The organism is Flavobacterium rarum (SeqCode) (assembly GCF_965234445.1).
In the GTDB taxonomy this organism is placed as follows: domain Bacteria; phylum Bacteroidota; class Bacteroidia; order Flavobacteriales; family Flavobacteriaceae; genus Flavobacterium; species Flavobacterium rarum.
The window spans coordinates 1-57671 of the sequence record NZ_OZ248484.1; the positions used below are offsets into that span (position 1 = coordinate 1).

At 33.2% G+C, this 57671-nt stretch carries 53 protein-coding genes and 1 rRNA gene (1 of these 54 running past the window's edge); 23 read left to right on the forward strand and 31 right to left on the reverse strand.

Annotated elements, in window-relative coordinates; genetic code table 11:
- The first annotated feature begins 103 nt into the window (after window positions 1–103).
- Window positions 104–213: ribosomal RNA gene (gene rrf / locus AC8GF4_RS06240) — 5S ribosomal RNA — on the forward strand.
- Between the two features lie 146 nt (window positions 214–359).
- Complete coding sequence (locus tag AC8GF4_RS06245; protein ID WP_506593391.1) at window positions 360–1310, forward strand: NAD(P)H-dependent flavin oxidoreductase; 951 nt, start codon at window positions 360–362, stop codon at window positions 1308–1310.
- A gap of 133 nt (window positions 1311–1443) precedes the next feature.
- On the opposite strand, the gene AC8GF4_RS06250 is transcribed toward AC8GF4_RS06245, so the two are convergent.
- A complete protein-coding gene (locus AC8GF4_RS06250; protein WP_506593392.1) occupies window positions 1444–1881 on the reverse strand; it encodes a DUF4268 domain-containing protein in 438 nt (145 codons plus the stop codon).
- An 89-nt stretch (window positions 1882–1970) separates the two neighbouring features.
- Between AC8GF4_RS06250 and AC8GF4_RS06255 the strand changes: the two genes are divergently transcribed.
- Together AC8GF4_RS06255 and AC8GF4_RS06260 are read left to right on the forward strand one after the other, a co-directional pair.
- Window positions 1971–2618, forward strand: coding sequence for an NUDIX hydrolase (locus tag AC8GF4_RS06255; protein ID WP_506593393.1), 648 nt, complete (start codon window positions 1971–1973; stop codon window positions 2616–2618).
- Between the two features lie 261 nt (window positions 2619–2879).
- The gene (locus tag AC8GF4_RS06260) at window positions 2880–3689 is read left to right on the forward strand and encodes a lysophospholipid acyltransferase family protein (protein ID WP_506593394.1); all 810 of its coding nucleotides are present in this window, start codon (window positions 2880–2882) and stop codon (window positions 3687–3689) included.
- A 29-nt stretch (window positions 3690–3718) separates the two neighbouring features.
- Here the strand turns inward: AC8GF4_RS06260 and AC8GF4_RS06265 are convergent, their stop codons facing one another.
- The 3 genes from AC8GF4_RS06265 to AC8GF4_RS06275 form a co-directional block, all read right to left on the reverse strand.
- Entirely contained in the window at window positions 3719–4372 is a 654-nt protein-coding gene (locus tag AC8GF4_RS06265; protein ID WP_506593395.1) for a DUF8845 family protein, read from the reverse strand.
- A complete protein-coding gene (locus AC8GF4_RS06270; RefSeq protein WP_506593396.1) occupies window positions 4369–4872 on the reverse strand; it encodes an RNA polymerase sigma factor in 504 nt (167 codons plus the stop codon). Before AC8GF4_RS06270 ends, AC8GF4_RS06265 begins: the two co-directional genes overlap by 4 nt.
- Window positions 4873–5129: 257 nt before the next feature.
- Window positions 5130–6191, reverse strand: coding sequence for a DUF3810 domain-containing protein (locus AC8GF4_RS06275; RefSeq protein WP_506593397.1), 1062 nt, complete (start codon window positions 6189–6191; stop codon window positions 5130–5132).
- A 148-nt stretch (window positions 6192–6339) separates the two neighbouring features.
- On the opposite strand from AC8GF4_RS06275, the gene AC8GF4_RS06280 reads away from it, so the two are divergent.
- The gene (locus AC8GF4_RS06280) at window positions 6340–7803 is read left to right on the forward strand and encodes an aminoacyl-histidine dipeptidase (RefSeq protein WP_506593398.1); all 1464 of its coding nucleotides are present in this window, start codon (window positions 6340–6342) and stop codon (window positions 7801–7803) included.
- A gap of 279 nt (window positions 7804–8082) precedes the next feature.
- Here AC8GF4_RS06280 and AC8GF4_RS06285 read toward each other — a convergent pair whose 3' ends face one another.
- From AC8GF4_RS06285 to AC8GF4_RS06325, 9 genes are all read right to left on the reverse strand, one after another.
- Entirely contained in the window at window positions 8083–9375 is a 1293-nt protein-coding gene (locus AC8GF4_RS06285; protein ID WP_506593399.1) for a DUF389 domain-containing protein, read from the reverse strand.
- Window positions 9368–9730 carry a DHCW motif cupin fold protein gene (locus AC8GF4_RS06290; RefSeq protein WP_506593400.1) on the reverse strand — a complete coding sequence of 121 codons (363 nt, stop codon included), beginning with the start codon at window positions 9728–9730 and terminating at the stop codon, window positions 9368–9370. The genes AC8GF4_RS06285 and AC8GF4_RS06290 overlap by 8 nt, the downstream gene beginning before the upstream one ends.
- A gap of 92 nt (window positions 9731–9822) precedes the next feature.
- The gene (locus tag AC8GF4_RS06295; protein WP_506593401.1) at window positions 9823–11427 is read right to left on the reverse strand and encodes a PepSY-associated TM helix domain-containing protein; all 1605 of its coding nucleotides are present in this window, start codon (window positions 11425–11427) and stop codon (window positions 9823–9825) included.
- A 122-nt stretch (window positions 11428–11549) separates the two neighbouring features.
- Window positions 11550–13712, reverse strand: coding sequence for a TonB-dependent receptor (locus AC8GF4_RS06300; RefSeq protein WP_506593402.1), 2163 nt, complete (start codon window positions 13710–13712; stop codon window positions 11550–11552).
- Between the two features lie 95 nt (window positions 13713–13807).
- Entirely contained in the window at window positions 13808–14164 is a 357-nt protein-coding gene (locus AC8GF4_RS06305) for a hypothetical protein (protein WP_506593403.1), read from the reverse strand.
- 133 nt (window positions 14165–14297) lie between these two features.
- The gene (gene secA, locus AC8GF4_RS06310) at window positions 14298–17648 is read right to left on the reverse strand and encodes a preprotein translocase subunit SecA (RefSeq protein ID WP_506593404.1); all 3351 of its coding nucleotides are present in this window, start codon (window positions 17646–17648) and stop codon (window positions 14298–14300) included.
- Between the two features lie 85 nt (window positions 17649–17733).
- Window positions 17734–17955, reverse strand: coding sequence for a DUF2795 domain-containing protein (locus AC8GF4_RS06315; RefSeq protein WP_007138072.1), 222 nt, complete (start codon window positions 17953–17955; stop codon window positions 17734–17736).
- Window positions 17956–18146: 191 nt separating this feature from the next.
- Window positions 18147–18716: a cob(I)yrinic acid a,c-diamide adenosyltransferase gene (locus AC8GF4_RS06320; protein ID WP_506593405.1), complete on the reverse strand. Its 570-nt coding sequence runs from the start codon at window positions 18714–18716 to the stop codon at window positions 18147–18149.
- A gap of 108 nt (window positions 18717–18824) precedes the next feature.
- Window positions 18825–19511: an ABC transporter ATP-binding protein gene (locus tag AC8GF4_RS06325; protein ID WP_506593406.1), complete on the reverse strand. Its 687-nt coding sequence runs from the start codon at window positions 19509–19511 to the stop codon at window positions 18825–18827.
- A gap of 875 nt (window positions 19512–20386) precedes the next feature.
- Between AC8GF4_RS06325 and AC8GF4_RS06330 the strand changes: the two genes are divergently transcribed.
- Window positions 20387–21061 carry a DUF6565 domain-containing protein gene (locus AC8GF4_RS06330; protein ID WP_506593407.1) on the forward strand — a complete coding sequence of 225 codons (675 nt, stop codon included), beginning with the start codon at window positions 20387–20389 and terminating at the stop codon, window positions 21059–21061.
- A 371-nt stretch (window positions 21062–21432) separates the two neighbouring features.
- Here the strand turns inward: AC8GF4_RS06330 and AC8GF4_RS06335 are convergent, their stop codons facing one another.
- Window positions 21433–22242, reverse strand: coding sequence for a class I SAM-dependent methyltransferase (locus AC8GF4_RS06335; protein WP_506593408.1), 810 nt, complete (start codon window positions 22240–22242; stop codon window positions 21433–21435).
- Window positions 22243–22468: 226 nt separating this feature from the next.
- Between AC8GF4_RS06335 and AC8GF4_RS06340 the strand changes: the two genes are divergently transcribed.
- On the forward strand, window positions 22469–24016 hold the full coding sequence (locus AC8GF4_RS06340; protein WP_506593409.1) for an SDR family NAD(P)-dependent oxidoreductase: 1548 nt from the start codon (window positions 22469–22471) through the stop codon (window positions 24014–24016).
- A 124-nt stretch (window positions 24017–24140) separates the two neighbouring features.
- On the opposite strand, the gene AC8GF4_RS06345 is transcribed toward AC8GF4_RS06340, so the two are convergent.
- From AC8GF4_RS06345 to AC8GF4_RS06355, 3 genes are all read right to left on the reverse strand, one after another.
- Window positions 24141–24623, reverse strand: coding sequence for an FKBP-type peptidyl-prolyl cis-trans isomerase (locus AC8GF4_RS06345; protein WP_506593410.1), 483 nt, complete (start codon window positions 24621–24623; stop codon window positions 24141–24143).
- A gap of 113 nt (window positions 24624–24736) precedes the next feature.
- Entirely contained in the window at window positions 24737–25999 is a 1263-nt protein-coding gene (locus tag AC8GF4_RS06350; RefSeq protein ID WP_506593411.1) for a BamA/TamA family outer membrane protein, read from the reverse strand.
- A 419-nt stretch (window positions 26000–26418) separates the two neighbouring features.
- Window positions 26419–26877, reverse strand: coding sequence for an FKBP-type peptidyl-prolyl cis-trans isomerase (locus AC8GF4_RS06355; RefSeq protein WP_506593412.1), 459 nt, complete (start codon window positions 26875–26877; stop codon window positions 26419–26421).
- A gap of 244 nt (window positions 26878–27121) precedes the next feature.
- Here AC8GF4_RS06355 and AC8GF4_RS06360 point away from each other — a divergent pair, with 244 nt between their 5' ends.
- Complete coding sequence (locus AC8GF4_RS06360) at window positions 27122–27301, forward strand: hypothetical protein (RefSeq protein WP_506593413.1); 180 nt, start codon at window positions 27122–27124, stop codon at window positions 27299–27301.
- A gap of 571 nt (window positions 27302–27872) precedes the next feature.
- Here AC8GF4_RS06360 and AC8GF4_RS06365 read toward each other — a convergent pair.
- Together AC8GF4_RS06365 and AC8GF4_RS06370 are read right to left on the reverse strand one after the other, a co-directional pair.
- Complete coding sequence (locus AC8GF4_RS06365; RefSeq protein ID WP_506593414.1) at window positions 27873–29735, reverse strand: ABC-F family ATP-binding cassette domain-containing protein; 1863 nt, start codon at window positions 29733–29735, stop codon at window positions 27873–27875.
- A 231-nt stretch (window positions 29736–29966) separates the two neighbouring features.
- Entirely contained in the window at window positions 29967–30926 is a 960-nt protein-coding gene (locus tag AC8GF4_RS06370; RefSeq protein ID WP_506593415.1) for a T9SS C-terminal target domain-containing protein, read from the reverse strand.
- Window positions 30927–31280: 354 nt separating this feature from the next.
- Here AC8GF4_RS06370 and AC8GF4_RS06375 point away from each other — a divergent pair, with 354 nt between their 5' ends.
- The 13 genes from AC8GF4_RS06375 to ftsY all read left to right on the forward strand — a co-directional run bounded on the left by AC8GF4_RS06375 (window position 31281) and on the right by ftsY (window position 41681).
- Window positions 31281–32474 (forward strand): BamA/TamA family outer membrane protein, encoded by a 1194-nt coding sequence (locus tag AC8GF4_RS06375; RefSeq protein ID WP_506593416.1) that lies wholly within the window; start codon window positions 31281–31283, stop codon window positions 32472–32474.
- Window positions 32475–32565: 91 nt separating this feature from the next.
- A complete protein-coding gene (locus tag AC8GF4_RS06380; protein ID WP_506593417.1) occupies window positions 32566–32808 on the forward strand; it encodes a hypothetical protein in 243 nt (80 codons plus the stop codon).
- Window positions 32809–33183: 375 nt separating this feature from the next.
- Window positions 33184–33414 carry a hypothetical protein gene (locus AC8GF4_RS06385; RefSeq protein WP_506593418.1) on the forward strand — a complete coding sequence of 77 codons (231 nt, stop codon included), beginning with the start codon at window positions 33184–33186 and terminating at the stop codon, window positions 33412–33414.
- Between the two features lie 128 nt (window positions 33415–33542).
- Entirely contained in the window at window positions 33543–34706 is a 1164-nt protein-coding gene (locus tag AC8GF4_RS06390; RefSeq protein WP_506593419.1) for a glycosyltransferase family 2 protein, read from the forward strand.
- An 83-nt stretch (window positions 34707–34789) separates the two neighbouring features.
- Entirely contained in the window at window positions 34790–36100 is a 1311-nt protein-coding gene (locus AC8GF4_RS06395) for a dihydrolipoamide acetyltransferase family protein (protein ID WP_506593420.1), read from the forward strand.
- Between the two features lie 156 nt (window positions 36101–36256).
- Window positions 36257–37027, forward strand: coding sequence for an exonuclease domain-containing protein (locus AC8GF4_RS06400; protein ID WP_506593421.1), 771 nt, complete (start codon window positions 36257–36259; stop codon window positions 37025–37027).
- Between the two features lie 79 nt (window positions 37028–37106).
- A complete protein-coding gene (locus AC8GF4_RS06405) occupies window positions 37107–37718 on the forward strand; it encodes a fumarylacetoacetate hydrolase family protein (RefSeq protein WP_506593422.1) in 612 nt (203 codons plus the stop codon).
- Window positions 37718–38062, forward strand: a complete 345-nt coding sequence (locus tag AC8GF4_RS06410; protein ID WP_506593423.1) for an Hpt domain-containing protein — start codon at window positions 37718–37720, stop codon at window positions 38060–38062. Before AC8GF4_RS06405 ends, AC8GF4_RS06410 begins: the two co-directional genes overlap by 1 nt.
- 450 nt (window positions 38063–38512) lie before the next feature.
- On the forward strand, window positions 38513–39766 hold the full coding sequence (locus AC8GF4_RS06415; RefSeq protein WP_506593424.1) for a CinA family nicotinamide mononucleotide deamidase-related protein: 1254 nt from the start codon (window positions 38513–38515) through the stop codon (window positions 39764–39766).
- A 72-nt stretch (window positions 39767–39838) separates the two neighbouring features.
- The gene (gene rpmB / locus AC8GF4_RS06420; protein WP_024980263.1) at window positions 39839–40075 is read left to right on the forward strand and encodes a 50S ribosomal protein L28; all 237 of its coding nucleotides are present in this window, start codon (window positions 39839–39841) and stop codon (window positions 40073–40075) included.
- Between the two features lie 27 nt (window positions 40076–40102).
- Window positions 40103–40285 (forward strand): 50S ribosomal protein L33, encoded by a 183-nt coding sequence (gene rpmG, locus AC8GF4_RS06425; protein ID WP_007805817.1) that lies wholly within the window; start codon window positions 40103–40105, stop codon window positions 40283–40285.
- A gap of 75 nt (window positions 40286–40360) precedes the next feature.
- Entirely contained in the window at window positions 40361–40513 is a 153-nt protein-coding gene (locus AC8GF4_RS06430) for a DUF4295 domain-containing protein (RefSeq protein ID WP_143386768.1), read from the forward strand.
- Between the two features lie 187 nt (window positions 40514–40700).
- Window positions 40701–41681, forward strand: a complete 981-nt coding sequence (gene ftsY / locus AC8GF4_RS06435) for a signal recognition particle-docking protein FtsY (RefSeq protein WP_506593425.1) — start codon at window positions 40701–40703, stop codon at window positions 41679–41681.
- Window positions 41682–42052: 371 nt separating this feature from the next.
- Here the strand turns inward: ftsY and AC8GF4_RS06440 are convergent, their stop codons facing one another.
- From AC8GF4_RS06440 to AC8GF4_RS06450, 3 genes are all read right to left on the reverse strand, one after another.
- Window positions 42053–42382, reverse strand: coding sequence for a toxin (locus AC8GF4_RS06440; protein WP_506593426.1), 330 nt, complete (start codon window positions 42380–42382; stop codon window positions 42053–42055).
- On the reverse strand, window positions 42372–42620 hold the full coding sequence (locus tag AC8GF4_RS06445; RefSeq protein WP_506593427.1) for a hypothetical protein: 249 nt from the start codon (window positions 42618–42620) through the stop codon (window positions 42372–42374). Before AC8GF4_RS06445 ends, AC8GF4_RS06440 begins: the two co-directional genes overlap by 11 nt.
- Window positions 42621–42738: 118 nt before the next feature.
- On the reverse strand, window positions 42739–43803 hold the full coding sequence (locus tag AC8GF4_RS06450) for a serine hydrolase domain-containing protein (RefSeq protein WP_506593428.1): 1065 nt from the start codon (window positions 43801–43803) through the stop codon (window positions 42739–42741).
- Between the two features lie 301 nt (window positions 43804–44104).
- On the opposite strand from AC8GF4_RS06450, the gene AC8GF4_RS06455 reads away from it, so the two are divergent.
- Both AC8GF4_RS06455 and AC8GF4_RS06460 read left to right on the forward strand, forming a co-directional pair.
- Window positions 44105–44548 (forward strand): lipocalin family protein, encoded by a 444-nt coding sequence (locus AC8GF4_RS06455; RefSeq protein WP_506593429.1) that lies wholly within the window; start codon window positions 44105–44107, stop codon window positions 44546–44548.
- The gene (locus tag AC8GF4_RS06460; protein WP_281324162.1) at window positions 44529–44825 is read left to right on the forward strand and encodes a DciA family protein; all 297 of its coding nucleotides are present in this window, start codon (window positions 44529–44531) and stop codon (window positions 44823–44825) included. The genes AC8GF4_RS06455 and AC8GF4_RS06460 overlap by 20 nt, the downstream gene beginning before the upstream one ends.
- A gap of 228 nt (window positions 44826–45053) precedes the next feature.
- Here AC8GF4_RS06460 and AC8GF4_RS06465 read toward each other — a convergent pair whose 3' ends face one another.
- The 9 genes from AC8GF4_RS06465 to AC8GF4_RS06505 all read right to left on the reverse strand — a co-directional run.
- Entirely contained in the window at window positions 45054–45473 is a 420-nt protein-coding gene (locus AC8GF4_RS06465; protein WP_506593430.1) for a nucleoside-diphosphate kinase, read from the reverse strand.
- A gap of 241 nt (window positions 45474–45714) precedes the next feature.
- Window positions 45715–46986, reverse strand: a complete 1272-nt coding sequence (locus tag AC8GF4_RS06470; RefSeq protein WP_506593431.1) for an acyltransferase family protein — start codon at window positions 46984–46986, stop codon at window positions 45715–45717.
- A 180-nt stretch (window positions 46987–47166) separates the two neighbouring features.
- Complete coding sequence (bshC, locus tag AC8GF4_RS06475) at window positions 47167–48780, reverse strand: bacillithiol biosynthesis cysteine-adding enzyme BshC (protein WP_506593432.1); 1614 nt, start codon at window positions 48778–48780, stop codon at window positions 47167–47169.
- A gap of 632 nt (window positions 48781–49412) precedes the next feature.
- Complete coding sequence (locus tag AC8GF4_RS06480) at window positions 49413–49628, reverse strand: hypothetical protein (protein WP_506593433.1); 216 nt, start codon at window positions 49626–49628, stop codon at window positions 49413–49415.
- 33 nt (window positions 49629–49661) lie between these two features.
- The gene (locus AC8GF4_RS06485; protein ID WP_506593434.1) at window positions 49662–51005 is read right to left on the reverse strand and encodes a DUF4302 domain-containing protein; all 1344 of its coding nucleotides are present in this window, start codon (window positions 51003–51005) and stop codon (window positions 49662–49664) included.
- 106 nt (window positions 51006–51111) lie between these two features.
- Window positions 51112–51969, reverse strand: coding sequence for a substrate import-associated zinc metallohydrolase lipoprotein (locus AC8GF4_RS06490; protein WP_506593435.1), 858 nt, complete (start codon window positions 51967–51969; stop codon window positions 51112–51114).
- A gap of 19 nt (window positions 51970–51988) precedes the next feature.
- Window positions 51989–53467, reverse strand: a complete 1479-nt coding sequence (locus AC8GF4_RS06495) for a RagB/SusD family nutrient uptake outer membrane protein (RefSeq protein WP_506593436.1) — start codon at window positions 53465–53467, stop codon at window positions 51989–51991.
- A 12-nt stretch (window positions 53468–53479) separates the two neighbouring features.
- Entirely contained in the window at window positions 53480–57205 is a 3726-nt protein-coding gene (locus tag AC8GF4_RS06500) for a SusC/RagA family TonB-linked outer membrane protein (RefSeq protein WP_506593437.1), read from the reverse strand.
- 155 nt (window positions 57206–57360) lie between these two features.
- Window positions 57361–57671, reverse strand: the 3' portion of a protein-coding gene (locus AC8GF4_RS06505; protein ID WP_506593438.1) for a FecR family protein. It continues 805 nt past the right edge of the window; only the last 311 of its 1116 coding nucleotides appear in the window; its start codon lies off the right edge, out of view — the gene reads right to left on this strand; it ends in the stop codon at window positions 57361–57363.

Sequence of the window (57671 nt, forward strand, 5' to 3'; positions counted from 1 at the left end):
TTGCTCAAAGCAAGTCAAGGCTTTTTATATTCTTTATCTCAGTATGTTAAGATATTATGTAATGTTAATTGACAAAAGTCAATTACCCATTGCAATACGACCTTAAGGTGGTTATTGCGGCGGGGCTCACCTCTTCCCATCCCGAACAGAGTAGTTAAGCCCGCCTGCGCAGATGGTACTGCAGTTATGTGGGAGAGTATGTCGTCGCCTTTCTTTTTAAACCCTTCATCTATTGATGAGGGGTTTTTTGTTATAAAAATAAATTATAGCTACAAACGAATCCCTTCTTTTTTGTTTTAGAATTACTAGGCGTGCATAGTATAATATGTTATATTTGTATCAATTAAAACTTTAATTAAATGTCTAAACCAACGTTAACATCTCTTTTGCAGATCAAAAAGCCATTAATAATGGCTCCAATGTTTCTAGTTTCAAATACAAAAATGGTGATTGAAGGTATGAAAGCTGGTGTAGCCGGTTGTATTCCAGCTCTTAATTATCGAACTCTTGAAGATTTGCGTGCTTCTATAATTGAGCTCAGGGAAGCCAAGGTTGAAGGAGGAAGTTTTGGTTATAATTTGATAGTTAATAAATCTAATATAAAATACAAGGATCAACTAGCAGTTTTGTGTGAAGAAAAAGTTGATTTTATAATTACTTCTTTAGGTTCGCCAGAAGAGACTATTAATGCAGCCCATAAAGTGGGTATTAAAGTTTTTTGCGATGTTACAGATTTGGCCTTTGCAAAAAAAGTAGAAAGTTTAGGTGCGGATGCACTAATTGCAGTAAACAATCAAGCAGGCGGACATAGAGGACTGCTTTCTCCAGAAGAACTAATTAAAGAATTAAATTCAAATACATCTTTGCCTGTAATTTCTGCTGGTGGTGTTGGCACTAAGATAGAATTAGAGACTATGTTGGGTTATGGCGCAATTGGTGTTTCTGTGGGAAGCCCTTTTATTGCTTCTTTTGAATCTAGTGTTTCACAGGAGTATAAACAAGCTTGTGTAGATTACGGTGCAAAAGATATTGTTTTGACTGAGAAAATATCGGGTACACCTTGTACAGTAATCAATACTCCTTATGTACAAAAAGTAGGTACAAATCAAACTTGGTTGGAAAAGACATTAAACAAAAATAAATCACTCAAAAAGTGGGTAAAAATGATTCGTTATATGATGGGATCGAATGCTGTTACTAAAGCAGCAACACAAGTAACCTATAAAACGGTATGGGTTGCAGGTCCTACAATTGAGAATTCTACTGAAATTACTTCTGTCGCCAATATAGTTAAGAAACTTACATTATAATTTTACAATAAAGATATATAAATTTGTTTTCAATTTTAATCTCACTCCCGCTGTTTCGGGAGTGTTTTTTTTTTTAAAGAGAATGGTGGAAATACTCTTCATTTTAAGCAATTGTTATTTTCTAATAGTATTTTTAAATTTCAATATCCTTAATAAAACCATCATATTCATAATAAAACAGTTCTAAAGCATTCATTTTTTCAAAAAAGAAATCAAATATTTCATTCCAATATTTTCGATTACTAACGCTTACATTTTCTTTTTCGACCCAAATTCGACTGATTGTTTTTCCGTTTTCCAGTGTATGATTTCTTTCATAGACCAAATCTTTTATAAATTCGTCTTCTATAATATTTTTAAGTGCAACTAATTTGTCAAAATACTGCATTCTTAATTCCTTGTTTCGTATTTCAATGTCAATATGCACTTGTGCTTTGGTATTTTCGACATAAAATTTAAAAGAAAAATCTTTAATTTTAGTGTCATATAACATCCATTTTCTTGGGTATTTTTGCGCAAATTCAACCCAAAATTCGTGTTTTAGTTTTTGATTTTCTTCTTTACTGTACATACTTTTTGATTTTTGTATTGAAAACTTGTTTGATGCTTTTTTCTAAACTATATTTATGATAATATTGTTTGCAAAAATAACTTTTGATTATGGATTTTCAAGACTTTTTACAAATTGTTCCGCATTTTAATGATGTAATTCTTCCAGGGGAAGAAGCACATAACATTATGGTGCCAAAAGAGCGTTTAGAAAAAATAAAATCCATCAATATGAATCGAATCAATCCTAAAACGGCGGCTGTAATGATGTTGTTTTATCCAAAAGAAGGAATGACACATTTGGTTTTAATTGTCCGTAATTCATATAAAGGAGTACATTCTGCTCAAATTGCTTTTCCAGGCGGGAAATATGAGCAAGAAGATCTTAATTTTGAACAAACTGCATTAAGGGAAACACATGAAGAGATTGGTGTTCATCCTAATAAAATTAAGGTTTTAAAAGCGTTTACACAGTTGTATATTCCTCCTAGTAATTTTATGGTTTATCCTTTTTTAGGCGTTAGTAGGGAAGAAATTTCTTTTCATCCAGATCAAAAAGAAGTTGCTGGTATTATAGAATTGCCATTGTCAGATTTTATGAGTAATTCAATTATTGTTCAGTCTAAAATAGCAACTTCATATGCGTCTTCTGTTGAAGTACCAGCTTTCAAAATAGAAGGTCATATAGTATGGGGGGCAACTGCTATGATGCTAAGCGAATTAAAAGAAGTTTTGAAATGCGTTTTGGCTTCAAAATGAACAATTAATACCATTTTTCATTATTGTTGATAATTTTCTTAACTGTATATTTTTTCTTATTTCTTTAAATCTGAATTATCTCAATTTTAGAATAGTTATAAAATTAACTATAATTAGTCGAAAAAAAATAAAATTTATCTAAATATATTTATTTATGACATAGATTTAACTATAAGTTTTAGACTATTCTGTCTCTTGTTTTAAAATTTCTAAATTTAAATATGTAACTTTGCAATCCCAAATAAAAAAAACAACAATCTTATGGGATTATTTAAGCGAAATCCTTTTGGACACATATTATTTATAAAAAAATGGTTAATTCGTATTTTCGGATTTATTAGCCACAGGCGTTATCGTGGTTTTAATGAATTACAAATTGAAGGTTCAGAAATTATCAAAAAACTACCGAATACAAACGTACTTTTTATTTCCAATCATCAAACCTATTTTGCAGATGTAACAGCAATGTTTCATGTTTTTAATGCTAGTTTAAGCGGTCGTGAAGATTCTATTAAGAATGTGTGGTATATGTGGAACCCAAAATTGAACATGTATTATGTAGCAGCTAAAGAAACAATGAATGCTGGTTTACTGCCTAAAATCATGGCTTATGCGGGTGCTATTACAGTTGAGAGAACATGGAGGGCCAAAGGAGAAGATGTGAAAGAGAAAAAGGATGTAAATCCAAATGATACTGAGAATATTAAAATTGCATTGGAAGATGGTTGGGTTATTACGTTTCCTCAAGGAACTACCAAATCATTCAAACCTGTTCGTAAAGGAACGGCACATATTATAAAACAGCACAGGCCAATTGTTGTACCTATAGTAATTGATGGTTTTAGGCGTTCATTTTGCAAGAAAGGTTTGCGAATGAAGAAGAAAGGAATTCTACAATCCTTCATTATAAAAGAACCTTTGGATATTGATTATGATAATGACACTATAGAGGAAATTGTTGAGAAGGTTGAATATGCAATAGAACAGCATTCTTCTTTCCTTAAAGTAATTCCAGCAGAAGAATTACTGGAACAAGAAGAATTAAACAAGAAAAGAAGTTGGGAATATTAAATAAAAAAGAGGCGTAAGCCTCTTTTGTTTTATAAATCAATTTTCTTTAATTCTTCATAGTTGTTCTGCAAGCGTTTTAGTAATATACCATAAATTAGTTTATAGACCAACCAAAAAGCAAAAGTTAAAAAAGCTGTTGCCAGAATTAAAACGACCATCGATATTAAAGCAATATTCATAGGCATTTGGGGATGAATAGCGCCATTTTTTGCGGCACCTTGTATATAGCCTTCATAAAACATATAGCCTCCAAAAATTATAAATAGTACTGCGAAAGAGGTTAAGTTAAAAGCAATATATTGTTTTACAACAGTTCTTGTTTTTAAAATAGTTGACAATAATTGCTTGGTGCTATCATCTACAGCTATTTTTCGATACATTGAATAAAACTTGTAGATAAAGAAAAAGATAACAGCATACAAAAATACAGATGTAGCAATATAATACCCGTAAATTCCGAAGCTCTTAATAAGTTCTATATTTTTCTCATCATATTTTGTAAAGGAAATCAGCAATCCCAAGATTAGCCCCAATCCAAGTTCTAAAACACTGACTATAAAGATCCACTTCACTATAGAAGACGATCTTTTATGAATCATTTTATAAATTTCATTTTCTGATACCTGCTCAAAAGAATCAGAGTTCTTTTTCCAGTCTTTTTTTAATAAATCCAACTCTTTCATACGCCTAATGGATTTAATATTTTTTTTAATTTTCCCTTAATTCGATTCATTTTTACCCTTGCATTCACTTCGCTAATTCCTAAAGTTTCCGATATTTCGGTATAATCCTTGTCTTCCAAATACATAAATACTAACGCTTTTTCAATATCATTCAGCTGGTAAACTGCTTTGTACATCAATTTCAACTGCTCTTCTTCCTCATAATTATATTCTATGTCATGCGTAAAATGTTGCCTCCCTTCGTACTCAACCGTAGCAATGCTGCGCTTACTTTTTCGATACAAAGTAATTGCCGTATTCAAAGCGACTCGATAAGCCCAAGTTGAAAATTTACTATCTCCTCTGAATTTGGGAAAAGCTTTCCACAACTGAATCGTGATTTCCTGAAACAAATCCTTATGTGCGTCCTCACCAGAAGTATACAATCGACAAATCTTGTGGATTATATTCTGGTTTTCTTGAAGTTGCTTGACAAAAGAAGGTTCTAAATTCTCACTCATATTTCAGTTAGTACGATTGTTGTAGTTTTTGTTACAAAACAACACTTTTTTTATTAAAATAATTAAAATAATCAGGAGCAGAAATCAGTCGTTCACAACAGCATCACTCCCGCTGTACACTATATCTTTTTTTTACACCTGACAGGTTTTGAAAACCTGTCAGGTGTAAAAAAAAGGATGCCGTTCCCATCGGGGCTATTTCAGAAATTTAGTTTTTCAGAAGAACTATCCAAAACAGAAAACAGACAACTGATAACTCATAACGGCCTTGCTTTATAATAATTCACCATCAAATTCACAAACTTACTGTAACTGTCCATCCCATCTTTTTGCTGGTTAATTTTTAGAAAACGGTCATAAAAAGCATGAAAACCTGTTTCAATTGGGGTTTGGTATTGTTCCCAAAAATCCTCGCTCTCCTGATAGTTTTTCAAAATACCAGGATGAACGGTTTTGAGCAATTGCTTCAATGTCTCTTCATTTCGTACTTGCCAATTCCCCAAACAATAGCGCAAAGCCATACTATAACCCGAATATTGAAAATACAAATTATCATTTTTTACAGATGAAAGAAAACCGATAAAATTGCATTCGCTCTCACTCGCATAGCCCATCTGATGCGCCATTTCATGATTTGTAGTCATCGGAAAACTGTACATAGGACCCAAATAATTCACCTGAGCTTCATTGGTAAACGGATTCAAATACCCGCCAAAACCCATGTAAGTCAAAGGCAAACTAAAAAGAGATTTCTTGATACTCAAATGTGAATAGATAAAGAAATCATATTCTCGATACAGGTTTTTATATCCATTTTGATTCATTTCAAAAACTTGGTTTTGTGAATAGGGAAATACTACTTTCAAGCTGTCATTTTTTGTAATTTGACTTTGAATCGCATTCGTTTTTGCAATTAATTTTTTGGTAAAAGTCAATAAATCTTCATCGGAATAATCTCTTTCGATCGCCATTTTTTCAAACAAGGGTTCGCGGTAATAATTCAATGCCCAGAGAATATGAAAGAAGAAATAAAACACTGATAAAGCACTCAAAATAGTCAGAAGATTGTTTTTCCAATCTAACTTCCAAGATTTTCTTTTGGTCCAAAACCATTTTATAAGTAAAAGAATTAAAATAAAATACAAACAGTCACCTATAGAGAAAGGAATTTTACCTAAAATAATTCTCAAAAATTTTGAAAGATAAACGTAAACTCCATTGCTGTAATAACGTTCCACAGATTCAGGGAAATACCGAATGATTTTTAAGATTATGATTTGAATCAATAAGAATATGGGAAGAATGTAACTGCGCTTCATTTTTTATAAATTGGGTATGTAAAGAAACAAATTTTGAGGGATTATTTATTTTAAAATAAATTAAAACTTTTATAAAACTAGCTTTAGTAGTTTGTAACTTTGAGGTTTTATTACTTTAACCCTTTTTAATTAAAAATTATACAACAGAATGAGTCAAGAGATAAGAAATCTAGAACCTAAAGCACTTTGGAACAAATTTGCCGATTTGAATGCGGTACCTCGTCCTTCCAAAAAAGAAGAACGTGTAATTGAATTTATGAAAGACTTCGGTAACAGTTTGGGACTGGAAACTTTTGAAGATGACATCCGAAATGTAATTATCCGTAAACCAGCCACTGCAGGTATGGAAAACAGAAAAGCGCTTGTTTTGCAAGGGCATTTGGATATGGTACATCAAAAAAATTCGGATACTGTTTTTGATTTTGACACTCAAGGAATCGATATGTATGTAGACGGGGATTGGGTTCGTGCCAATGGAACTACGCTTGGTGCTGATAACGGTCTTGGAGTTGCTACAATTATGGCAATTTTAGAGAGCAAAGACATTCCGCATCCTGCTATTGAAGCTTTGTTTACTATAGATGAAGAAACTGGAATGACTGGTGCTTTGAATCTACAAGGTGGAATTCTTCGAGGAGATATTTTATTGAATCTGGACACTGAAGAAGATAATGAAATTGGTATTGGATGTGCCGGCGGAATTGATGTTACTGCCACTGCCGAATACGATGAAGAGGAAACTCCTGAAGGATCTGCTGCCTATTCTATTAAGGTAAAAGGACTAAACGGAGGGCATTCTGGTATGGATATCCATAAAGGGTTAGGGAATGCCAACAAAATTATGAACCGTTTATTATTTGATGGTTTTGATAATTTTGGATTGCAAATTTCTGAAATCAACGGAGGAAGTCTTCGCAATGCAATTCCGCGCGAAAGTACAGCAAAAGTTATCATTGCAGCTGTCTATGATGAAGCTTTTGTATTCGATATGCAACAAATTGTAAACGAAATAAAAGCAGAGTTTCAAACTACGGAACCAAATCTTGAAGTGATTTTCGAAAAATTGGATACTGTTCCAGCAGTGGTAATGCCATCTATTGCTCAGTTCTATTTTGTACGCTCAATGTATACAGCGCACAACGGCGTTTATAGAATGAGTGCCGATTTTGATAATCTAGTGGAAACTTCCAACAATATTGCTAAAGTAGTGGTAGGTGAGGGGAAACTTTCGGTACAATGTTTGACCCGTTCTTCGGTAGAATCATCCAAATTTGATATGGCTAATGCGCTGCGTTCTGCATTTGAATTAATGGGCTGCGAAGTGGAATTCTCTGGTTCTTATCCTGGTTGGTCACCAAATCCTAAGTCTGAAATATTAGATGTTTTGGTTTCTATTTATGAAAAACAAAATGGCGAAAAACCAAATGTTGCGGCTTGTCATGCTGGTTTAGAATGTGGAATTCTAGGAACAAATTATCCAGAAATGGATATGATTTCTTTTGGACCAACGATCCATGGAGCACATTCACCAGATGAAAGAGCAAGTATTTCTTCTGCACAAAAATATTGGAAATTTGTATTGGAGATTTTATCCAATATTCCAGTTAAATAAAAGAAAGTGTTCAGTGATCAGTTTTTTAGTATTCAGTTAGTTTACTTACCACTAAAAAACTGAATACTGAACACTCCTTTTTAATCCCTTTTCGGATTATTTTTCTTTTCTCTCTTTTCTTCCTTTTTTTCTTTTGCGGTTTTAAGAGGTTCTTTTTTTTCGGTTTTCTTAGCGTCTTGACTTTTTGCCATGATAGTATGTTTTTAGTTGTTTGTTTATAATTTATTTCTAGTAAATGTAAATAAAATATTTGATTTTTTCAAATTTTGAAGCTTTGTATTATTGGTTTCGATACACCTCTACACTATCTTTTTCTAATCTTTGCTTTAGCCAAACCACCAACTTTTTTTTAGTTTCCAAATTTAATTCGGTTTCACTTTTGTATAATAACACTGGAATGGTTTTTTCTTTATTAGTATATTGAGTAACTGCGATGGGTTTAATTTCGGGAAATAGAATTAGGACTTCATTGCTCACTTTGATATTATTGACTTGAAAATCAGTTATCTTTTTTTGTAATCTTTGAATCAATTCGTCTTTGTTATCACCTGTTTTTTTATAGTCATTTATGGTGTTAAGGATATCATTTTTTAGATCAAAAGTATCTTGTTTAATCAATAGTTTTGTATTCAATAAATCATACTCTTTTAATTTTTGATTTAGAGATTTAATTTCCGTTGAATTGAATTTTTTTGTCAAAAAAGCCAATTCCAAAATTTTTGGGTTGTTATTATAATCGGTTCTTTTATAAATGAGGGTAAAGTCTTTTTGAGGAAATTCGTTTTCGATAAAGTCTTCAGTTTGCTGCGTATATTTTTTTTCGTCAAATAAACGATAGGCAAAATAAACACTTGGAATGATCATAATTATTAGAAGCGCTGTAATGCCTTGTCTTACTTGCTTTTGATTTTTTAAATCGATTTGTTTAACAATTGGGTAATTTAAAAATTTCACTATGATAAAAGTGGCAATGCAGATAAAAACACAATTGATGGTATACAAATACAAAGCACCTCCAAAAAACAAATAATTTCCAGTCGCCAATCCATAACCAGCTGTACACAAAGGAGGCATCAAAGCTGTGGCAATAGCAACACCAGGAATGGGATTTCCTTTTTCGACTCTCGTAACGGCAATTACACCAACCAATCCGCCAAAAAAAGCGATCAAAACGTCATAAATATTAGGAGAAGTTCGCGCTAAAAGTTCTGATTGGACTTCTTTGAACGGGCTGATATAAAAATATAGTGTTGAAACCGTTAAGCTAACAATTGTTGCTATTGCAAGGTTTTTTATGGACTTTTTGACCAATTCAAAATCATACATGCCGAGTCCGAAACCAGCTCCAACAATAGGTCCCATCAATGGAGAGATCAACATAGCTCCAATAATTACGGCTGTAGAATTAACATTCAGTCCTACCGAAGCAATAACAATGGCACAAGCCAAAATCCATAAATTGGAACCTCGGAATGAGATATTGCTGATAATGTTTTCTAACACTTTATTTTGGTCTTCTTCTCCTTTTTGAAGATCAATGAAATTTAAAAATTTATTTATTATTTTATTCATTACCGTTGTTTTTATTTGGTTTTAAAAAATCACCATCAATAATTAATAAAATGGTCTGAATTACAGTTACAGAACGATGCGAACTCAATTCATCTGAAACGATGTAGGTCATTCCTTGGGCGAGTTTGAAGATTTCTCCATTTTCTAATTCACTGTTAAATTCACCTTCCAAACAATGAACGATATGTCCTTTTTGGCACCAATGATCTGCACTATAGTTTTCAGAATACACTACTTTTCGAATTCGGAGTCGATCTAAAACAACGGTTTGCCAATAGGCTGTTCCTGTGGTTCCTTTGTGTTCTGTAGTTTCTACTTTGGTCCAATCGATAGTCTGAAAAGGAATAGTGTACATTTTATTTTCTTTTTATGGATAGTAAATTTAAGGAATAAAAAAATCCCCAACTAGTTATAATTGGGGATTAATCTCTAAAACTGAATTTGATATTACTTTTTCTTTAAAAATAAAATTAAACCAAGTACACTAACAATTAAAACAGTTAATGCGGCTAAAACCATTGTCAAATCGCGGATGTTTTTTCCAGCCCAATCCATAAACAAAAATTTATGAAATATGGCAAAAGAATACCCTTCCACTTTATCTGAATTTTGAGTGATAGCTGCTAATCTAGATGTGACTGTTTCTATAAAATAGGTTGTTTTTTCTGGCGTGTCATAAGCTAATTTTATTACGGGCAATCGTTTATTGACAAAACCATATTCTCGACTTTCAAAGTCGGTTAAAACTTTTGTTTCCAATAAAGGGGTGTTCTCCAAACTTGTCTTTTCAGTTGTGCCATCTTCCATTTCACAACAAGCCGCTTTTGAACCAGTATCACTAAAAAAGTAAGCCAAAAATTTGGCGTAATCTAAATCAAGGTTTGGAGCGACTTTATTTGTTGCTGTATTGATATAAACAATTTCGGATTTTGGATTTTCTTTTTTATCCCATTTGGATTTTGAATCCATTTTTGGTTTTTTGTAATTTTTATTTTTGGCCAATGCCAATTGACATCTATAATAAATGCTGTCATTTAATGTAATTAGACTTATATTTTCAACTCGTTTCCAGTCGACAGCGATATCATTGATAGGGTTTTGGATGTCTTTTGATTCAAAAATGGGTTCATACACCATTTTGTCCAAAGTGTATGGATTCCATTTGGTTGTTGCATGATAAGCTCCACTAAAAGCAAATGTCAAAGTGAACAATGAAACCCAAATTCCGATTTGACGGTGGTATTTTCGCAATCCTTTTTTAGGGGTTAAGCTATCGGTTTTTTTGAATTGTTTCCAGAACAGTCCATAAATTGCGATTCCACTAATGGCAGAAAAAAAGATGATGGAAAGAAACAAAAACATAACAACAATACGAATGCTGTTGTTGCTAATCCAATCTATAAAAGCCCAATTATGGAAAGTATCAAAAAACCAGATGAAGGCTTGTCTTGATTTCGGGTTGTAAGTGGACAATTTGCTTGAGGATGTTTCTACATAAACTTCCATTCCGTCAGGACGATCGAATGTGGTTTTGTAAACAGGCAAATAGCGGTTTACGTATTTGTATTGAGCTGTAAATTCGGTTATGATATCAGTTTTGACAATAACGCTTTTTTGGTCATCAAGGAAATAACGGGATAGCCAATTTGCATATTTTTGGTCTCCATTTTCCAGTTTTTTTGCGTCTAAAGTATTAAAATAGATCAATTCGTCTTTTACCGTTTTTACTTGATAAAAGGTTGACTTGTGAAATGAAACGATTCTGAAATTCTTGAATTCGGTTATCTTGTTTTGTTCTAAAACTTCTTGAATGGAGAGCGCCAATTGGGTTTTATCAATTGGTTTTACTTCAAGGCGTTCGTTGGCTATTTCTGGTTTGAAAAAATGCGCCATAAAAGGATGCATTAATCCAGATAATGTCCAGAAAATAACTGGAATTAGTGTAATGATTCCTATTGTACGGTGCCATTTGTACATTTTTTGCTTCAATTTTTTGACTAGTTTGGAATCTTTCTTTTTTGAAATTTTCTCTTCTTTTGGTGTATTGTTCATTGTTTTTTTATTTTTTTAGCCCCGGTAGGAGCGGCATCTCCCGATTTAGAAAAACAAGGCTTTTTTTGCCGTAGTTTTTGTTAATCGGGAATACAGCGGATGACGGGATTAGCTCCTAATTCTTATTTTTTAAGCGAAAAATGATATTGCAAACCAATCAAAAATGTTTTTGGTGCTGCTGCGGTATAAATAGGTTGAGAGCTTGCTGTGTTTGCTCTTGATACATTATAGGCATACAATTTGTCGGTCATATTGATTATGTTTCCATAAATTTCAATGCCTTTCCATTCATAACCAGCTCTAAAATTAAAAATATCATAGCCTGCATATTTGACAGAGTTGATTTGATCTTGATAATAATTACCGACGGATTGCCATTCTACCGAAGTTCTAAATTTTGGTAACCAATTTGGATAATAACTAATTTCAGAATTTCCGGACCATCTTGGTGCTGCGGGCATTTCTTTTCCATCCAGATTTTTCAAAACATCTGCAGGATTATCGGATACTTTAAAATCTATAAAAGTGTGCTCCGCAACTGTACAGCCAAATCGAATGTTTAATTGATTGGATAGCAATTTGTAGTTTCCACCAAATTCAATTCCTTTATGTCTGGTTTTCCCAACTGAACGATAGTCGGTTGAGTTGTCTGGGAGGCGAACGCTTAATAATTCATTTTTTCCTTCCATATAATAAACAGCGTAGTCAAAGTTCAATTTGCCTCCTAGAAATGATAACCAGCCTCCAACTTCGTAATTATCGAAAGTTGCTGGTTCCAGGTTGTAATAGAATTCTGCTGGCTTACCGGTTGTTCCTCCAGTTCCGGGTTTGGCTCTAAAAATAGATGTAATTCCGGGAGGTGCAAACCCTTGGGAATAATTTCCGTAAATTCCAGTAAATGAAACAGGATTGTAGTTGGCACCCGCTTTGAAAGTAGGTTTGTCATATATTTTTGTACCGGTAGAATTGTCTAGCGCATTATTGTAATCTACTTTCAAATTATCATAACGGGCACCAGCAGTTACTACCAATTTTTCAATTGGGTTTATACTCACTTGTGCATAACCTGCGGTGTTAAAAATGTCAGCGGTGTAGTCTGATAATTTTACATCGGGACGTTCGGCTGTAATCTCATAATAATTAACCGTTTGCTTCCCTGAGGTTCCTGGGTTAAGATTGGCTTTCATTTCTAGTAAATACGCCCAATAAGTTACAGGAGAATAATCATAAAGTGCTCCAGCAACAATTTTAGTGTTTAAAAAACTAAATTTTTGGGTGTGTTGCCCGATTGCACCATAACTTTTGAAATTATTAGAGTTTACTTCTCCTTTTGCGGTAGTGGGTTTTACAGTAGGACTCCATTTAATTCCGTAGGATGGATTTTGTCCTAATTTATTGTCTCTATGATAAACGGTTAAATAACTATTGGCATTATCATTCCAGTCGTGCTGCAAAGTCAATCTGGTTCTTAGAGCATCTGATTTTCGATAGGTAAAATCGGTGGTGCTTTTATAAGTTCTATCGTAAAAAGCAGCTTCATTAACACTTCCGCTCATGTCCGAATTGTACTTGCCCCACATGGTATTACTGATTAAACGAGTTTTGTTGGTGATATTGTAATCAAATCTAAAGTTTATATTGTCTTTTTTATAATCAGAATAGGTCATCCAACCGTTTTCCTGTAAGCTGGAGATTCCTGCAATATTGAAACCGACTTTGCCCACAATAGCACCGCCTGCAGCTTGAACTCGTTTGTAACCCCATTGGTCTGCTTGTATTCCAAACTTGAATTCGGGGGTAACTGGAGGATGAATTGAAATTAAATTAACTGTTCCTCCAACTGCTTCTGATCCATATAAAGAGGAAGCAGGACCTTTTATTACTTCTATACTTTGAAGATTGAATTGATTAATTTCTAATAAAGCATTGTGGTTAAAAATTCCCATTGGGCGAATAGGCAGGCCATCTTCAAGGTACAAATAATAAGCATTGGTTGTCATGGGTTGACGAATAGACATCATGTGTTGTTCGTTACCAAGGTTTACCATCAGTACTCCAGGTGTTTTGTTGATGATTTCATAAGCAGCTACCGCCTTGGTTTCGTTTATGGTTTTGGCTGTTAATTTACTAACTGCAGCTGGTGTTTCTTTTCGTAATGTAGCAGAACGATTGGCAGTAACGAAGACATTTTCAAGTTCTTCTGTTTTTGTACTATCTTTTTCAGTTTTATTTTGTGCAATAGAAATTTGACCCAATACTAATAGGGTGAATAGTATTTCCTTCATTTTGATTTATATAAATTTTGGGTAATAACAATTGTTTCATTGACCTTAAGCCAATGAAAGACATTTCAAAAAAGTTTGAAAAGTTAAATTAGAATTTATATAAAATAGGTGGGTGGTCGAAAGTTTGATAAGACAACCGAGATTGGTTTTTTATCAAAAGAAAAATATTTTGTTGGAGTAGAAGAAATTGATGTTACAATTGAAAAGTTCGTTTCTAAAGTATTTGGAATGTAAACTAACTCCAATTTTTCTTTGAGGTTGTTTTGCATTTGTTTTTCATTATCATCAAATTTCTTTAAGCTTTTCTTAAGTTCACAATTACCATTACAAGTGTTGTTGGCTATTTCTCTTTGTACACAAATGGTTTTGGCAATTTCGTCTTGATTGATTTTAAATTTGGCATAAATAATTATATTTCCAAAAGAAGGAAGTAATAATATGGAAGATAGCAATATGACGAAAAATTGTTTCAGATTTTTTTATTTGACCGCAAAAATAGTATTTATTTTAAGACAGTTATATCCTTTTAATAAAAAACCCCCAACTACTTTCGTAATTGGGGATTCAAATCAATTCTATTTTTAATTAAGAAACCAAAACCCAAGTACCACTAGCGATTAAGCTTTCGGCTTTTTTGAACTTCATTTCTTGTGTTTGTCCGTTGGCAACATTTTGAATGGTTACTGTATCGTTACGGTTTATCTTTGGTTGGTCGCGAACGATAGTTTCTGTTACTTGTCTTTGTTGCGTTTGTCCAGCTTCTTGATTACGTTCTGCTAATTCATCAGAATTTAAAACTTCGTCTTTGCTCAATTTATAATCTTCTTTCTGACGAATTTCTTTTGCTTCTTGAATTTGTTGGTTTTGTTGAGCAGGTAAGTCTCCTTTAAATAAGAAAGATATCACTTCCTTGTTTACATTATCTAGCATTCCTCTAAATAAATTAAAAGCCTCTAATTTATAAATAAGTAATGGATCTTTTTGCTCGTGTACGGCCAATTGAACCGATTGTTTCAACTCATCCATCTTACGTAAATGTTTTTTCCAAGCTTCATCAACGATAGATAATGTGATGTTTTTCTCAAAATCAGCAACTAGTTGAGCTCCCTCTGTTTCATACGCTTTTTTCAAATCAGTAACGACGTTAAACGATTTTATTCCATCTGTAAACGGAACTACAATACGTTCAAATTGATTGTTTCTGTCTTCGTAAACGTTTTTTATAATTGGGAATGCCTCTCTAGCGCTTCTTTCTGTTTTTTGAGTATAAAATTCTAGCGTAGCTTTGTAAAGTTTTGCAGTAATTTCTATTTCAGTTAGTTTAGAGAATTCGTCTTGAGACACTGGTGAAGTAAAAGAGAAATAACGAATAATATCAAATTCAAAATCTTTGAAACTATTTCTTGCTTTATTATCATCAACTATCAGTTCGCAAGTGTCATAAAGCATATTGGCAATGTCTAATTTTAGACGCTCACCAAACAAGGCGTGACGACGACGTTTGTAAACTACTTCACGTTGCGCGTTCATTACGTCATCATATTCTAATAAACGTTTACGAACACCAAAATTGTTTTCTTCTACTTTTTTCTGAGCACGCTCGATCGATTTGGTCATCATAGAATGCTGAATCACTTCTCCTTCTTGCAAGCCCATTCTGTCCATTACCTTGGCTACTCTTTCGGAGCCAAACAAACGCATTAAATTGTCTTCAAGAGATACGTAAAATTGAGAACTTCCAGGATCTCCTTGACGTCCTGCACGACCGCGTAACTGACGGTCAACACGACGAGAGTCATGACGTTCTGTACCTACAATTGCCAAACCTCCTGCAGCCTTCACTTCTGGAGATAATTTAATATCCGTACCACGACCAGCCATGTTTGTTGCAATAGTAACAACCCCTGCTTTTCCTGCTTCTTCAACAATTTGGGCTTCTTGTTTGTGCATTTTTGCATTCAATACATTGTGAGTTACACCACGCATTTTCAACATTCGGCTCAATAATTCTGAAATCTCTACTGAAGTTGTTCCAATAAGAACGGGTCTTCCAGCATTTGATAATTGTGTTACATCTTCGATTACAGCATTAAACTTTTCTCGAGTTGTTTTGTAGATATAATCTTCTTTATCATGTCTTGCCATTCCTCTGTTGGTAGGAATCTCAACAACGTCCAGTTTGTAGATTTGCCATAACTCGCCAGCTTCAGTAACAGCTGTTCCTGTCATACCTCCCAATTTGTTGTACATTCGGAAATAGTTTTGCAAAGTAACCGTTGCAAATGTTTGAGTAGCTGCTTCGATTTTTACGTTTTCTTTAGCCTCAATAGCTTGGTGCAAACCGTCAGAATAACGGCGACCATCCATGATACGTCCCGTTTGTTCATCTACAATCATGATTTTATTATCCATGATTACATATTCGACATCTTTTTCAAATAGAGAATAGGCTTTTAAAAGTTGTGTCAATGTATGGATACGCTCACTTTTTATACCAAAATCTTGAAATAATTTTTCTTTCTCTTCGGCTTCAGCATCTTTGTCTAATTTTTTCTTTTCGATAGCTGCAATTTCAGTTCCAATATCTGGTAACACGAAAAAGTCAGCATCCGTGTCTCCAGAAAGGAATTTTATACCGTTATCTGTTAATTCTACTTGATTGTTTTTTTCTTCTATAACAAAATACAATGCTTCATCCACTTTTGGCATTTCGCGATTGTTGTCTTGCATATAAGAGTTCTCGGTTTTTTGAAGCAATTGTTTGATTCCTTCTTCACTCAAAAACTTAATAAGTGCTTTGTTTTTTGGTAAACTTCTGTAAGCTCTTAGTAACAAGAAACCTCCGTCTTTTGTGTTTCCTTCTTTGATTAACTTTTTTGCTTCTGAAAGAAAACCATTGGCCAATTGACGTTGCAAACTGACAAGGTTTTCAATTTTTGGTTTCATTTCCATGAACTCATGACGGTCTCCTTGAGGAACTGGTCCTGAAATGATAAGTGGTGTTCTTGCATCGTCAATTAAAACCGAATCGACCTCATCGACAATAGCGTAATTGTGTTTTCTTTGAACCAAATCTTCTGGCGAATGTGCCATGTTATCTCTTAGGTAATCAAAGCCAAATTCATTATTTGTTCCGTATGTAATATCAGAATCGTATGCTTTTTTTCTTCCTTCAGAATTAGGTTGGTGGTTGTCAATACAATCTACAGTCAATCCATGAAATTCGAATAAAGGGGCTTTCCAAGTACTATCACGTTTGGCCAAGTAATCATTTACGGTTACCAAATGCACTCCATTTCCAGTCAAAGCATTTAAGTATAATGGCAAAGTAGCTACCAATGTTTTACCTTCTCCAGTTTGCATTTCAGCTACTTTTCCTTCGTGTAATACCATTCCGCCAATCAATTGAACATCATAGTGGATCATATCCCAAGTGATTTCTTTTCCTGCAGCATTCCAAGTGTTTGCCCAGATTGAATTGTCTCCCTCTAAGGTGATGTAGCTTTTGGTTGCGGATAATTCTCTGTCTTTTGCAGTAGCAGTTACTGTAATTTGAGAATTGTCTTTAAAACGTCTTGCGGTTTCTTTTACCACTGAGAAAGCTTCTGGAAGAATTTCCATCAATGTTTTTTCAGAGATATCGTAAGCTTCTTTTTCCAAAGCATCTATAGCAATGTAAATATCTTCTCTTTTGTCAATGTCTTCAATGTTTTCTACTTCTACTTGTAAAGCAGCTATTTTAGCATCTTTTTCGGCACGAGCTTGTTTTATTTTTTCTTTAAAAAAAACAGTTCTTGCTCTTAATTCATCATGTGATAAGGCTTGCAAAGGGATTTCAAAAGTTTTAATTTTATTTAAATACGGTTGCAATGCTTTGACATCTTTTTGAGATTTATCTCCAACAAAGACTTTGATAATACTGTTTATGAAACTCATGATTTATTTTTATTTCTATTTAATATAACTGTGTAAATTTAAACAAAAAAAAAGCCTCTTTTGAGACTTTTTCTTGGTTTACTTTTTAATATTCATCCTCATTCCAAAGATAATCTTCGTCGGTTGGATAATCTGGCCAAATTTCTTCCATTGATTCATATATCTCGCCTTCGTCCTCAATAGATTGAAGGTTTTCTACTACTTCTAATGGAGCTCCTGCTCTAATAGCGTAGTCAATAAGTTCGTCTTTGTTAGCAGGCCACGGTGCATCGCTTAAATATGATGCTAATTCTAATGTCCAATACATATTTGTCGATTTAGTTTTGTGCAAAAATAAATTTTTTACTGAAAAAGACAAGTAAAAAACCATTTATTTTTTAAAAAATTTAAGAACGTCTCAATTATAGCTGATTTCTGATTATTGATTAACGATTTATGATTGTATAATATTGATTTTTAAATCTTAAATCTAATATCGTTAATCTACAATTTAAAATGCTACTTCCTCGGTATCCATTTTACTTCATCAGCCTTTAAATCAAGAGACAACTTTCGTGCCAATACAAAAAGATAGTCAGAAAGTCGGTTTAAGTATTTAATGGCTATTTCGGCAACTGGTTCATTATGGCTTAAATGCACTGCTAAACGCTCTGCACGGCGACAAACGCATCTTGCTATATGACAATATGACACAGTTTGATGTCCTCCAGGCAAAACAAAATGTGTCATTGGGGGAAGCAATTCTTCCATAGTATCAATTTCGTTTTCTAATAATTCAATATCAGATTCGACTATTCCAAGATTTTTTAAGCGGAGTTCTCCGTTTTTCATCACTTCTTTTTCTGGAGGAGTGGCAAGAATGGCTCCAACAGTAAACAAACGATCTTGAATTTCGATTAGAATTTCTTTGTAATGAGAATTAATTTCTTGGTCACGGATTAATCCGATGTAGGAATTCAATTCATCTACCGTTCCGTAACTTTCGATTCGTGCATGGTCTTTTGGTACACGAGTTCCTCCAAAAAGAGCTGTAGTTCCTCCATCTCCAGTTTTTGTATATACTTTCATTTTAAGTTAAAGATTAGATGTTAGAGATTAGATGTTAGTGATTAGAAGTTTGAGGTTGGAGTTTTACTAGATCAGAATATTTCTAACCTCAAACTTCTAACCTCAAACTTATTTTATTGTGTCACTTTCAATAACACCGTCTCTTAAACGAATTACACGATGAGCATAAGCAGCAATTTCTTCTTCGTGAGTTACCAATATAACTGTATTCCCATTGGCGTGAATATCTCCAAAAAGTTTCATAATTTCCAATGAAGTTTTGCTATCCAAGTTTCCTGTGGGTTCATCAGCAAGTATGATAGAAGGTTTGTTTACCAATGCTCTAGCAATGGCAACACGTTGGCGTTGACCTCCTGAAAGTTGATTGGGTTGGTGATCCATTCTGTCACCTAGATTAACTTGGTTTAATACTTCGGTAGCTCGTGTATTTCTCTCGTTTTTTGAATAACCTGCATAAATCATGGGTAAGGCTACATTATCAAGAGCTGTAGTTCTTGGAAGAAGGTTAAAGGTTTGAAAAACAAAACCAATTTCTTTGTTTCTAATTTCGGCAAGTTCATCGTCTTTCATGTGGCTTACATTTTTCCCATTTAAAATATAAGTTCCAGAAGTTGGTGTGTCCAAACAACCTAATAAATTCATTAATGTAGATTTTCCTGATCCAGATGGTCCCATTAGGGCAACATATTCCCCTTTATTAATTTCTAAATCAATACCTTTTAATACATATACAATTTCGTTTCCAAGTACAAAGTCTCGTTTGATATTGGTAATTTTTATAAGTGGGTTTTCCATCAGATTTTTAGATTGTAGATTTTTGATTTAAAATTTTAAAAGTACAAAAGACTTTCGAATTACATATAAGTAGATTGGATTTGATTTTTGTTACATATTAATGGATGTATTAAAAGTTTAGTAACCATTCCGTACTCTGTTAAGTAACTAAGACACTTAGTTGCTAAGATTCTAAGTTTAAGAAGAAAGGGGGTGCACGACAAAATGCATTTTTTTAAAAATTAGGAGCAACTATTTTTAAATATTGATTTTTTGACTTTGTTGGGCACAGATTATACAAATTTCACAGATTTACACTGATTAATCTATGAAAATTTGTGTAATCTGTGTCTCATATTTTGAAACAGTGCAATTTTTCGGGCACCCGAAGAAAGGTTTTCAGTCTTTTTCTAAAATCATGTAAATTACTATTTGAACCCGTTGGGTGAAATTATTTTTCACCACATAGAAACATAGAATTTATAGTTTTTAAAAGAAAAAAATAGACGTTTTACTATTCACATAGCTATTCTATGTGTGAAATAGTACTATTTCTATTTATTCTTTTGCCTATTTAGCATTAATCTATGATTCTATGTGGTTAAATTTTTATTTTATTTGAATTTCACCCAACGGGTTATTTGATTTTATTATTTAAGTTCTAAAATGCCTACTAAAATCTTTGCAAATTATAGCCTTAGCAACTTTATAACTACTGAATAGATAAAAGTTATGAGATTTGGCTTCAATTTAAGTGTCTGCGAATTAAATAGATAAATTCAAATTTTGACTAGTATCAGAATTTTTTTGAATGTTTGTATAATTACTACCTATATATTAGATACGATACAACTGTTGGTACATTTGATTAATAAATGTATATAAAATCAAAAATTATGAAAACTAGAAAATTATTATTGGGAATGGCAGTTGTTGCTTTGGGATTATCATCTTGTAAGGATGAAAAAAAAATACAAGCAGAAAAATCGGTTGAAACATATGTTGTCTATGTAGATTCATTAGGGAACATGGATTCTATAGCAACAAAAGAGAATTGGGAATCAATTCAAGCTGACTATGAATTGAGAAATGCACAAGCAGAAGCGGCTTTGGCAGATTTAAAAGATGATATAAAAGCTCAAGAGCGTATCAATGCTAGTAGAGCAAAATATGAAGAATTAAAAGCTAGAATGGAAGCTCAAGCTGTTGCTGAAAATAATGCAATAATTGCCGATAGTCCAAAACAACGATTGCGAAATGCACTTTTTGGTGAAGGAAAAGTTGGAGATGACATGAATTTTAATTGGGTAAATGCCAAAAACATCCTTAATGTTTACCAGATGTTTGTAGATACTGCACAGAAAAACAAAGATAGTTATACTCGTGAAGATTGGGATGAAGTGAAGTTGATGTATGAAGCATTGGATAGCAGAAAAAACACAGTAGAAAAAGAAGGACTTACTTCAAGTGATAATTCGAAAATTTCTGGATTAAAATTAAAATTTGCTCCAATGTATACTTTAAATAGAATGGGTGCCAAATCGGATGAAATGTCTAAAGCAAAACAATAACTAATATTAATTCAAGAAAAAATAACAATCGTTTTGGTTGTTATTTTTTTAGTTTAAAGCAATATTTCTTTTAAAGCACATGATGTATTTTGAGTAAATTGCAGTTGTGTTTGTTATTATAATTATAAGTAAAATGACAATAAATCTTATAATAAATGTCTTTTGCCTAATAAATTTGAATTTCAATTGTTTTTAGTTCAATCTAATCTGTTTTTTTTAAATAATTGTTTGAAAGAAAGTTAAATCTCAATTAAAACATATTTTGATCAATTCAATTTTAGGTATAAGTATCAATAAAAATAAATGTTAGAATTTTAGTTTTGGTTATTCAAAATGGGAATAGACAGTCATGGGGGTGACTGTCTTTTTTTTTATACACGAATCACAAAATGCTGTTTGGGTTGTTCGTATCTGAAGAAAATCAGTCCCCACTGAAAAGTATCAATACTTACGGTAACTTTTGGATGGTTTTTTATACTCTCCCAGGCTTCTTCCATTTCTGGTGACCAATGAATATCATCGAATATCCATAACGTTTCATTAGTAATGGTTGGTAATAACATTTCAAAATAGTCTAAGGTCGCTTTTTTGGAATGGTTGCCATCGAAGTAAATGAGGTTTTGGGTTTTGGGTTTTGGGTATGCTTGAGCTGTTCGATCTGTGCTCTCGGTTTGGGTTTTGAAGTAGGTTGAAAACTCGGTTGTAATACATTCTACATTGTTAATGTTCAATAATTGCAATTGATTTTTTGCTATTAATAGTGTATTAGGACATCCTTCTAATGTTTTAACTGATGCTTTTGGATTACCTAAAGATAGGGCAGATGTGGCCAATCCTAAAGAAGTTCCTATTTCCAATATGGTATCGGGTTGGAAATAATTAGTTATTCTAAACAATAGCTTTGCACGTTTGGGCGAAATTCCAGCGGCTTTGGCTATTTGTGAAATTAGCCTGGTATTGGATTTAAAAACGCGAGATCCTGCACCAAAATCGGTTACTTCAATGGTGTTTTTATTTTTCAAAAGTTCATTTCGGTAGTTTTTCAGAACAATATATTCTGATTTGAATTTCTTGTCATAAAAACATTTGGTCAATAAATTAAAGACAAATGGAGAATGTACGGCGTGTTCGTTTTTCGAATGCCAAAGAAATTTTATATAGGATTTGATTTGGAAAAACATAGAAACTATTTCACAAAGGTTCACAAAGAAAATGCGAAGATACACAGAGATTTCTTAAGTCTTCAAAAACTAAAAACTAAAATTTACGAGACTTTGATTTACTTAGAGATTCTTTGTAAAACAGCATTTTATTAAAGTGTGTGCCAATATTGAACTGTCCCAATATTTAAAACTATCTTTGCGCCCTTGGAATTTTTGCCAAGAGTAGCAATGAATTTTTATAATAATGACGGAAGAAACAGCCATTAAAAGTGCCATTACGTTGGATGAAATAAACCAGTGTATCACTATTTTGACACAACTCAATACAGATACGGACCAGATTTTTGAAATACCGGCAGTCCAAAGAATAGCTTTAATAAAAGCTGCGGGTCAATTTTCACGACCTGACCGCGATGAGTTTAAAAAGCGAAAAAAAGACGGGAAAGCAGTAGCCAAACGCAAACAGGAAAAGAAAGACCGAACGGCCCGAAAAGAAACAGGAATTCGTTCTGCTCGGGAAGCAAGTGTTTTTGTCGCTCCAAAATTGTTGGCTGTAAATGATCTCGCTAACAAAGAACAATTAGAATTGGAGACACCTAGAAAGTGTTATGTGTGCAAAACGGAATTTACCAAAATGCATCATTTTTACGACTCGATGTGTCCCGATTGCGGCGATTTTAATTACGCCAAACGTTTTCAAACTGCCGATGTAAAAGGGCAAATTGCCGTGATTACAGGTTCTCGATTAAAAATCGGGTATCATATTACCTTGATGCTGTTGCGTGGTGGAGCTACGGTTATTGCCACGACTCGTTTTCCAGTGGACTCGGCTTTGCGATTTTCTAAGGAAGACGATTTTATGGAGTGGGGGCATCGCTTAAAAATTCACGGATTGGATTTGAGACATATTCCGAGTGTGGAGATTTTTTGCAATTTCATTGAGCAAAAATACGGTCGATTGGATATTTTAATCAATAATGCAGCGCAAACCGTGAGACGTCCTGCTGGATTCTACACACACTTAATAGAAAATGAAGAGTTACCAATTGAATCCTTGCCTCAAAAAGCCCAAGATTTATTATTGGATCATACCAATTGCTTGGACGAATTAAAAGTACTGACTTCTGGAGCGTCTTCGAATCAAAATATGCCGGTCACTTGGCATGGGCCAGAACCTGGAATTGGTTTAAGAGCTTCGGCCAAATTATCTCAGATTCCGTATTCGTTTGACAATACGCTGGTTGCTCAAGAAGTTTTTCCAGAGGGAGAGCTCGATGCCGATTTGCAACAGGTAGATTTACGAAAAGTAAACAGCTGGCGTTTGAAATTAGGACAAATTGAAACGACTGAAATGATTGAGGTACAGTTGGTGAATTCGGTAGCTCCTTTTGTGTTGTGCAACCGACTTTCGGAAGTGATGAAGAAGGATAATACGGGTAAAAAACACATCATAAACGTTTCGGCAATGGAAGGGAAATTTTATCGAGATTTTAAGGAAGATCGCCACCCGCATACCAATATGGCGAAAGCAGCTTTGAATATGCTCACGCATACAGCAGCAGGAACTCTAGCAAAAGATGGGATTTTCATGAATGCCGTTGACACCGGTTGGGTTACCGATGAAGATCCCGCAGAACTAGCCAAGAGAAAACAAGAAGAACAAGATTTTCAACCGCCACTGGATATTGTAGATGGTGCTGCTCGAGTAATGGATCCTTTGTTTGATGGAATTAATACCGGAAAACACTGGTGCGGTAAGTTTTTGAAAGATTACTATCCAATTGCTTGGTAAGCCCTTAATCCTCAAAGGAGCGAATAGAAACGAGATGTAAAACAAAACCACAACAGAATTAATTTCCGTTGTGGTTTTGTCTTTTTATTATAGCTATAATTTTAAATCTAAATAGACGATTTGATTAATTTACTGAAATTAATTTAACATCAAAAATAAGTGCCGAACCACCAGGAATAGGCCCCATCGTTTCATTTCCATATCCTAAATGAGCAGGTACCAAAAGAATACCACTGCCTCCAGCTTTGAAATGAGGGATGCCTTCTGTCCAGCCTTTTACTACTTGATCCAAACCAAAAGAAATCCCTTCAGCTGGACTTTCGTCAAAAGTTGTACCATTTGTAAAATAGCCTTTGTAAGCTACAGTTACGTTAGAGGTTTCAGTAGGCTGTGTTCCAGTTCCAGCATCGTTAATTACATAATACAAACCGGATTCGCTTTTTTTAGCATTTAATTTGTTTTTGGCTATGTAATCGGTAATTTCTTTATCGTTTTTGGCAACACAATCAACTATTGCTTCTTTTTCAACTGTTGGTTCTTTTTCTTTTCCTTTGGAACAAGAAATTAAAAGAACGAAGACTAGTAGTGCAGATAAGAGGTTTTTCATGGTATATTGTTTTTTAAAAAACACAAATATAGCGAAATTCGATATTGATTTTGGTATAAAAAATAATCTTCAAATAAATGCAATATTGTCTTTCGGGATTCTTGTTTTCAGTATTAAAATCCTTCTCCATCATTAAAATAGAAAGTTTCTGATTTACGTCCCAATCCAAAATTAACAATAAAATTGGTTAGGGTATTTTTGTCCAATAAAACTCTTAAACCAATTCCAATTGCAGGCTGAATTGATTCGAATAATTCTAGGTTATTGTCAACAGAACTGGCTGTCGTTGCATTGGCAAAAACCGTTCCGCTGATCATTTGATTTTTGGTAATTGGAAATCGATATTCGCTTTCAAAATACATTAGGTTTGTTCCCCTGAAAAGTCCTTGAGTGTATCCTTTTCCACTTCGGCTATTTTGATCCCAACCAATAGCGGGCTGATTTAAATAAGGTTGTCTTCCGCTTGTCAAAAATTGTCCGTACGCCCAAAAAGCAATTACGTGTTGTTTGTTTGTTTTACTTATGGGGATAAAGTACCTGCTTTCAAGTAATAATGTAGAGTTACTTTGTTTGTTAGGATCAGATTGTGGATTGTATCGAAAGTTGGCATTTAGGTATAATCCATTGTTAGTATTGATCAAGTTGTCTCTGGCATCATAAATCAAGTTTAAGCTAAATCCATTTACAGTATAATTTTTGTTACTGAATCCATATTTTTTAGAATAGTTGTAATGATAGGTTAATTTACCATTTTCGACATCTAAATTTTTGTCATTTATATTGGAATAACTGTCAATATGAATGCCTAATCCAATAAAAAAAGACTCGAAGATATTGTAAGAAACCGTTTCATGAAATTTAAAGTAATTGTAATTCATAGGTTGCTCTATGGTGGAGTAATTAAAGTCTTTGAATTCTGCGCCCCATGGAATAATATCGGTTCCTAAGCCATAATTGGATTGAGAAAAAACATAGTATCTAAAATCTCCACTAAAGAAGAATTTGTCATTATTGATATACATATTGTTTTTCAAATAAGTCAAAATTTGTTTTTGTGAACTATAGGAAGCACCTCCTGATAGTAAAGAGATTTTGTTTTCGGGCTTTATTTTAAAACTGAATTGACTTATAAATCCAAGTGTAAAACCATTTGCAGGTTGATAGCCTAATGTTGGAAATGCTATTAGGTTTGTTTTGGAATCGACTTTGCTTATTTTAAGAGTATCTTCTTTAGTAAATAAATCAACAATGGATCGTAGTTTTTGTTTTATTTCGATACCTTTTTTTTCTTCCTGAGCAATCGAAGTTTGTAAATAAAAAAGCAAAAAAAGAAATAGAAATAAGGTTTTCGATTTCGAGTTATTTGTAAAATTCATACTGAAGACATTTTTTTTGCGCCAAAACAATTTAATTTCTTATTCGGATCTAATTTTAAAATTTATTAATAGTATTGGTTATGATTATTTTCAAAATGAAAAACAAAGTTTTTTAAGCTCAAAAAAAGTGTTTTGTTTTTTTAATAAACATAGCATTCAAGTTAAAAGAAATGTGTTTTTCAGATTTTTAAATGTTATAAAGCTTCTGTTTTTATATGACAAATAAATTTTCAGGAATAAAAGTAAAGGGTTATAATAAAATATAAAACTAAGTAAAATTTCTCACAGTTGATTAATTGTATAAATAAAAGTCTTTTTTAACTGTTTTATTTTATGATTTGAAACAAAGTCCAAAAAATAAAAGCCACATTAGAATCAATTCTGATGTAGCTTTTAGTCAATTTAGTAAAGTATTATTGTTAGTTTACAGAAATTAATTTAACTTCAAATATAAGTACAGAACCTCCAGGGATTCCTCTATTGTCATAACTTCCATATCCTAGATGAGAGGGAATCAAAAGGATGCCATTTCCACCGGTCTTAAAATAAGGTATGCCTTCAGTCCAACCTTTTATGACTTGATTAAGGCCAAAAGAAATTCCTGCAGTATTACTTTGGTCAAATACAGTTCCATTCGTGTAATACCCTTTGTAGGCCACGGTAACATTGGATGTTGTAGTAGGTTGAGTGCCAGTTCCAGGTTCTTTAATTATATAATACAATCCAGTTTTGCTTTTTTGTGCGGTTAAATTATTTTTGGCAAGGTAATCCGTTATTTCTTTGTCGTTTTTGGCAGTGTAATCTACTTGAGCTTCATCGTCTTTAGAGCATGAAATGAAAAATGTAAAGGCAAGTAATGCTGTAATAAAGTGTTTCATGTTTAAGTTTTTTTTTTAATGGGCAAATATAATAAAATCAATGTGTTTTTTTGTTTAAGAATTATTCTCAATATTTTGTTCTCAAATCAAATGCTTTTAGGTTAATTCATACACCTGTTTTAATTTGTTAAAATACTAACATTCAATTATTAAATTTAAAATATCCATATTAAAAAAGTTTAGGGTATGATCATTTTATTTACTTCTTACAGTTTTTAATTGTTGAATTTTAAAATATAAAGTTATGTCACAAAAGATTCTTGTTGCAAATTACAGCTATAACGTTTCTTGTGAAGAATTTGAAAGTATGGCTTCGGAGTTAGGTCCTGCATTTGCAGATGTGCCTGGATGTCTTTGGAAAATTTGGTTGATAGTGATAAAAAAGAAGCAGGAGCAGTTTATACCATTACCGAATACAAAATAGCCCAGTCTACTCGATCTTTTTCTCCAATACTTTCTCAAAAAATAATTCCGTAGCAAAGGCTATGCAATGATTTTTTTCGTTGTCTTGAAAAAAAACAACTTCGCATCTTTAGACTATTTTATAATAGGTAATGGTATTATTTATTTAAAGATGATGAGTCTTTGCAAAATTTTATAGCTAATCCATTAGTTGCGTCAGTTCTTTCTCATCCAGCATTAAGTAGTTTTGATTTAAAAGAAAGGGATATTCTTAAACCCAGAATCCGCATTAGACTTCGTAGCGAAACTGAATTATTCAATAAAAGCTAGAGCTCACGGACTATTTTTGAAGATGTAATACTTTTGTATTTTGAATTTAAAAATGGGAGTAAGTTTGTGGTTTTGAAGAAAAATTTAGTTATAGTAGATTTCTAATGCGGAATCTGGGTTAAAGAGGTTAGTAAAGTAACTCGCGCACCTTTGCAGTAATTTATTATTATATAAAAAAACCACAGCAAAATTAAATTCTGTTGTGGTTTTAAATATTATTTTAAAAAAGTATCAAATAACGAAAACTGCTACTGAATACTAATTTACCCTTCCATTTTCGCACTCAATTCAAACCATCGCTCTTCTTTACTTTCAATTTTCTTGATGATGTTTTCGAGTTCTTTGGCTTTCTTTTCAATGTCGGTATCGGCTACTTTTCCATCCGAAAATAACGCTTCGATTTTGGTTTTGTCAATTTCCAAATCCTTGATTTCTCTCTCAAGTTTCTGAAATTCTTTTTGCTCGTTGAAAGTCAAATTTCCAGTCGGATTGTTTTGCTTCCATTCTTTTTTCTCTGTTTTGTTGTCTTCTTTCTGGGCAACATCGGCACTGTCTTCGTAGGCTCTAAAATCCGAATAGTTTCCTGGAAAATTCTCAATCTCACCTTGACCTCTAAAAACAAATAAATTGTCCACAATTTTGTCCATAAAGTACCTGTCGTGCGACACTACAAGCAAGCAGCCTGGGTAATCCATCAAGAAACTTTCCAGTACATTTAAGGTTACAATATCTAAATCATTGGTTGGCTCATCCAGAATCAAGAAATTTGGATTCTGAATTAAAACGGTACATAAATACAAACGTTTCAATTCACCACCACTCAATTTTTCTACATAATCGTATTGTTTTTTGGCATCAAAAAGAAAACGTTCCAACAATTGCGAAGCCGAGATGATTTTCCCTTTTGTCAACGGAATAAATTCTCCGTATTCTTTAATCACATCAATGACACGTTGACCTGGTTTTGGATTAATTCCACTTTGAGTATAATAACCCACTTTTATGGTTTCTCCAACTACTACTTTTCCACTATCTAGCGGAATAGTTCCTGTCAAAAGATTCAAGAAAGTAGATTTTCCAGTTCCGTTTTTACCAATAATTCCAATACGTTCACCACGTTGAAAATCAAAACTGAAATTATCCAAAATCACGTGATCCTTGAATTTTTTGGAGATTTTGTGAAGCTCAATAATCTTGCTTCCCATGCGCTCCATATTAATTTCGAGTTCAACAACGTTTTCACGACGGCGACTTTGTGCTTTTTCCTTTATATCATAGAAATCATCTTGACGCGATTTACTCTTACAAGTACGCGCTTTGGGTTGGCGACGCATCCATTCCAATTCTTTTACAAATAAGTTTTGAGCTTTGTCTACACTAGAATTTTCAGAGGCAATGCGTTCTTCTTTTTTCTCCAAATAATAGGAATAATTTCCTTTGTATTGGTATATTTTTCCGTTGTCCAGTTCAATGATTTCATTACAAACGCGCTCCAAGAAGAAACGGTCGTGCGTTACCATAAACAACGTAATGTTTTCTTTGGCAAAATAACTCTCCAACCATTCAATCATTTCCAAATCCAAATGATTCGTTGGCTCATCTAGAATTAATAAATCGGGACGGTTGATCAAAATGATGGCCAGTGACAAACGTTTTTTCTGTCCACCCGAAAGATTTTTTACTTTCAATTTAAAGTCTTCCAACTTCAATTTAAACAAAATTTGCTTGTATTGCGTTTCAAAATCCCAAGCATTGTGTTGGTCCATTCCGTCAAAAGCTTTTTGATAGGCTTCTTCATCTTCGGGGTTTTCCAATGCTTTTTCGTAGGCTTCAATAACTTTCAAAGTCTCGTTATCCGAAGCAAAAATACTTTCCTCAATCGTTAATTCATCTTGCAATTTATTGTCTTGCGACAAAAAAGCCATTCGAATGCTTTTTCTAAGCACAACTTGTCCAGTGTCCGGCTCGTCAAAACCATTAATAATGTTCATTATAGTGGTTTTACCCGAACCATTTTTGGCGATAAAGGCAATTTTTTGATCTTTGTTGATTCCAAAGGAAATGTCTTTGAACAGCGTACGCTCCCCAAAAGATTTTGATATATTCTCTACTGATAAGTAATTCACAAGGCTAATTTTTTGGCAAAAGTAAGCTATTATAGCACTAAATGCGAATTGTTTATTTGTAACTATTCCGCTTGCATCAAATTCAATTTAGAATATAAAGAAAAAAAGACACGAATTTCACGAATTAGCACGAATTTGGATACCGTAATTATTTCACGAATCTGCCAAAGTCAATGAATTAGTGCAATTTTTTAGCAACCATTACAATTCGTGCAATTCGTGTAAACCTTTTTAATAGTTCAATTTCAAAAACATACTCAAATCAATCGAATGTATTTGATGTGGAGTGTTTACAAAAGGCTTTTTTACAGTAGCTTCTTTAGTCAAATAAAATATTTTTCCATCTTCGGTAGCAATTCCTTCAACTTGATGAAAGGGAAGTTTTATTTTAATTTTTCGTTTATTCCCGGCTGAAAAATCATTGTTTTTATAATCAAATAATAGGTACACAAACGGCAGAAGCATTTTTGAATATCCACACAAAACAATGCTTTTTTTATTGGGTATTGTAGTTGCACCCGTTACCAATCCTTGCACATTAAGCGTTTCTTTGAGTTGAGCAATGTGCTTCCCGGGATTTTTTGTTAAAGAATACACACTCGTTTTCTCACTGGTCCATTGTTTGGTAAACAAATAAATACTGTCCTGTAAAACCACAAATGCCTCACAGTCAAAATCGGTTGTATTTGCTTTCTGAATATTGAAATCCGTTTGGTTTTCATACGAAAAAACAATAGTGTCAATTATAGATACGTTTTCCAAAACCGATTTTTTGTCTATTCTTAAAATCTGCAAATCTTGTCGATTTCCTTTGTAATTGTTACCAAAATCACCAATATAGAGATACAAACTATCCTGCGAAATTTCCTCCCAGTCATTGTTTTTCACTCCTTGCAGTGTAATTTTCTTCTGGATTTTTCCTTTTTTGTCTAGTCCATGAAGAGTAGTATCGTGATCGTCATTTTGTGTCCATAATAAACCATCAAAAGCAATCAAACCCGAAGTTTCCGTAATGGAATCGCTTAATTTTTCTGTAAAAATCGCTTTTACTTTTGCGGAAGCGTACTCACAATTGCCATTGTTATCGGTGGCTTTTGGATCAAAATTTTTTGCCAAACGATCCGTACAGCCCAGAATTTGGGCATAAGAGCCAGTTACTGTTAGTAAGAAAAGTAGAATCGTTTTTTGCATCACAGTATTCAAATAGAAATCAAAAGCAAGGTATTAAACAATTCTATATTAAAATGGTTTTGGAGCGAATTATTGGGTTTTTTAGGAGGCATCGTTCCCGCTATCCGTTATATCTTTTTTTATACATAACCCTGTCGGGATTATATATAAAAAAAGGATGCCACTTCTATCGGGGCTCAAGAGGTTTTATTGTTTTGTATTTGGAAATTCAACTGAATTTAAAAAATAATGTTGCTTGAAATTTTGTATTATGAAGCATTCTTCTTTTGACTTAAATGAACTTATAGGGTTTTAATTTTTTCCTTATATTTGAAAAGTTAATAGTTGTTCCTTTCCTTAAGATCAATCAAAAAAATGAGTTTCAAAAAGCAAAATTCACTTCTTTTATATGTCTTTTTTATTTCTATTTCTTGTTTTTCACAAAAAATAGATTTCAAAAGTAAAGATCTAGATGGAAAGCAAATTTTTAATCATATTTTTATAAAAAAGGATTCACTCCAGAAAAAAGTAAGGAATAGTAAAATAGGGTTTTCATTGATACCCTCTCCTGACTTAAAAAGTTCTGAAGGTGGACTTGTATTGTCATTTGTAACTACTTTTTTTCTAGACAAAAATCACGAATCAACAAAAATGTCCGAAGTCTATTTTACCCCGACAACGAGTTTTACTGGGCAATATTCATTTCCTATTCAATCCTATATTTATACCAAAGAAAACAAATACAATTTCATAGGCGATTATCGGTTTTTAATTTATCCGCAATTTACTTATGGTTTAGGAGGGAATAGTACTGTCGATCCACAATCTGAAGTGTATTACCAACAAATTCGGTTTTATCAATTTGTTAGTCGAAAAATAAAAGGAGATTTTCGTTTGGGATTGGGTTTCCAATTGGATAATTATAAAAATATTTCAGAAACATCGCAAATTGCAGAACCAACCGATTTTAATTTATTCCAAGAAGGAGATTACTCCAACGAACTCTCCTCAGGTATAGCATTTCAAGCTTTGTATGATTCTCGAAAAAATATTTTGAATCCCACTCAAGGCTATTATTTCGAGGCTGATTACCGTATTAATTCTAGAATTTTCGGTAGTGATACGCATTGGAAATCAATATATATAGACGGACGAAAATACCATTCGTTTAGCAAAACCCGTCACAAAGTTTTGGCAACCAGAGTTTTTTATTGGGCAGTTTTTGATGGAAAATCCCATTATTTGGATCTGCCAAGTATTGGTTGGGATCGCTACGGCAAAACAGGTCGTGGATTTACCCGCAACCGCTACCGTAGCAATTCTTTATTGTATTTTGAAACCGAATACCGCACCGACATTACCCAAAACGGTTTCCTTGGAGCTGTTTTTTATAGTAATATTTCATCGGTTTCTGATTTGGATACCTATCGTTTTGATAACTGGACACCTGCGATAGGAGTAGGTCTAAGGATAAAATGGAACAAAATGAATAATTGTAATCTAGTTGGAGATTTTGGCATCAGCAAAGATGATTGGACTTTTAGATTGGGACTTTCGGAGAATTTTTAATTTTATTTGATCAATATTGTTTTGGTATCCATTTTTTCGCTGTTGAAAATAGAAGATTTATTTTGTACATTTGATAGTCAAAAAACAGATAATGAATTCAAATCATAAAAAAGACAAATCCATCGAAAATCTTCCAAAAGTAGAGGAGAGTTCTACTATGTATAAGTCTAAGATCGATTTAGAAAAAGAGAACCCTGATATGGATTGGGATAATCTTCCAGAAATACTGCAACAATTACTTGAAAAAGGTATAAAACAGTGTGAAGAGGGACAAACAAAACCGCACGCGCAGGTTATGGCAGAAATGAAAGCAAGATTTAATTTAAAAAATTAATGTTTGAAATTCATTGGACAACTTTAGCGGAAGAAACTTTTGCAGAAGAAGGATATTTCATTTTAAGAAAATGGAGTATTGATGAAGTCGAAAATTTTTCAATATTAGTGTAAGATTATATAGATTGTCTCAACAAGAATCCAACTATTGGTGTTTTTATTTCCAAATACAATGTATATTCAATTGTAATTTCCAAACAAACAACTTTGTATTACAGGATTCTAGAAGATAAAAATCAAATAGATTTAATTTTGTTTTGGAACAACAAAAGAAATCCAAAAGAACTTCTAAAGCTAATGTAGTTAAATTGTGAATTATTTTCGGCTTTCAAAGGTTGATTTATTTTGTACATTTGAATCTCAAAAATGGTATGTAGTGAGTAGCGATAAAAAAAATAATCATCAAAACAAAAAATCGGATTCACTTCAAGAACCGATGACTATCTATGGAAATGCAGATGGTTCTGTTTTAAATGAATCCCAAAAAATGAATCCTATTCTGGAGCAATTAATTGAAAAAAGTATTCAAGATGCTAAAGAAGGAAAAGGAATTTCTCACGAAGAAATGATGAGGCGAATAAAAGTAAAATATTCATTTGTAAAATGAGTTATAGTTTTAAATGGCAACCAAATTCAGAATACAAATATTTTGAAGAAGTTGATTTTATTTTACTTAAATGGAATAACTCTAAAAATCCGGCAGACTTAATTAAGTTGCTATAATTTTTATTTTTAATGCAACTATCCGTCATTATTCTCAATTACAATGTCCGTTATTTTTTGGAAGGCTGTGTGCTAAGTGTTGAAAGCGCTTTGCAAAACATAGACTCCGAAATTATTGTAGTCGATAATAACTCTTCCGATGGCAGTTGCGAGATGATGAAATCTCGTTTCCCAAATATCAAACTCATTCGAAACAATCAAAATGTAGGTTTCCCGAAAGGGAATAATATAGGTGTAGTCGAAGCCAAAGGAGAATACATCTGTATTCTAAATCCAGACACCGTCGTTGCAGAAGATACGTTTGAAAAAGTATTGGCTTTTGCCAAAAAACAAAACAATCTTGGAATTATAGGAGTAAAACTCATCGACGGAACAGGTAATTTCCTGCCCGAAAGTAAAAGAGGAATTCCAACGCCGTGGGTTGCTTTTACTAAAATTTGCAGTTTGTATAAATTCTTTCCAAAATCTAAATATTTTAATCAATACTATGCTCAGCATTTATCTGAAAATGAAACGGGTGAAGTAGAAATTTTAGTTGGCGCTTTTATGTTCTTGAAAAAAGAACTGTACAATGAGGTTGGGGGGTTTGATGAAGCTTGTTTTATGTATTCGGACGATATTGATTTGTCTTATATGGTTTTGCAAAAAGGAAAGATGAATTATTATTTTCACGAAACAACTGTAATACATTATAAAGGAGAAAGTACAATAAAGGATGGAACTTATATGAAACGTTTTCAAGATGCGATGGAGTTTTTCTATAAAAAACATTTCAAGGTTTCTTTACTTTTCTCTGTATTTATGAAAATTGGAATTGTATTTTTTTCTATAATCAAAAGAGTTCAAGGGCGAGAAAAAATCAAAAGTGTTCCCGAAAACTTTTTGCTATTATCCGCCTCTGAAGAATTGGTGAAAATAATAGCGTTACTTGTCCAAAAAAAGGTTGATTTTCTCGATTGGAAATCAGAAAAAGAGGTAAATTTGTCATCAAATTCAATGAAAAAAGGGATGCAAATTATTATGGATAATGAGTTCGTTTCCTTTAAAGAATGCATTAAAATTCATAAAAGGTTTAAAAATAAAGAGATTACCTTTAGAATTATACCTAAAAACGCAGATTTTATCATTGGAAGTGATTCTTCTAACGATAGAGGGGAGGTTTTAAAAATCAAGTAAAAATTACATTTAGTGTAATTTATATTGATATTATTCATTAATTTCGCAAACTGAAAACCAAAATCACCTTTTAGATTAATAATATGGCAAGATTCGAATTAAAGCTTCCTAAAATGGGAGAAAGCGTTGCAGAAGCAACCATCACAAATTGGTTAAAAGAAGTTGGCGACAAAATCGAAGCGGATGAAGCCGTTTTGGAAATTGCCACCGACAAAGTAGATTCTGAAGTCCCATCTGAGGTTTCGGGTGTTCTTGTCGAAAAATTATTTGGCAAAGATGATTTAGTTCAAGTAGGACAAACCATTGCTATTATTGAAACAGAAGGTGAGAATACAGAGGCGCCAAGTATTGAAGTTACATCTGCTATTGTTGAAGAAATTCAAAAAACGGTTGAGGTAGCCAAAGAATCGGTTGCTACTCCTATTAGTTTTTCTGAAAGTGATAAATTCTTTTCGCCATTAGTAAAAAACATTGCAAAAGAAGAAGGAATTTCTTTAGGTGAATTAGTAAACATAAATGGTTCTGGAAAAGAAGGACGCGTTACCAAAGAAGATATATTAAATTACGTAAAAAATAGAGGAACCCAGCCTGCAATTGAGGTGGCAACTCCAGTCAAAGCAGTTGAAACTCCAAAAACTGCTGTAGCTACTCCGTCACAAAAGGTTTCTCCTATTTCTGTAAGTGGAGGAGATGAAATTGTAGAAATGGACAGAATGACCAAACTTGTTGCTGGATATATGGTGGCTTCTGTTCAAACATCGGCTCACGTACAGTCGTTTGTTGAGGTAGACGTGACAAACATTGTAAAATGGAGAGAGAAAAATAAAACTATTTTTGAGAAACGTGAGGGTGAGAAATTGACGTACACGCCAATTTTTATGGAAGCAGTGGCCAAAGCATTAAAGGATTTTCCTGATATGAATGTCTCAGTCGATGGTGATTTTATTATAAAAAAGAAAAATATAAACCTTGGAATGGCAGCTTCATTGCCAAACGGAAATCTAATCGTTCCAGTTATAAAAAACGCAGACCAATTGAATTTGGTTGGTATGGCAAAAGCGGTAAACGACTTAGGAAACCGTGCAAAAGCAGGAAAACTTAAACCAGACGATACTCAAGGAGGAACTTATACTGTAACCAATGTTGGGACTTTTGGAAGTGTTTTTGGTACACCAATTTTGAATCAACCTCAAGTGGGGATTATGGCTCTTGGCGCAATTCGTAAAATGCCAGCAGTTATCGAAACTCCAGATGGTGATTTCATAGGGATTCGTCAAAAAATGTTTTTATCGCACAGTTATGATCACCGTGTGGTTAATGGTGCGCTTGGTGGAAACTTTGTAAAGCGTGTTGCCGAGTATCTTGAAGCATTTGATGTAAATAGAGATTATTAATTAGGTTTCTAAAATTATATGAAATAACCCTTTCAGTCTTTTGATGTCTGAAAGGGTTTTGTTTTTTAGGGCTTAGTGACTTTGTGTCTTTGTGTTGAAATAAATTAGTAATACTCGTGGTTAACATTTATATTTGTACCAATTCAAATACAAAAAATGGAACTCAAACTCAATAAACCAATTTGTTTTTTCGACCTTGAAACTACAGGAATAGACATCGGAAAAGACAGAATTGTTGAAATATCAGTTTTTAAAGTTTTTCCCAACGGAAATAAAGAAAGTAAAACGTGGTTGGTCAATCCAACGATTCCAATTCCGCCTCAATCGACAGCAATTCATGGAATAAGTGATGAAAAAGTAGCAAATGAACCAACTTTTAATCAGTTAGCATCGCAAGTCTACGCTATGATTAAAGATAGCGATTTGGCAGGATTCAATTCAGATCGTTTTGATATTCCGTTGTTAGCTGAAGAATTATTGCGTGCTGGAGTAGATTTTGATATGAAAGGAAGGGTTTCTGTAGATGTTCAAACTGTTTTCCACAAAATGGAAGAGCGTACCTTAAGCGCTGCTTTGAAATTTTACTGTGGTAAAGGCTTGGAAAATGCCCATTCAGCAGAAGCAGATACTATGGCGACTTACGAAATTCTAAAAGCGCAATTGGATCGTTACCCTGAATTGGAAAATGACATGAAATCTTTATCTGAGTTTACGACCCGAAAAAAAATTGCGGATTTTGCAGGAATGATTGCATTTGATGCTGATAATGAAGAGATTTTTACCTTTGGAAAACACAAAGGTGTCAAAGTAGATAAGATTTTAGAATCAGAGCCCGGATATTTTAGTTGGATTCAGAATGCTGATTTCCCGCTTTATACCAAGAAAGTTTTGACAGCTATTAAATTACGAAAACTAAATACGAAGTAAGTCACTAAGATGCTAAGTTTCTAAGATTCTAAGTAACTTAGAAACTTAGAAACTTAGAAACTTAGAAACTCAAGAAAAAATGAAAATAATCTGCATTGGTAGAAATTACGCCAACCATATAGAAGAATTAAAAAACGAAAGACCTGCTGAGCCTGTGGTTTTTATGAAACCAGATTCTGCAGTTTTGTTAAAACAACATCCTTTTGTGATTCCAGAATTTTCTGAGGATATTCATCACGAAATTGAACTGATTGTTAAAATTAGCAAAGTAGGGAAATATATAGAGCCTAAATTTGCCCATAAATACTATGATGAAATCAGTGTAGGGATCGATTTTACGGCACGTGATTTGCAGGCAAAGCTGAAAGAAAAAGGGTTGCCTTGGGAAAAAGCCAAAGCATTTGACGGTTCGGCAGTTATTGGAGAATTTTTGCCTAAAAGTCAGTTTGTTTCATTAGAAAATATTACATTTGAATTAACGAACAATAATAGTACGGTTCAAAAAGGGAATTCTGAGATGATGTTGTGGAATATTGACGAGTTAGTATCCTACGTTTCTCAGTTTTTTACTTTAAAGATTGGGGATATTATTTTTACGGGAACACCAGAAGGAGTTGCTGCGGTAAAGCCAGATGATGTTTTAGAAGGATTTTTAGAAGGACAAAAACTATTTAGAATACAAGTAAAATAATGGCTTTAAAATACAACCTAGCAAAAGTGTACGCACTTTCAGATAATGATCCAGAATTTGTGAATGAAATTTTGAATTTATTTGTTACTGAAGTTCCTGAAGATTTGGCACAAATTGGAGAAGGAATTAAGAAGAAGGATCATAAACACACTTATGCCTTTGCACATAAATTGAAGCCGACACTTGATTTGTTGGGTCTGAATGTAGCATTTGAAGAAATACTTCAAATAGAAGCTTGGACCAAAGCCGAGGGAAAAAAGAAAGAAATCATTGAAACGTACAAAAGTGTTAAGACTCAAGTGAAAGATGCTATAAAAGAATTGAAAAAAGACTTTGATCTTTAATTCTTAATTATTTTTTTTATATTTTAATAAAAAACTACTTAAAATTTTAATCTTTAAACGCTCCAAAAAGTGTGTTTAAAAGGTTGAGATTTTTTTTATGCGAAAATTCGAGATTTTGACAGTTTTTAAGAAGAATGCACAGCAAATTGAATTTTAAAGGGTTTTGGAGCGAAATATCTGGTGTTTTCAAGAGGTATGGATTCTCGCCATCATTCCAATCTTTTGTAGAGACGGGTTTTAAACCCGTCTCTACAAAAGGATTTTCCCTTCTGTCGGGGCTGAAAAGCAATAATTAGGAATTTTTGGAAATATTAATAGGAATATGAAAAAATAGGGCTATTTATGCAATCAATTAAATTGCTTTCTTCATTAGTGATTCACTTTGTAAAAAAGTAATTTTCATGTCCGTTCTCAAAAAGCACAAGAATTAAATAACTAAAGTATTTAGAAATGAAAGCAACCATAATTACCATAGGAGATGAGATTTTAATTGGTCAAATTGTAGATACAAATTCTGCATTTATAGCAAAATCATTAGATAAAATTGGTGTTGAGATTAATGAAATTATTTCAATCAGTGATGATAAAAAACACATTTTGGAGACTTTTTCAAAACTTCAAAACACCGTAGATTTAGTTGTGATTACTGGAGGTCTTGGGCCGACAAAAGATGATGTTACCAAGAAAACATTCTGTGATTATTTTGAAGATAAATTGGTGGAAGATAAGTTTGTTTTGGCGCATGTTACTCAATTGATAGAAGGATATTTTAAAAGAAAAATAACTCAGTTGAATATAGATCAGGCACTTGTGCCTTCAAAGTGTACTGTGTTGCATAACAAAATGGGTACAGCGCCTGGAATGTGGATGAAAAAAGAAAATACAGTTTTTGTATCACTTCCCGGGGTCCCCTATGAGATGAAATATTTGATTGAAAATGAAATTATTCCAAAAGTGGTCCAAGAGTATTCGCGTCCATATATTATTCACAAAACGATTCTTACTTATGGTCAAGGTGAAAGCTTAGTTGCAGAACGGATTGAAGAGTGGGAGAATAGTTTACCAGAGTTTTTAAAATTGGCCTATTTGCCAAGCCCAGGAAAAGTCCGTTTGCGGCTTTCGGCTAGAGGTGTTGACAAAGTTGTGTTGGAAAACTCACTTGAAGCCTATGTCGAAACTTTGGACGCTATTATCCATGACATAATTGTTGGGTTTGAAGAAGAAGATACAATTGAAGTTGTTGTTGGTCGAATGTTGACAAAATACAATCAAACCATTTCTACTGCAGAGAGTTGCACGGGAGGTAAAATTGCTGAGACATTGACCGCAATTCCAGGTGCTTCAAAGTATTTTAAAGGGAGTGTTGTCTCATATGCGACTGAGGTTAAGATCAATGTTCTTGGGATATCCGAAAGTTTGATAAACGAGCATACTGTGGTGAGTGAAGCCGTTGCAAAAGCAATGGCTTTGAGTGTAAAGAGTTTAATGAAAACGGATTATGCAATTGCTACAACGGGTAATGCTGGACCCTCAATAGGAGAGGCAGAATCCAAAGTTGGAACGGTATTTATTGCGTTGGCTACGCCGAATGAAGTTATAGTTGAAGAGTATAATTTTGGTCAACCCCGTGAAAAAGTGATAGATAGAGCTGTGGTTAAGAGCCTTGAAATGTTGCAGAAAGAATTTTTAAAAAAAGAGCGTTAATTATTTTGGTTTATAGGTTTATTTTTCTTTTCTTTGCACCCTGATTTTAGATAACGATAAAAGATAAGTATAATGTCAAGAGTTTGTGACCTTACAGGTAAAAGAGCGATGGTAGGAAATAACGTTTCTCACGCTATGAACAAAACTAAGAGAAAATTTTCTGTGAACTTAGTTAAAAAGCGTTTTTATCTTCCAGAAGAAGATAGATGGATTACTCTTAGAGTAGCAGCATCTACGATAAAAACAATTAATAAAAATGGAATCGCTGCAGTTTTGAAAAAAGCGCAGTCAGAAGGATTTATTAAATAATCTTTTCCAAAATAAACAAATAGCAAGATGGCAAAGAAAGGGAATAGAATCCAGGTAATTTTAGAATGTACTGAACACAAAACAACAGGTGTTGCAGGAACTTCTAGATACATAACAACAAAGAACAAAAAAAATACTCCAGACAGATTAGAGATTAAAAAATTTAATCCAATCTTGAAAAGAGTAACTGTTCACAAAGAAATTAAATAATAATTAGAGATTTTAATAAAGATCTCAAATGGTCACATTTGTAGATTTTATTGAATTTCAAATAACATTTGAATCATGGCAAAGAAAACCGTAGCATCGTTACAAACATCTTCTAAGAGATTATCAAAAGCCATTAAAATGGTGAAATCTCCAGTAACTGGGGCATATACATTCGTTGAATCTATTATGACTCCTGAAGCAGTTGATGAATTCTTGAAAAAGAAATAATTAACTATTACATTTTATAGAAAAGCTACTTTCATTCGGAAGTAGCTTTTTTATTTTCTATATTTACAATTCGAAATTAAAATCGCTTTTTTGAGAGAGTAAGTAAAGCATTTGTTGTTGTTTTACTGTATTTTTCTTGTTTAAGTTGACAAATGTAAATTCAAAAAATCGTAAAAATCCATTTTACATGAGCTTTTTTAAAAAAATATTCTCATCAGAGAAAAAAGATCCTATACTAAGCGAACAAGCAAAGCAAACGTTGGATAAAGGTTTAGAGAAAACAAAAACTTCTTTTTTTTCCAAGTTATCCAAAGCGGTAGCAGGAAAATCAAAAGTAGACGATGAGGTTTTAGATAATTTAGAAGAAATCCTAGTTTCTTCGGATGTTGGGGTAAATACTACTTTAAAAATAATTACTCGAATTGAAAAAAGAGTTGAAGAAGACAAATATCTCGGAACTGAAGAACTCAATCTAATTTTGAGGGAAGAAATTGCAGGGTTATTGTCTGAAACTAATTCTGGTGAAGCAACAGAATTTGTGATTCCTATTAATACCAAACCCTATGTTTTAATGGTGGTTGGTGTAAACGGTGTGGGGAAAACAACTACAATTGGAAAGCTTGCTTATCAATTCAAGAAAGCGGGTTTTAATGTAGTTCTTGGCGCTGCCGATACTTTTCGTGCTGCTGCTATTGATCAATTGCAAATTTGGGCGGATAGAGTAGGTATTCCTATCGTTCGTCAAGAAATGGGAAGTGATCCTGCTTCGGTGGCTTTTGACACCTTGCAATCGGCGGTGGCTCAAAATGCAGATATTGTTATTATTGATACAGCAGGTCGTTTGCACAATAAGATTAACTTAATGAACGAACTCTCAAAAGTGAAACGTGTTATGCAAAAAGTGGTTGGCGATGCACCTCACGATGTAATGCTTGTTTTGGATGGATCTACAGGACAAAACGCATTTGAGCAAGCCAAACAATTTACAGCAGCAACTGAAGTTTCTTGCTTAGCCGTTACTAAATTAGACGGTACAGCCAAAGGTGGTGTTGTTATCGGAATTTCGGATCAATTTCAAATTCCGGTGAAGTATATTGGAGTGGGTGAAGGAATTGAAGATTTGCAGGTCTTTAATAAATACGAGTTTGTAGATAGTTTTTTTAAATAATAGATAGTTCATGAATTTTTCTTCACTAAAGAACACGAATCCAATATACTTCTACTTTGTAAGTATTGTTGCTTTTGTACTGGCAAACCTCATTAGAACCACCAGTGTCAGTTTGTATTATGGATTATTGATTGTTGGTTTGGTCTTTTTCTTTCTGGGATTGATGAGAAGGATTAAGAAGTAGGTAACTACATTTAGAAAGTTATAAAGAATAAAAAGTGTAGCGGTGTCTCGTAATTTCTTAATTACGAAACACCGCTAATTATTTGAAGACTTTTTCTAATGACTTTGGTAAGTATAAATGTTTTTTTTTATCCAAATAGGTCTGCGTAAAGATTTCGGGATTGCGTAGCAAGGGGTAGTTTGTGAAATTAAAGTCCTAGATTTTTCTTTAGAATAGATAAATCAATAGCAGTAAAATCAGTTTTATTATAAATAGAACTCAATAGTATTTCTTTTAGGTTGACTTCAATTATAGTTTCATAAGTTATAATTCTACCGCCACCGCTAGAACCTTTGCCTTTGGATTTTATTTTTAGATTTATTTTTCTAAAACCGTTTCCTAAATCAGTTGATAGTTCTAATTCTTTTTCTATATTGTCTAATAAATATTGAATATCAGATTTTAAGGAAGGGAATTTTTTGGCTAACGGCTTAAATTCTTTTTTAAAGTTTTCGTGAACAGTTACTTTATAATTCATCTAAAAAAGATTGAGCTGATTGGTATTGTTTTTCACTGCCATTCTCTCTAATATCTTCAGCTACTTTTTTTAAGTTATTTAGATATTTTTTTTCTTTTAGGCTTAATTCATTTGTATTGGGTATTCCAAGGCTTGAATCTATAGTTATTCCTTTACTTCCAGCATCAGTGAGCATTTTTACCAATTCAAGGACAACTTTTCCTGCTTTGGTTTTTTCATTTATATTTAGCGTTGTCATAATTTTACTTTTATAATAACAAATATACAAAATACTAGCAGTCATGTTCTTTTGATATCCTGAAAATTACTGCAAGCTCTTGAAAATCATTTTTTAGTATGTAAAAATGATCTTTACCCTACTGATACAAAGCACTTATTTTTGTCCAAAGCATTTCATCGAAATCGGATAGGGCTAGATTTACATTGTCAGCTGCATCTCCCATTCGGATGACGACCATCTTTTTGCTGGGAACAATATAGATTTTCTGGTCATTTTTACCCAAAGCCATAAACATATCGCTTGGTGCAGTTGGGATAATACTTCCTTGAAAAGTAGCCTGTGATTGAGGTAAATGATAATTGGCTTTTCCGTTCAGCCACCATAAGTAGCCGTAGCCCAAGTTGATGTTTTGAGAGGTGTTGGTTGCCTCGTTGAAATAGCTTTCGTTTAAGATTGCATTATTTTCCCATTTCCCTCTATTGTACATGAGTAAGCCGAAACGGGCCATACTTCTAGTAGTACTTGCATAAACGACATTGTTTCCAGATTGAAACCAAGAGCCGTCCATGCCAATTTTGTTTCTTAGTTTGGTATTGAAATAAGTACTCCAGGATTGCCCGCAAGCTTGTGCGATTACATCTTGCAGTTTTACATATACGTTATGATACGCCCAACGCGTACCTGCGTCGGCGGTGTAGGTGAGCGCTGCGGGTGAAACATCATCGGTGGTGTCGTCTAGACCCGATGTCATAGTCAGTAAATTTTTGCAGGTAATTAGGTTTTCTTTGGCAATAGGTGCGCTTGTCCAACCCGTTCCTATGTATTGAGATACTTTGTTGTTAATGCTGATCAAGTTTTCTTGTTGCGCAATTCCGGTCATTGTTGCTGTTAATGTCTTGCCAGCGCTGGCCCAATACCAATTGGTTGCAGCATTATGTGAGTTAAAATAATTTTCCATCACAATTCGACCGTTGACCAAAATAATAAACCCTTTGGAATGTTTAAGGTTTAAAAAATCCAATAAAGGTTGAACAGCTGATTGTTTCCATCCTAGGCTTTCTATGGATTTGGTTTCCCAGGTTGTGCCAGTTAAAGGTGGGAAATATACTGTTTCTGTTGGTGTAGGAGCTGGTTCAGTGCTATCGGAAGAGCAATTGATGCATAAAATAGCTAAAACGAATAAAAGTATTGATTTAGACATGGTTGTAAAAGTTAGTTTTGGGTAAGACCAAAAATATGTAAAATAGTTTAAAGAGAAATTGTTTTTTTATTTTCTTTGGTTTTTTAAAGTTTAACTTTGTGGTTTTAACTAAAGATGTTGACAATCGGAATGCCCTAGCCCAGATGGAAGCGGTATCCTTTTTAAGTCTTTTTTTTAGACTTAAAAAGATACAAGTGAACAGCTGGAAATAGCTCCTGCCTTCGACACATCGGCTTCGCTCAGTGTAGGCTCAGCTCAGGATGACAACTTCATTTGTTTGTAATGACAAAATAATTATTCTATGAAAAAAGTATTTGGTATTTTATTGGTAGCCCTTTTATTGGTTGGGTGTAAACAAAAAATTACTCCTGCAGATTTAGCCAAAATCAATGGCTATTGGGAAATTGAAAAAGTGGTTTTGGAGGATGGAAATGAGAAGAAATACGTTATGAATGAGTCGTTTGATTATTTTCGAATTGATAAAATAAGTACGGGAATCAGGAAGAAAGTGATGCCACAATTGGATGGAACTTTTTTGGTAAACGAAACTTTTGAAAATGTGAAAATACGCTTTTCAGACGATCAAATCTTTTTGGATTACAGTACGCCGTACATGAAATGGAGTGAGGAAATCCTGGCATTGACGGATAAAGAACTGGTGGTTTTGAATGCGGAAAAAAAAGAATATCATTATAAAAAAACGGGACCAATCAACTTAAACGAAAATGGCAAAAAGACTAAATAATCAAAGTTCGGTTGGGGATATTTTGAAGCAAATTATTGAAGTGAACAAATTGCAACCCGGAATGGACCAAATTGACGTGAAGGATGCTTGGCGCAATTTGATGGGGAACGGGGTAAACAGCTATACCAATAATGTAGTTTTGAAAGGATCTACGCTATATGTGGAGCTAACTTCGGCGGTGTTACGCGAGGAATTAAGTCATGGTAAATCCAAGATTATAAAAATGATAAATGAGGAATTGAGAAGAGATGTGGTGCGGGATGTGGTTCTCCGATAGACATCTTAGATTTTTGGATTGTTAGATTGTTAGATTGTTAGAATTTTAGATTGTTGGATTGTTAGAATTTTAGAATTTTAGAATGTTGGACTATTGGATTTTTTGACTCGGATAATATTTAGATTTCTTTTTATAAAACTCTAAAAACAAACAAACCCCACTTAACGTCTAAGTGGGGTTTGTTTTTATCTAAAAGTCTAGTAGTCTAAAAATCTACGAAGTCTAAAATTAGAACTGCTCTCTTCCTGCAAAATGAAAAGCGCCTTCGATAGCAGCATTTTCGTCGCTATCTGAACCGTGAACCGCATTTTCTCCGATAGAAGTTGCGTATGCTTTACGGATAGTTCCTTCAGCAGCTTCAGCTGGGTTTGTAGCACCAATTAAAGTTCTGAAATCTTCAACTGCATTTTCTTTTTCTAAAATAGCAGCAACAATTGGTCCTCTTGACATAAATTCTACTAATTCTCCGTAGAAAGGTCTTGCTGCGTGAACTGCGTAAAATGCTTGAGCATCTGCAATCGTTAATTGTGTCAATTTCAAAGAAACGATTTTGAAACCACCGTTTGTAATCATTGCCAATATGTTTCCGATGTGTCCGTTTTGAACTGCATCAGGCTTAATCATTGTAAAAGTTCTATTAGTCGCCATTTTTTCTGTGTTTTAAAATTTTGTGCAAAAATATACTTTTTTTATCGAATGATTTTATCAAATTGTCAATTTAATGGTAAAAACGTGGTATTAATGTGTTTTTTCTTTTTTTTGGTTCTACCACGAATTGTGTGGATAAAAAAGTTTGACACAAATTATACGAATTAACACAAATTATATAAATCCAAAAAATTGAATTACACTAAATTCTATAACGATACGTTTTGTAAATGACTAACTTTTAAACTTTAAAGTACATTTTCTTATTATAGAAATACGCCAACAGAATCGACCACAAACTCACATAAAGAATTGCAAAGACTAATGAAGCCGTCATTTGATTATTAAAAAAAGGTTGTACTCCAAACGCATACAAATAGTCCAAAAGATTGATTTGTTGGGTTGGTATATTCGGATTTGGAAACGAAATTGCAACAAAAGCTTGCGGAATAATTTCGGAGAGAAAGAATACAATCATAGGATTTACTCCCCAAATCAGGAACAATTTGGTTCCTTTTTTGTAATCCGCAATGTCGATGCAATAGTATAAAATGGCTAAGACCAATGTTGCTAATCCTGCAGTGTACAAAACGTAGGAACTGGTCCAAAGCGCTTTGTTTATTGGGAAAATGATATTCCAAAGTTGTCCAGTTACAATAAGTGCGATTGCTATTACGGCCATCTTTTTAGCCTTTTCTATCTTTAGTATTGGACTGTTAAGCAATTGTCCGATTAGTAAACCAATTATACCGGTTGCAATGGCTGGAATTGTGCTTAGTATTCCTTCAGGATCCCAAGTATTGGTTACTTCCCACATATGTCCTTTTAACAAAAGATTGTCGACCCAGGCAGCTAAATTGGTGCCTTTTTCTAGGTTTGTTATTTCAAAACTTGGTGCTGGTATTAACGTAATAATTGCCCAATAACCTAGTAATATTGAGATGGCAACCCATAATTGTGTTTTTTGAGTCGTTTTGAGATACAAAAGCGAGGCAATGAAATACACAATCCCGATGCGTTGCAACACGCCCGGAAGCCTCACAATTTTATAAGCTTCGATACCGCCATAAGCTAAGATTAAATAGATTGCAAAAATAGAAACTGCCAAGTATGTTTTTAGTTTTGCATTGAAATTCCCCATTAATGCATAGCCAACTCCAGCGGTTATGATTAAGCGACCAAATACTAATGGAATGCCTTCCAATCCGAAGAGTTGAATTTTACCGAAAAAGTTGAAAAAGATACCCAAACATATCATTCGCAACGAACGGGTAAATATTTTGTTAAATGTGGTTTTATCATAAGTTTTGGTTGGCATTGCAAATGAAATAGCCACTCCCATAATGAAAATAAAGAATGGAAAAACCAAATCAGTTGGAGTACAACCATGCCATTCGGAGTGAAGTAATGGAGGATAAACCGTTGCCCAGCTTCCGGGGTTGTTGACAATGGTCATTAATAAAATAGTTAATCCTCTAAAAACATCAAGCGAAATAAGGCGGTCTTTGGTCATTGGTTTGGGGGTTAGTTTTTAAAAGTTTAAAAGTTTTAGATTTTTTTTTAAACCATTAAGACATTAAGTTTATTAAGAAAAATTACAAATCTTAATTTTCTTAATGTCTTAATGGTTCAAGATTTTTAAAAAATATATTTTAAATGTTTTGAGTTTCGATATAAACATGATAAATATCTTTTATTCTAAAGTAATTATATTAAAATTTTGTGCTAAAGGTTTGAGTTGACTCATTATTTGTGGAATCAAGCGTTCACCATTTTCTAGATAAAATTCCGAGAAATTGGCTTGACGTTCCTGTAGGCTTTGGTTAGGGAACAATTCGTTTTGCAAGTCAATAACGCGTTGCAATTCATCGTGATATTTTCTTTTTTGAGCAATAAGCAATTTTTTTTCAAGATTGTTTAATCCTTTGATTTGTTTAACTTCTTGTGCTTTTACAGCGCCTAAAAACGATTTGTCCGTATGATTAGCGAGTTCCAACAGTGCCTCAAATTGTTTTTTTAATGCTTCTTTTTGCTCGGTGAAATCAATCGGGAAATCGGATAATTTTTGAGTAATTCGATTGACTAAATTGGCTTGTTTCGAAAACAAATCAGACCAAGTCAGGTTTAGTTTATCGGCTTTCTTGTTTTGCTTTTCGGTTGCCAAAAGCACCGAGTTTCGCAATAATAATATCGGGAAAGTTACTTTTGCAGAAGCAAAAAATGATTGTAGTTCCAACCAATACGCAATTTCTCCACCTCCGCCAATATAGCAAAGATTGGGTAGAATAACTTCTTGGTACAATGGACGCATGATGACATTGGGACTGAATTTCTCTGGATTGCTTTCTAATAGTGCCAGAATTTCAGTTTCGGTGAATTCTATTTTGGTATGATTGACTTTGTATACATTGTTTTCGAAAATAATTCGTTCGCGTAAATTGTCTTCAATGTAGAATAAATTGATTTCGCGTGGATTCACCTGAACAAAATAATCATTCATTTTTGATATAGTTTCGGTAACTGCCTTGAAAGAAGATTGGTGTAGCAATTCGTCCTTTATATACGGAATAAAAGAACGTTTCAAATCTTGATGATCTGCATCCAAAATTACCAATCCCGAGGAACCAAAAAGTGCGTTGGCCAAATATCTAGTGGCATCGGCTAAGTTATCATGTTTGAGATAAGAATCTTCAAAAAGTTTTTTGATGGTGTTGGCATTAGTGCTAGAACCTATTTCTAGTGCATATATTTCTAAAAATTCAGCTAAACCCTCGGTAGATAATCTCCCGACAGGTCCCGTACTTTCTTTGTTCCATCTGAATTTTTTTCCTTTGAAATTGAAATAGTTTATTTCCTCAAAATCGTGGTCTTCAGTCGCCATCCAATAAACAGGAACGAAATTATAATCTGGATATTTCGCTTTTAATTCTTTGGTTAAATTAATAGTCGAAATTATTTTATACAAAAAATATAAGGGTCCGCTGAACAAATTGAGCTGATGTCCTGTGGTAATGGTGAAAGTGTTTGAATCGTTTAAAAGTTCAATATGGTTTAATGTTTCTGCAGAAACGTTTAATTGAACGTATTGATTTTTTAAAACGCTAACTAAAGTTTGTCTTTTTAAATTGCCATTGTCATTGCCATTGTCATTGAAATTGTTCTTTTTCTCTTCGATTTGTGCTTCAAAGTTTTCAAGAGTAGGAAAGCGATGGTATAAAGAAGCTAATTCTGGTTTTTGATATAAATAATCATTCATCAAAGGAGAAAAATACCCGGAATTTTGATAGCTGATACAGTCGGTTGGCATATTGTTTTTATTTGATGCTAAAGTAACAAAAATATTGCAAGAGATTGTTTAAATGTTTTCTTTTGAAGTACAACTTTATCTTGAATTCATGAATATTTAGTAGAGATAGTAAGATGTAAATTAGTCTCTTTTTTTATCTGATCTTTAAACAAATTAAAACTAATTCAACTAACAGTATTAAAATGAAAAAGCAACTCAAATTGAGTTGCTTTTCTTTAAATATAATTGAAGCTAAAAGCCTTACGTGTAACTTTGCTCAGTAATGAAAAAGAAAACTATTAGTATTACTGCCATAATCAGCATCCTATAAATTGATGATTTAAACATTGTTGTACCATTGATTTTATCATCTCTTCTCTGTTTAATAAGGTTAGAAATCATAAATGGAATCATTATTGTTATCGATCCGTATAAATAATATCTATAATACTCACTATATTCGTTTGAAATGAATACAAGAAGTAGTCCCCATAGGGGGATAATAACATTTATCGGTGTAATATATTTCTTTATCATTTTATTTTCTTTTTTGAACTTACTATTCCAAAATGGAGTCGTAAATCCAGTATTAAAACTTTTGTAAAAATAAGCCCGTAAAAATCATATTTATTTTACGGACTTTTATTTGTTTATTAGTTTGTTTTCATTGTTTTACTCAGTAAAATTTGAAAAATCATAGCAAATAGTAATGCTAAATACATTTTTATATCCAGTTTATGATTGACAATGGTTTCTATTGAAAAACAATCGCCCTTAAAAAAAAACACCCAAAACATTGCTAATACATTAATTGGAGCAAGAATAAAATCAACTACAAAATGGGTGTTTTTTTTCTTCTGATTTTCCATTTTTAATGAAAATTATAATAGATATTTATGTTATTACAAACCATAAGTTGTTATTCTAAATGGACTTGAGGCGCTTGTAAATGTGTAAATAGTATTAGAAAATTGTATTTTGAAACTTTCTTTTTTGACGTATAAACCTATTGGATCCATCAATTTTGCATCAATGTCTTTTAAGTAGGCTGGTTCTGGTATTAGTGCAGTACCATTATCCCAAGAGTCATGAATAAGAACAATTGTTTTTGCTGTTGTATTTTCGGCTGTGGTTATATTGTGGTAAATTGTCTTTTTCCCGCCTGCAAATCGATATTCAATATAATTTCCAAAAGGAGTATTGAAATTTAGTTGTATTCTAGTCAATTTTTGGTTTGCAGGTAATGTAGCATTAACGGCATTCAACAAAGATATACACAGTGGTGAATTTGTTTGAGCACTTGATAAATATGCGGCTATATATCCATAAACTGTCTGAGGTTTACCGTCCAAAAGATTTTTGTAATCATCGGTTAACACTAAAGGTTTGTCACTATATTTTATAGTTGCAGTAACATTGTTTGTCCCAGTTGCTGTAAAGGCACCGGTTGCATTATCATATGTAAAGTTGGTTAGTTTTTGCTTTCCAACTTCTACAGCGGGATCAACAATAATACCGTTAGGAGTATAAGCAATACCCATGTTATAACTCATACTTGATCCCGATTCTACAGAGTTTGCAACGGCAAATCGTGTGACATCAGTGAAATTAAAATCAAATTGATGTATCTTAGTGCCATCATTTGTTTCTAATAATCTAAAAAGTGGTCGAGTAGGAGCTCCAATTACATTGGCTATCATATCAATGTTTTTGTGAAGATCTGCCCAATCTTGAGCCGATGCTTTTACAAAATGAAGTTCAATTAAAGCTCTGTTGGTTTTAAAAATGATTTCCCCATTTTCTTGACCATAGTACAAAAATTGAAAGTCCCCTTTGTATCCTTTTGCTCTTAGAGCAGCTGTTGGATAATTATTTGATTCAGATAGCAAGTGAATTCTGTTTTTTGTAGTGAAAACAAGACTCACAGAACTTCCTAATTGTATTTGGTACTCACTGTTGTAGATGGCAGTATCACTGTCGAAATCGGATGCCATGTCGACTAATCCACCATTTTTGAATTTAAACAGATGGGTATAACCACCTAATTGCGAATTGTCCGTAAAATAAACAGCTTTCCAACCAAATTCGGAAGATAACAGTAAATCATTTAATTCTTTTTGTTTTGCTTGCAAACGTTCCGTTGGTGATTGTTCGAATTTTTGATCTGCATCTGTATTGGTACAAGCAACAAAAAGCAAGGCTATAATACCTATAATTAGGTGTTTATAAATATATTGTATTTTCATATGTAGATAATATTTGTTTTTTTTACAGGAATATGGTATCGCCAAATCTTCATTGGTGTTTGCGACAGCTTCTGTCATGGCGATTTCATAATTATTTGATATTTAACTAATTTATAACAGCATTTGTGTTTTTTTCAGCCTCATCACGTAAAGCATAGAAATCCATATCAAAAGCATCTTTAAAATATTTTACGACTAAAGCTTCTTTTGCTTTAAGTGCAGCAAGTGCTGTAGCACTTTTAATTCCTGCCAAAAAAGCATCGTACTCCGCTTTTGAACTAATTAATATTACTGATGCTGTTTCAGCAAAATCTTCATTAATATTAGATCTTGCATAACTAGTAATGAAACCTAATTCATTTGATTCAGGAATTTCATAATTGTACCAATCGGCAGTATATCCAACAGGGGTAATTGCTGCCCAAGCTTTTTCATCAAAAGGTTTATTCTGATTTAAAATATGAATATATTCGTGCTGAATGGTGTGTATAAACTCTTGGATATTTGCCCGATTTGTTTTGTCGATATAATCAGTTTCAAAAAGTGTTACTCGTTGTCCTCCTTCGGCTAAACCTAAGGTTCTGGTACCTACACTATTTAAATTTACTCCTCCTACCAAAACAATTTCTCTAGGCGCAATTTTTTTTACAAAATCTGCTCCTCCAATAGTTTTATAACTGTCAAGCCATATTTTTTGAACAATCTCAAGAGCAGGCTGGACACTACTTACTAATGGTGGAAATAAATAGCGGTTATTATCAACCGTATTTTGGTTCCACTTGTATTGAACATTTATATTATAAGGGTTTAGATAATTTATACCTATCCAATTATCCAGTGCAGTTTTTGTTGGCTGATTATAATCAAGCTGGCTTTCGCCTACTTGATCACCATTCGAGCAAGAAGTAAGAACTGCCAATGCCAAAAACAAAACTGCTATTTTATTATATTTTACTATTTTCATGATATTTTGCTTTTAAAAATTATCTAGGATTTAATTCGATGCCATTTCCAGATGCATGAAGAGGTATTTGTAAGGCTCTACGATTATCATCTTTTACTAAAACTTTGGTTGGTTTGTTGTTGATTTCGTGATTAACAACAATATTAAAACGCTTTATATCGAACCATCTCATGCCTTCGTGTATAAAATCTCTGCGTCTTGTTTCGGCAATTGCTTTTATATAAGAGGTTTGCACGGGAGTCATAGTATAAAACGGAGTGTACTCATCTGCAACTACAGGATATTTTGCAACAACTTTAGCTTCGGTAAGTTTATCTGTCGTGGCGTTGTATCCTACTGTTCTAGTCGATAAAAAGTATTCCAATTCATCATTTGCCAAACTAATCTGTCCAGCCATAACATGAGCTTCTATTCGATTTAAGAAAAACTCATCATTGCTTAACAAAACTTCTGCAACATACGGTTCTCCGATTCCTGCTGTAACATTTGTATATTTGAAATACTCATAGAATTTAGGAAGAAATACAGTTATACTGCTATTGGATGAATAAAAATTGTACAACCAGTTTTTTCCAAAAAGACTTGTAGTAGATCCCAGAATTTCTTGATATCTATCGCCCGAAAGATAAAACCTGCTTTGCGAAGCTGATCTTCCGACAATTGAATTTGCAGACACAATTAATAAGTTTGTTTGAGCAGCACTGCTGGCAAAATTTACACGTTGGTCATTTACACTCATTAAATCATAAGAGGCAAAATCTCTCAGTTTTCCAACTGGCTTTGCACCTAAGTCGTTTGATAATGCTATTACTCTATTCCAATCTCCTTTTATCAAATAAAATCTACTCGCAAATGCTTTGGCTGCCTCTTTGTTAAAATGGAATTTTGGCTCTTTGTAACCATTAGTTATATAGGGAAGCCCTTCTTCAATATCTTTTTGAATAAAATCAAAAACTTCTTGTACCGTGTTTCTTTTGTATTGAGTAAGAAGTTCAGTTTCAGGTTTTGTAACATAAGGGATTCCTAAAGTTGAACTTGCAGTAGTTGGATTATAACGTTTTGACCACAAAGACACTAACATGAAATGCGAATAGGCTCTTGCTATTAATGCTTCTCCTCTTTGAGGGTTTAGACTGCTTGGATTTCCTAACTGATCAATTGCTTGCAGTGCTGTATTTGCATGTGCAATAGCTCTGTAGCAAGCATCCCAATAGAAGGCTTGAGTATCAATATTATTAGTTTCTGTTTGAATATCCCAATTGTAGTTTTGTTCGTTTTTTGGCAATGTTTCGGCTAGACCGCTATCAAATACATTATCAGACATTGTTTCGGCAATATCAAAATAACTCATTTGGGGATAAGCATTGACTAAAATTTCAGTGATTTTATCAGGAGTATTTATTTCGGTTCTATTATCGGGTTTCTCAGAAAGAAAATCATCACAACTGCTAACAACTGCAAGTGTTAGAAGTAATAGTGTTATTTTTAAATTTTTCATAAATTTATAATGTTAAAATGAAAGGTTGATAGCAAAAGTATATTGAGTGGTAACTGGCATCGCAACACCTCCAGTATTACGAAATTCAGGATCTTGGCCATTTAAATTTTTGTCAGAATAAATTAACCAAGGATTAACAGAAGAACCTCTTAAAGTAAAGACACTAAGTCCTAATTTTTTCTTCAAATCTTTTGGAAATTCCCAACTCAATGATATGTTTTTTAATCGTACAAAATCACCATCAGCAATTCGAACATCTGAATAGTTGTAAGTGTTATAAGCTTTTGCCAGAGTTCTTGATCCTCCGTAATTTGAATTCAGTTGTTGGTCTGCAATAACAGGAACGTTTGTATAATTTTCGTCACCAGGGTTAATCCAGCGGTTCGTAAATTCTTTAGTAAAAACAGTTAAATCATCATAAGTACTATCATAAACTGGATTTAGGCGTACTTTGTTTCCACCAGATCCTACGAAAAATACGTATAAAGACCAATTTTTATAGGTAAAAGTATTTGCTAAACCAATTGATTTATTTGGTTCAATGGAACCTTCGTATTTTAAATACTTAGTAACATCTTGATTGTCCTGAAAATTAGCTCCTGTTATGTTATCGATTTCCCCTTCAGGCATAATAAAAGTTGGTAAACCTTGATTGTTTAATCCTGTAAATTGGTACGAATAAATTGCATTTCTCGGGTGTCCAACTGTATTGCCTCCATTACCATCGATCAAATCGAATGCTGTAGGTTTATTTTCTAATTTTGTAATCTCTTGATTGAAAATTGAAAAGTTTAAGGTTGTTGACCATTTAAAATCTTTAGTATTAATGTTTTTAGTTGAGAAACCAACTTCAAGTCCTTTGGTTTCCATATTTGCATTGTTACCTTGTTTTATTCTTTGTCCTCCAATTCCAGAGGTAATTACATAATCTACCAAATCAAATGCTTTTCTGCTGTAAACATCTGTTGTAAATTGTATTCTGTTATTAAACATAGCTAAATCAAAACCTATATTTGTCTCAAATTGTTTCTCCCAAGTCAATCCTCCATTTTGTAATTCCTCAATTTGGATTCCTGATTCTCTATCATCTATATTAAAACGATCCGTAATAAAACTTTTGTAAATTGCCAATGAGTTTGTTGCGGGGCCAGCTGTTGCAGTTAGTCCATAAGAACCTCTAAGACTTAGATTGTTTACAGATTCAATATTCTTCATGAAGTTTTCTTCAGAAAGATTCCATTTTCCACTAAAAGTATAAGTAGGTAACCATCTCGAAGAACCGCTATCTCCTTGTCTATTTGACCCATCATATCGACCTGTCAAAGAAGCGGTATAGCGACGATCGTAAGTGTATCCTACTTTACCAAAGAAACCTACCGTTCTTTCTTTTTCTACATTAAATCCATAGTAAGAATCACCTCCGTTAAGTATTTTTTCGATAATTCTTGGGTCAGTAAAAGCAGTAAGACCGCGATCATACTGAAGTCCAGCTGCTGTAAAATTATCACTACTTCGATCTACAACACGCATCTCAGTACCGAAGAAACCTTCTAATTCGTGTTTGTCTTTAAAGTTATTTCTATAAGTAATGCTGTTTCTAAGATTATATGAAGTCAGATCATTTGTAAATTTTCTCAAGAAACCACCATTAGGTAAAACCGAAACTTTAGGAGCTGTTAAGTCATTAGGGTCTTGATATAAAAAGATATTTTCATCCCTAACCAATGTGTTAACACCATCTTCACCATCAGGAGTTCCAGCTTTGTATGCGCCTACAACATTTGAATTTTCTAGTATTTTATGCTCACGGCTTGTATTTGCATAACGTCCGGATCCTGTTAGACTGTAAGTTAGTTTGGAATTAATTTTATAATCTAAATCGAGTTGAAAACGAATGTCCTTAACCTCAATTTCCATATAATTATTTTTTAATTCATTTAGGATATTCATAGAAGCCCAGTTGTTTCTATAATATTCTAAGTTCCCATTCTCATCATAAGGTCTTAAAGTTCTGTTGGTATTCAAAACATAATTAAATGGATTGATGTCAAAATCTCGGGTTACTTTACCAAAAACTTCATCTTTTTCGCTTTCATAACTTCCAGGAGCTTCTTGATTACGAACTGACGCTAAAGTAGATAAAGTTATATTTAATTTATCGTTTACAAAGAACGTTCCTTTTATGTTGGATGATAATTGGTTTACTTTATCAGCAATAGTCCATCCTGGATCATTGTAAAAACCTAGCGAAGCATAAAAAGTGTTGTTTTTACCTCCTCCAGCAAAACTCAAAGAATGATTTTGAGTGATTGAAGGTCTAAAGAGTATATTAAACCAATCAGTATTGGCTAATTCATACTTTTTTAGGAAATTATTACGACTTACAGGGTCATTATTGACTAAATAACCACCTGTTTCTGGAACATACGTATTAATTGCTCTTCCTAAAATATTGTATGCGCCTCCATATCTACCATTTACCGTTGATGGTAAATCCAAATACCCTTTGGCTTCCATTTCTTTAAAAATGCTCATCGACTCTTGAGAATTTAAAATGTCATATTGTCCATAATTAGGAACAGTTCGAAGGGATTGCTCCAATGAGTATGTAATTTTTAATGGTGAGTCTCTTCTACCTTGTTTGGTAGTAACGACAACAACACCGTTTAACGACCTGGAACCATATATTGAAGTAGCTGATGCATCTTTAAGGATTTCTATGCTCTGAATATCGTTTGCGTTTAAACCCGCAATTGATGAACTTAATAAAGTTTCTGAGTTTCCTGAAGCTAAATCAGCAAATGAAAGATTAATAATGTCTTCTTGTACAACACCATCAATAACCCATAGCGGTTTTGTGTCTCCGAAAATTGACGAGGATCCACGCACTGTAATTTTTGGTGCAGTACCAAAAGTACCGGTGACATTTTGTACAGTTACCCCGGCGGCTTTACCTTCAATCATTCGGCTAACATCAACTACACCATCTACTTTGAGTTCTTTATCGGTAATTTTACTTACAGCCCCAGTAAAAGTTCTTTTTGATGTTTTTTCATATCCAGTAGTAATGATAACTTCATTAAGACTTTGTCCTACTTCAGACAAAACGATAGTGATAAAATCTTTAGTAACATCAACCTCTTTCGTTTTCATACCAATATAGCTAACTACTATTTTCGTACTTCCAGAAGGTACTTCTATAGAAAAAGTTCCGTCGAAATCGGTTAATGTTGCAACATTAGTACCTTTAACTAGTACTGATGCTCCTGGTAGAGGATTTCCACCATTGTCGATTACTTTACCTTTAACAATGATAGACGCAATTAAATTAGAATTTAAGGATTCAAAAAGGTTGAAATTTGTAGATTCTTTAGCAGGTATGGTTTGCAGCACAATCTGATTACTTATTTCAGAGTAACTGATGTTTAATGGTAAAAGTATATCGTTTAAGACACTTGAAAGTATTTTGTCTTTTGCAATAATATTTACTTTTTGATTGAGTTGAGATATTCTTGAATTATAAGAAAATTTTACATGAGCAGATTTTTGAAGTTTAGTCAACGCATCATCCAAAGATAAATTGGTGACTACAATAGTTACCTTCGTGTCTAATTTTTTTTGACCATTCGCACTGTTAGCCATTGTAACAGTCGAAAAGACAAATGCTAAGACCAGCTGGAATAATGTTATTTTCATGATTCGAAAGAGTAATCGTTGTTTTACAACAGGTTTTTTCATAATTTTGGTTTTGTTTTAATGAATATTTAATTAAAGGGTATTTTAAGAAACACTACAAATTTCACTTTACAGAGTGCAATTTGATTTTATTACAGCGTCGGGTATGTTACAGCATATTCGACGCTTTTTTTATTTTTTACATAGAGAATTTAGAATTAATTACAGCCATTTGAAGTAATTATAATTTGATTTCCATTCATTTCATAATTGGTATTGTTGCTAATGCTTTTACAAATAATTTTTAATTTTTCAGGTAATGGTTGATCACTTAATGAGGTAGTTAGGTGGCAATTTTTTAATTTATCCAAAGGAAAATCAATATTTACCAAATAAGCTTGTTCAATAGTCTTGAATATCTGTGCGACCGGAATGTCTGTGAATTCAAAACTTAATTGTTCAATATTTCCTTGGGTATGATCAAAAGATTCATCTTGAGTAATATCAGTAATTTTATTGAAGGTTTGAT

What these genes read in the sequence shown, in the direction of transcription:
- AC8GF4_RS06375 (WP_506593416.1), top strand. Translation starts at nt 31,281, where the DNA reads ATGAGTTTCAAAAAGCAAAATTCACTTCTTTTATATGTCTTTTTTATT.
- AC8GF4_RS06245 (WP_506593391.1), top strand. Translation starts at nt 360, where the DNA reads ATGTCTAAACCAACGTTAACATCTCTTTTGCAGATCAAAAAGCCATTA.
- AC8GF4_RS06390 (WP_506593419.1), top strand. Translation starts at nt 33,543, where the DNA reads ATGCAACTATCCGTCATTATTCTCAATTACAATGTCCGTTATTTTTTG.
- AC8GF4_RS06285 (WP_506593399.1), bottom strand. Translation starts at nt 9,375, where the DNA reads ATGAATAAAATAATAAATAAATTTTTAAATTTCATTGATCTTCAAAAA.
- rpmB (WP_024980263.1), top strand. Translation starts at nt 39,839, where the DNA reads ATGTCAAGAGTTTGTGACCTTACAGGTAAAAGAGCGATGGTAGGAAAT.
- AC8GF4_RS06270 (WP_506593396.1), bottom strand. Translation starts at nt 4,872, where the DNA reads ATGAGTGAGAATTTAGAACCTTCTTTTGTCAAGCAACTTCAAGAAAAC.
- AC8GF4_RS06255 (WP_506593393.1), top strand. Translation starts at nt 1,971, where the DNA reads ATGGATTTTCAAGACTTTTTACAAATTGTTCCGCATTTTAATGATGTA.
- AC8GF4_RS06400 (WP_506593421.1), top strand. Translation starts at nt 36,257, where the DNA reads ATGGAACTCAAACTCAATAAACCAATTTGTTTTTTCGACCTTGAAACT.
- AC8GF4_RS06260 (WP_506593394.1), top strand. Translation starts at nt 2,880, where the DNA reads ATGGGATTATTTAAGCGAAATCCTTTTGGACACATATTATTTATAAAA.
- AC8GF4_RS06445 (WP_506593427.1), bottom strand. Translation starts at nt 42,620, where the DNA reads ATGACAACGCTAAATATAAATGAAAAAACCAAAGCAGGAAAAGTTGTC.
- AC8GF4_RS06500 (WP_506593437.1), bottom strand. Translation starts at nt 57,205, where the DNA reads ATGAAAAAACCTGTTGTAAAACAACGATTACTCTTTCGAATCATGAAA.
- AC8GF4_RS06315 (WP_007138072.1), bottom strand. Translation starts at nt 17,955, where the DNA reads ATGTATTGGACATTAGAATTAGCATCATATTTAAGCGATGCACCGTGG.
- AC8GF4_RS06460 (WP_281324162.1), top strand. Translation starts at nt 44,529, where the DNA reads ATGGCAAAAAGACTAAATAATCAAAGTTCGGTTGGGGATATTTTGAAG.
- AC8GF4_RS06470 (WP_506593431.1), bottom strand. Translation starts at nt 46,986, where the DNA reads ATGACCAAAGACCGCCTTATTTCGCTTGATGTTTTTAGAGGATTAACT.
- AC8GF4_RS06355 (WP_506593412.1), bottom strand. Translation starts at nt 26,877, where the DNA reads ATGAAACACTTTATTACAGCATTACTTGCCTTTACATTTTTCATTTCA.
- AC8GF4_RS06295 (WP_506593401.1), bottom strand. Translation starts at nt 11,427, where the DNA reads ATGAACAATACACCAAAAGAAGAGAAAATTTCAAAAAAGAAAGATTCC.
- bshC (WP_506593432.1), bottom strand. Translation starts at nt 48,780, where the DNA reads ATGCCAACCGACTGTATCAGCTATCAAAATTCCGGGTATTTTTCTCCT.
- AC8GF4_RS06275 (WP_506593397.1), bottom strand. Translation starts at nt 6,191, where the DNA reads ATGAAGCGCAGTTACATTCTTCCCATATTCTTATTGATTCAAATCATA.
- AC8GF4_RS06265 (WP_506593395.1), bottom strand. Translation starts at nt 4,372, where the DNA reads ATGAAAGAGTTGGATTTATTAAAAAAAGACTGGAAAAAGAACTCTGAT.
- AC8GF4_RS06430 (WP_143386768.1), top strand. Translation starts at nt 40,361, where the DNA reads ATGGCAAAGAAAACCGTAGCATCGTTACAAACATCTTCTAAGAGATTA.
- AC8GF4_RS06280 (WP_506593398.1), top strand. Translation starts at nt 6,340, where the DNA reads ATGAGTCAAGAGATAAGAAATCTAGAACCTAAAGCACTTTGGAACAAA.
- AC8GF4_RS06465 (WP_506593430.1), bottom strand. Translation starts at nt 45,473, where the DNA reads ATGGCGACTAATAGAACTTTTACAATGATTAAGCCTGATGCAGTTCAA.
- AC8GF4_RS06490 (WP_506593435.1), bottom strand. Translation starts at nt 51,969, where the DNA reads ATGAAAATAGTAAAATATAATAAAATAGCAGTTTTGTTTTTGGCATTG.
- AC8GF4_RS06250 (WP_506593392.1), bottom strand. Translation starts at nt 1,881, where the DNA reads ATGTACAGTAAAGAAGAAAATCAAAAACTAAAACACGAATTTTGGGTT.
- AC8GF4_RS06320 (WP_506593405.1), bottom strand. Translation starts at nt 18,716, where the DNA reads ATGAAAGTATATACAAAAACTGGAGATGGAGGAACTACAGCTCTTTTT.
- AC8GF4_RS06335 (WP_506593408.1), bottom strand. Translation starts at nt 22,242, where the DNA reads ATGTTTTTCCAAATCAAATCCTATATAAAATTTCTTTGGCATTCGAAA.
- AC8GF4_RS06485 (WP_506593434.1), bottom strand. Translation starts at nt 51,005, where the DNA reads ATGAAAATACAATATATTTATAAACACCTAATTATAGGTATTATAGCC.
- rpmG (WP_007805817.1), top strand. Translation starts at nt 40,103, where the DNA reads ATGGCAAAGAAAGGGAATAGAATCCAGGTAATTTTAGAATGTACTGAA.
- AC8GF4_RS06330 (WP_506593407.1), top strand. Translation starts at nt 20,387, where the DNA reads ATGAAAACTAGAAAATTATTATTGGGAATGGCAGTTGTTGCTTTGGGA.
- AC8GF4_RS06395 (WP_506593420.1), top strand. Translation starts at nt 34,790, where the DNA reads ATGGCAAGATTCGAATTAAAGCTTCCTAAAATGGGAGAAAGCGTTGCA.
- AC8GF4_RS06450 (WP_506593428.1), bottom strand. Translation starts at nt 43,803, where the DNA reads ATGTCTAAATCAATACTTTTATTCGTTTTAGCTATTTTATGCATCAAT.
- AC8GF4_RS06415 (WP_506593424.1), top strand. Translation starts at nt 38,513, where the DNA reads ATGAAAGCAACCATAATTACCATAGGAGATGAGATTTTAATTGGTCAA.
- AC8GF4_RS06405 (WP_506593422.1), top strand. Translation starts at nt 37,107, where the DNA reads ATGAAAATAATCTGCATTGGTAGAAATTACGCCAACCATATAGAAGAA.
- AC8GF4_RS06340 (WP_506593409.1), top strand. Translation starts at nt 22,469, where the DNA reads ATGACGGAAGAAACAGCCATTAAAAGTGCCATTACGTTGGATGAAATA.
- AC8GF4_RS06290 (WP_506593400.1), bottom strand. Translation starts at nt 9,730, where the DNA reads ATGTACACTATTCCTTTTCAGACTATCGATTGGACCAAAGTAGAAACT.
- AC8GF4_RS06495 (WP_506593436.1), bottom strand. Translation starts at nt 53,467, where the DNA reads ATGAAAAATTTAAAAATAACACTATTACTTCTAACACTTGCAGTTGTT.
- AC8GF4_RS06410 (WP_506593423.1), top strand. Translation starts at nt 37,718, where the DNA reads ATGGCTTTAAAATACAACCTAGCAAAAGTGTACGCACTTTCAGATAAT.
- AC8GF4_RS06440 (WP_506593426.1), bottom strand. Translation starts at nt 42,382, where the DNA reads ATGAATTATAAAGTAACTGTTCACGAAAACTTTAAAAAAGAATTTAAG.
- AC8GF4_RS06480 (WP_506593433.1), bottom strand. Translation starts at nt 49,628, where the DNA reads ATGGAAAATCAGAAGAAAAAAAACACCCATTTTGTAGTTGATTTTATT.
- AC8GF4_RS06350 (WP_506593411.1), bottom strand. Translation starts at nt 25,999, where the DNA reads ATGAATTTTACAAATAACTCGAAATCGAAAACCTTATTTCTATTTCTT.
- AC8GF4_RS06360 (WP_506593413.1), top strand. Translation starts at nt 27,122, where the DNA reads ATGTCACAAAAGATTCTTGTTGCAAATTACAGCTATAACGTTTCTTGT.
- AC8GF4_RS06455 (WP_506593429.1), top strand. Translation starts at nt 44,105, where the DNA reads ATGAAAAAAGTATTTGGTATTTTATTGGTAGCCCTTTTATTGGTTGGG.
- AC8GF4_RS06325 (WP_506593406.1), bottom strand. Translation starts at nt 19,511, where the DNA reads ATGGAAAACCCACTTATAAAAATTACCAATATCAAACGAGACTTTGTA.
- AC8GF4_RS06370 (WP_506593415.1), bottom strand. Translation starts at nt 30,926, where the DNA reads ATGCAAAAAACGATTCTACTTTTCTTACTAACAGTAACTGGCTCTTAT.
- secA (WP_506593404.1), bottom strand. Translation starts at nt 17,648, where the DNA reads ATGAGTTTCATAAACAGTATTATCAAAGTCTTTGTTGGAGATAAATCT.
- AC8GF4_RS06380 (WP_506593417.1), top strand. Translation starts at nt 32,566, where the DNA reads ATGAATTCAAATCATAAAAAAGACAAATCCATCGAAAATCTTCCAAAA.
- ftsY (WP_506593425.1), top strand. Translation starts at nt 40,701, where the DNA reads ATGAGCTTTTTTAAAAAAATATTCTCATCAGAGAAAAAAGATCCTATA.
- AC8GF4_RS06300 (WP_506593402.1), bottom strand. Translation starts at nt 13,712, where the DNA reads ATGAAGGAAATACTATTCACCCTATTAGTATTGGGTCAAATTTCTATT.
- AC8GF4_RS06345 (WP_506593410.1), bottom strand. Translation starts at nt 24,623, where the DNA reads ATGAAAAACCTCTTATCTGCACTACTAGTCTTCGTTCTTTTAATTTCT.